53 protein-coding genes and 1 riboswitch (2 of these 54 only partly in view) are annotated in these 55,785 nt (G+C 72.5%); of the genes, 19 read left to right on the top strand and 34 right to left on the bottom strand.

Annotated features, from left to right (window positions below):
* From CP970_RS36985 to CP970_RS36970, 4 genes are all read right to left on the bottom strand, one after another.
* On the bottom strand, positions 1–1,976 hold the beginning of the coding sequence (locus tag CP970_RS36985; RefSeq protein ID WP_055553573.1) for a hypothetical protein. 2,641 nt of this gene lie to the left of the window's left edge; 1,976 of the gene's 4,617 nt are visible here — the first part of the coding sequence; it begins with the start codon at positions 1,974–1,976; its stop codon lies off the left edge, out of view.
* 82 nt (positions 1,977–2,058) lie between these two features.
* Positions 2,059–2,952, bottom strand: coding sequence for a hypothetical protein (locus CP970_RS36980; RefSeq protein ID WP_055553571.1), 894 nt, complete (start codon positions 2,950–2,952; stop codon positions 2,059–2,061).
* A gap of 46 nt (positions 2,953–2,998) precedes the next feature.
* The gene (locus CP970_RS36975; RefSeq protein ID WP_055553569.1) at positions 2,999–4,525 is read right to left on the bottom strand and encodes a hypothetical protein; all 1,527 of its coding nucleotides are present in this window, start codon (positions 4,523–4,525) and stop codon (positions 2,999–3,001) included.
* A gap of 58 nt (positions 4,526–4,583) precedes the next feature.
* Complete coding sequence (locus CP970_RS36970; protein ID WP_398656445.1) at positions 4,584–5,303, bottom strand: GntR family transcriptional regulator; 720 nt, start codon at positions 5,301–5,303, stop codon at positions 4,584–4,586.
* 160 nt (positions 5,304–5,463) lie between these two features.
* On the opposite strand from CP970_RS36970, the gene CP970_RS36965 reads away from it, so the two are divergent.
* The 5 genes from CP970_RS36965 to CP970_RS36945 are packed head-to-tail and all read left to right on the top strand — an operon-like array spanning position 5,464 to position 9,868.
* A complete protein-coding gene (locus tag CP970_RS36965; RefSeq protein ID WP_055553563.1) occupies positions 5,464–6,765 on the top strand; it encodes an MFS transporter in 1,302 nt (433 codons plus the stop codon).
* A complete protein-coding gene (locus tag CP970_RS36960) occupies positions 6,762–7,565 on the top strand; it encodes a putative hydro-lyase (protein ID WP_055553561.1) in 804 nt (267 codons plus the stop codon). Before CP970_RS36965 ends, CP970_RS36960 begins: the two co-directional genes overlap by 4 nt.
* A 43-nt stretch (positions 7,566–7,608) precedes the next feature.
* A complete protein-coding gene (locus CP970_RS36955; RefSeq protein WP_055553559.1) occupies positions 7,609–8,391 on the top strand; it encodes a LamB/YcsF family protein in 783 nt (260 codons plus the stop codon).
* Entirely contained in the window at positions 8,388–9,002 is a 615-nt protein-coding gene (locus CP970_RS36950; RefSeq protein ID WP_055553557.1) for a 5-oxoprolinase subunit B family protein, read from the top strand. The genes CP970_RS36955 and CP970_RS36950 overlap by 4 nt, the downstream gene beginning before the upstream one ends.
* Positions 8,999–9,868 (top strand): 5-oxoprolinase subunit C family protein, encoded by an 870-nt coding sequence (locus CP970_RS36945; protein ID WP_055553555.1) that lies wholly within the window; start codon positions 8,999–9,001, stop codon positions 9,866–9,868. Before CP970_RS36950 ends, CP970_RS36945 begins: the two co-directional genes overlap by 4 nt.
* A gap of 37 nt (positions 9,869–9,905) precedes the next feature.
* Here CP970_RS36945 and CP970_RS36940 read toward each other — a convergent pair whose 3' ends face one another.
* The 5 genes from CP970_RS36940 to CP970_RS36910 form a co-directional block, all read right to left on the bottom strand.
* On the bottom strand, positions 9,906–10,844 hold the full coding sequence (locus CP970_RS36940; protein ID WP_079043885.1) for an SGNH/GDSL hydrolase family protein: 939 nt from the start codon (positions 10,842–10,844) through the stop codon (positions 9,906–9,908).
* The gene (locus CP970_RS36935) at positions 10,831–12,024 is read right to left on the bottom strand and encodes a glycosyltransferase (RefSeq protein ID WP_107099073.1); all 1,194 of its coding nucleotides are present in this window, start codon (positions 12,022–12,024) and stop codon (positions 10,831–10,833) included. The genes CP970_RS36940 and CP970_RS36935 overlap by 14 nt, the downstream gene beginning before the upstream one ends.
* Positions 12,025–12,107: 83 nt before the next feature.
* Complete coding sequence (locus CP970_RS36925) at positions 12,108–13,232, bottom strand: glycosyltransferase family 4 protein (RefSeq protein ID WP_150494906.1); 1,125 nt, start codon at positions 13,230–13,232, stop codon at positions 12,108–12,110.
* A 189-nt stretch (positions 13,233–13,421) separates the two neighbouring features.
* A complete protein-coding gene (locus tag CP970_RS36920; protein ID WP_055547733.1) occupies positions 13,422–14,840 on the bottom strand; it encodes a HEAT repeat domain-containing protein in 1,419 nt (472 codons plus the stop codon).
* A 301-nt stretch (positions 14,841–15,141) separates the two neighbouring features.
* A complete protein-coding gene (locus CP970_RS36910; RefSeq protein ID WP_055547735.1) occupies positions 15,142–15,534 on the bottom strand; it encodes an ankyrin repeat domain-containing protein in 393 nt (130 codons plus the stop codon).
* Positions 15,535–15,825: 291 nt separating this feature from the next.
* On the opposite strand from CP970_RS36910, the gene CP970_RS36905 reads away from it, so the two are divergent.
* Both CP970_RS36905 and CP970_RS36900 read left to right on the top strand, forming a co-directional pair.
* Entirely contained in the window at positions 15,826–16,020 is a 195-nt protein-coding gene (locus CP970_RS36905) for a hypothetical protein (protein WP_018534760.1), read from the top strand.
* A gap of 37 nt (positions 16,021–16,057) precedes the next feature.
* Positions 16,058–17,641 (top strand): P-loop NTPase family protein, encoded by a 1,584-nt coding sequence (locus CP970_RS36900; RefSeq protein WP_150494466.1) that lies wholly within the window; start codon positions 16,058–16,060, stop codon positions 17,639–17,641.
* 130 nt (positions 17,642–17,771) lie between these two features.
* Here the strand turns inward: CP970_RS36900 and CP970_RS36895 are convergent, their stop codons facing one another.
* Positions 17,772–19,271 (bottom strand): SCO1417 family MocR-like transcription factor, encoded by a 1,500-nt coding sequence (locus CP970_RS36895; RefSeq protein ID WP_150494464.1) that lies wholly within the window; start codon positions 19,269–19,271, stop codon positions 17,772–17,774.
* A 64-nt stretch (positions 19,272–19,335) separates the two neighbouring features.
* On the opposite strand from CP970_RS36895, the gene yczE reads away from it, so the two are divergent.
* The 4 genes from yczE (at position 19,336) to CP970_RS36875 (ending at position 22,859) form a co-directional block, all read left to right on the top strand.
* Positions 19,336–20,064 carry a membrane protein YczE gene (gene yczE / locus CP970_RS36890; RefSeq protein ID WP_224058911.1) on the top strand — a complete coding sequence of 243 codons (729 nt, stop codon included), beginning with the start codon at positions 19,336–19,338 and terminating at the stop codon, positions 20,062–20,064.
* Complete coding sequence (locus CP970_RS36885; protein ID WP_150494462.1) at positions 20,061–20,828, top strand: glycerophosphodiester phosphodiesterase; 768 nt, start codon at positions 20,061–20,063, stop codon at positions 20,826–20,828. Before yczE ends, CP970_RS36885 begins: the two co-directional genes overlap by 4 nt.
* A gap of 46 nt (positions 20,829–20,874) precedes the next feature.
* Entirely contained in the window at positions 20,875–22,227 is a 1,353-nt protein-coding gene (locus CP970_RS36880) for an MFS transporter (protein ID WP_055552417.1), read from the top strand.
* A gap of 257 nt (positions 22,228–22,484) precedes the next feature.
* On the top strand, positions 22,485–22,859 hold the full coding sequence (locus CP970_RS36875; protein ID WP_030360404.1) for an RNA polymerase-binding protein RbpA: 375 nt from the start codon (positions 22,485–22,487) through the stop codon (positions 22,857–22,859).
* A gap of 165 nt (positions 22,860–23,024) precedes the next feature.
* On the opposite strand, the gene fxsA is transcribed toward CP970_RS36875, so the two are convergent.
* From fxsA to CP970_RS36855, 4 genes are all read right to left on the bottom strand, one after another.
* Positions 23,025–23,603 (bottom strand): FxsA family membrane protein, encoded by a 579-nt coding sequence (fxsA, locus tag CP970_RS36870; RefSeq protein ID WP_055552415.1) that lies wholly within the window; start codon positions 23,601–23,603, stop codon positions 23,025–23,027.
* 94 nt (positions 23,604–23,697) lie between these two features.
* Complete coding sequence (locus CP970_RS36865; protein WP_055552414.1) at positions 23,698–24,489, bottom strand: polyprenol monophosphomannose synthase; 792 nt, start codon at positions 24,487–24,489, stop codon at positions 23,698–23,700.
* A gap of 614 nt (positions 24,490–25,103) precedes the next feature.
* On the bottom strand, positions 25,104–26,774 hold the full coding sequence (locus CP970_RS36860) for an amidohydrolase (protein WP_079043814.1): 1,671 nt from the start codon (positions 26,772–26,774) through the stop codon (positions 25,104–25,106).
* Positions 26,775–26,821: 47 nt separating this feature from the next.
* The gene (locus CP970_RS36855) at positions 26,822–27,262 is read right to left on the bottom strand and encodes an Lrp/AsnC family transcriptional regulator (RefSeq protein ID WP_030789227.1); all 441 of its coding nucleotides are present in this window, start codon (positions 27,260–27,262) and stop codon (positions 26,822–26,824) included.
* A gap of 233 nt (positions 27,263–27,495) precedes the next feature.
* On the opposite strand from CP970_RS36855, the gene CP970_RS36850 reads away from it, so the two are divergent.
* Positions 27,496–27,927 (top strand): hypothetical protein, encoded by a 432-nt coding sequence (locus CP970_RS36850; protein WP_055552411.1) that lies wholly within the window; start codon positions 27,496–27,498, stop codon positions 27,925–27,927.
* Between the two features lies 1 nt (position 27,928).
* Here the strand turns inward: CP970_RS36850 and CP970_RS36845 are convergent, their stop codons facing one another.
* The 3 genes from CP970_RS36845 to CP970_RS36830 form a co-directional block, all read right to left on the bottom strand.
* Complete coding sequence (locus CP970_RS36845; protein ID WP_055552409.1) at positions 27,929–29,029, bottom strand: phosphotransferase family protein; 1,101 nt, start codon at positions 29,027–29,029, stop codon at positions 27,929–27,931.
* Between the two features lie 31 nt (positions 29,030–29,060).
* Positions 29,061–30,188: a hypothetical protein gene (locus tag CP970_RS36840; protein ID WP_055552407.1), complete on the bottom strand. Its 1,128-nt coding sequence runs from the start codon at positions 30,186–30,188 to the stop codon at positions 29,061–29,063.
* Positions 30,189–30,818: 630 nt separating this feature from the next.
* The gene (locus CP970_RS36830) at positions 30,819–31,991 is read right to left on the bottom strand and encodes an acyl-CoA dehydrogenase family protein (RefSeq protein WP_055552405.1); all 1,173 of its coding nucleotides are present in this window, start codon (positions 31,989–31,991) and stop codon (positions 30,819–30,821) included.
* 370 nt (positions 31,992–32,361) lie between these two features.
* Here CP970_RS36830 and CP970_RS36825 point away from each other — a divergent pair, with 370 nt between their 5' ends.
* The gene (locus CP970_RS36825; RefSeq protein WP_055552403.1) at positions 32,362–33,606 is read left to right on the top strand and encodes a glycoside hydrolase family 18 protein; all 1,245 of its coding nucleotides are present in this window, start codon (positions 32,362–32,364) and stop codon (positions 33,604–33,606) included.
* Between the two features lie 74 nt (positions 33,607–33,680).
* On the opposite strand, the gene CP970_RS36820 is transcribed toward CP970_RS36825, so the two are convergent.
* A complete protein-coding gene (locus CP970_RS36820; protein ID WP_055552401.1) occupies positions 33,681–34,304 on the bottom strand; it encodes a TetR/AcrR family transcriptional regulator in 624 nt (207 codons plus the stop codon).
* A gap of 141 nt (positions 34,305–34,445) precedes the next feature.
* Here CP970_RS36820 and CP970_RS36815 point away from each other — a divergent pair, with 141 nt between their 5' ends.
* The 3 genes from CP970_RS36815 to CP970_RS36805 are packed head-to-tail and all read left to right on the top strand — an operon-like array spanning position 34,446 to position 36,981.
* Complete coding sequence (locus CP970_RS36815) at positions 34,446–35,060, top strand: DUF6230 family protein (RefSeq protein ID WP_055552398.1); 615 nt, start codon at positions 34,446–34,448, stop codon at positions 35,058–35,060.
* Positions 35,051–36,034, top strand: a complete 984-nt coding sequence (locus CP970_RS36810) for a DUF6114 domain-containing protein (protein WP_398656433.1) — start codon at positions 35,051–35,053, stop codon at positions 36,032–36,034. Before CP970_RS36815 ends, CP970_RS36810 begins: the two co-directional genes overlap by 10 nt.
* A 38-nt stretch (positions 36,035–36,072) precedes the next feature.
* Positions 36,073–36,981, top strand: coding sequence for a hypothetical protein (locus tag CP970_RS36805; protein ID WP_055552395.1), 909 nt, complete (start codon positions 36,073–36,075; stop codon positions 36,979–36,981).
* On the opposite strand, the gene CP970_RS36800 is transcribed toward CP970_RS36805, so the two are convergent.
* Positions 36,959–37,105, bottom strand: a complete 147-nt coding sequence (locus CP970_RS36800) for an SCO1431 family membrane protein (protein WP_107099042.1) — start codon at positions 37,103–37,105, stop codon at positions 36,959–36,961. The genes CP970_RS36805 and CP970_RS36800 overlap by 23 nt on opposite strands.
* Before the next feature lie 199 nt (positions 37,106–37,304).
* Between CP970_RS36800 and CP970_RS36795 the strand changes: the two genes are divergently transcribed.
* On the top strand, positions 37,305–38,804 hold the full coding sequence (locus CP970_RS36795; protein WP_191094994.1) for a M1 family metallopeptidase: 1,500 nt from the start codon (positions 37,305–37,307) through the stop codon (positions 38,802–38,804).
* A 12-nt stretch (positions 38,805–38,816) separates the two neighbouring features.
* Here the strand turns inward: CP970_RS36795 and CP970_RS36790 are convergent, their stop codons facing one another.
* From CP970_RS36790 to CP970_RS36775, 4 genes are all read right to left on the bottom strand, one after another.
* Positions 38,817–39,464, bottom strand: coding sequence for a DUF6629 family protein (locus CP970_RS36790; protein ID WP_055552393.1), 648 nt, complete (start codon positions 39,462–39,464; stop codon positions 38,817–38,819).
* 708 nt (positions 39,465–40,172) lie between these two features.
* Positions 40,173–41,546, bottom strand: a complete 1,374-nt coding sequence (locus tag CP970_RS36785) for an outer membrane protein assembly factor BamB family protein (protein ID WP_055556134.1) — start codon at positions 41,544–41,546, stop codon at positions 40,173–40,175.
* Positions 41,543–42,094 carry a SigE family RNA polymerase sigma factor gene (locus CP970_RS36780; RefSeq protein ID WP_055556132.1) on the bottom strand — a complete coding sequence of 184 codons (552 nt, stop codon included), beginning with the start codon at positions 42,092–42,094 and terminating at the stop codon, positions 41,543–41,545. Before CP970_RS36780 ends, CP970_RS36785 begins: the two co-directional genes overlap by 4 nt.
* Positions 42,095–42,230: 136 nt before the next feature.
* Positions 42,231–43,580 carry a peptidase C39 family protein gene (locus tag CP970_RS36775; protein ID WP_224058909.1) on the bottom strand — a complete coding sequence of 450 codons (1,350 nt, stop codon included), beginning with the start codon at positions 43,578–43,580 and terminating at the stop codon, positions 42,231–42,233.
* Between the two features lie 232 nt (positions 43,581–43,812).
* Here CP970_RS36775 and CP970_RS36770 point away from each other — a divergent pair, with 232 nt between their 5' ends.
* Both CP970_RS36770 and CP970_RS36765 read left to right on the top strand, forming a co-directional pair.
* Positions 43,813–44,475 carry a uridine kinase family protein gene (locus CP970_RS36770; protein WP_055556128.1) on the top strand — a complete coding sequence of 221 codons (663 nt, stop codon included), beginning with the start codon at positions 43,813–43,815 and terminating at the stop codon, positions 44,473–44,475.
* A gap of 466 nt (positions 44,476–44,941) precedes the next feature.
* On the top strand, positions 44,942–46,825 hold the full coding sequence (locus CP970_RS36765) for an AAA family ATPase (protein ID WP_055556126.1): 1,884 nt from the start codon (positions 44,942–44,944) through the stop codon (positions 46,823–46,825).
* Positions 46,826–46,845: 20 nt separating this feature from the next.
* Here the strand turns inward: CP970_RS36765 and CP970_RS36760 are convergent, their stop codons facing one another.
* From CP970_RS36760 to CP970_RS36710, 11 genes are all read right to left on the bottom strand, one after another.
* Positions 46,846–47,919, bottom strand: a complete 1,074-nt coding sequence (locus CP970_RS36760) for a hemolysin family protein (RefSeq protein WP_055556124.1) — start codon at positions 47,917–47,919, stop codon at positions 46,846–46,848.
* Positions 47,916–49,259, bottom strand: a complete 1,344-nt coding sequence (locus CP970_RS36755; RefSeq protein WP_150494458.1) for a hemolysin family protein — start codon at positions 49,257–49,259, stop codon at positions 47,916–47,918. The genes CP970_RS36760 and CP970_RS36755 overlap by 4 nt, the downstream gene beginning before the upstream one ends.
* Before the next feature lie 198 nt (positions 49,260–49,457).
* Positions 49,458–49,907 carry a PH domain-containing protein gene (locus CP970_RS36750; protein ID WP_150494456.1) on the bottom strand — a complete coding sequence of 150 codons (450 nt, stop codon included), beginning with the start codon at positions 49,905–49,907 and terminating at the stop codon, positions 49,458–49,460.
* A 20-nt stretch (positions 49,908–49,927) separates the two neighbouring features.
* Positions 49,928–50,776, bottom strand: coding sequence for an ATP phosphoribosyltransferase (gene hisG, locus CP970_RS36745; protein ID WP_055547745.1), 849 nt, complete (start codon positions 50,774–50,776; stop codon positions 49,928–49,930).
* A 54-nt stretch (positions 50,777–50,830) separates the two neighbouring features.
* The gene (locus CP970_RS36740) at positions 50,831–51,103 is read right to left on the bottom strand and encodes a phosphoribosyl-ATP diphosphatase (protein WP_055547747.1); all 273 of its coding nucleotides are present in this window, start codon (positions 51,101–51,103) and stop codon (positions 50,831–50,833) included.
* A gap of 35 nt (positions 51,104–51,138) precedes the next feature.
* Positions 51,139–51,624: a 6,7-dimethyl-8-ribityllumazine synthase gene (ribH, locus tag CP970_RS36735; RefSeq protein WP_055547749.1), complete on the bottom strand. Its 486-nt coding sequence runs from the start codon at positions 51,622–51,624 to the stop codon at positions 51,139–51,141.
* Positions 51,625–51,655: 31 nt separating this feature from the next.
* Positions 51,656–52,945 carry a bifunctional 3,4-dihydroxy-2-butanone-4-phosphate synthase/GTP cyclohydrolase II gene (locus tag CP970_RS36730; protein WP_055547751.1) on the bottom strand — a complete coding sequence of 430 codons (1,290 nt, stop codon included), beginning with the start codon at positions 52,943–52,945 and terminating at the stop codon, positions 51,656–51,658.
* Positions 52,942–53,541, bottom strand: a complete 600-nt coding sequence (locus CP970_RS36725) for a nicotinamide mononucleotide transporter family protein (protein ID WP_055547771.1) — start codon at positions 53,539–53,541, stop codon at positions 52,942–52,944. The genes CP970_RS36730 and CP970_RS36725 overlap by 4 nt, the downstream gene beginning before the upstream one ends.
* Positions 53,542–53,585: 44 nt before the next feature.
* The gene (locus tag CP970_RS36720) at positions 53,586–54,206 is read right to left on the bottom strand and encodes a riboflavin synthase (protein ID WP_055547753.1); all 621 of its coding nucleotides are present in this window, start codon (positions 54,204–54,206) and stop codon (positions 53,586–53,588) included.
* Position 54,207: 1 nt separating this feature from the next.
* Positions 54,208–55,266, bottom strand: coding sequence for a bifunctional diaminohydroxyphosphoribosylaminopyrimidine deaminase/5-amino-6-(5-phosphoribosylamino)uracil reductase RibD (gene ribD, locus CP970_RS36715; protein ID WP_055547755.1), 1,059 nt, complete (start codon positions 55,264–55,266; stop codon positions 54,208–54,210).
* Positions 55,267–55,478: 212 nt separating this feature from the next.
* Positions 55,479–55,609, bottom strand: a riboswitch (FMN riboswitch).
* 168 nt (positions 55,610–55,777) lie between these two features.
* Positions 55,778–55,785: the 3' end of a VOC family protein gene (locus tag CP970_RS36710; RefSeq protein WP_055547757.1), read on the bottom strand. Its footprint extends 514 nt past the window's final position; only the last 8 of its 522 coding nucleotides appear in the window; its start codon lies off the right edge, out of view; its stop codon occupies positions 55,778–55,780.

Raw genomic sequence — 55,785 nt, 5'->3', positions numbered from 1 at the left:
GCCGCGACACCGTCGTCGAGCAGGGTGCGCAGCTCGTCGGCGGAGCGGTCGAGCTCCGCTACGGAGAAGGCACTCCGGCGCTCGTCGGGCGTTCCCTGTCGGGGTCCCGGCACCGCGCCTTCGGACTCGCCGCCCGGCAGCCCGAGCAGCTCGGCGATCCTTTCGTCGTCGGCGATGGACTCCGCGGCGCGGCGCTCCGCGTCGTGGGCGCCCTCCGCCGCGGTCGCGGCGTCCGACGCGCGGGCCGCGGTCAGCTCGGCGCGGGCCTCGGCGGCGGCCGCCTCCTTGGCCTGCTCGGTGGCGCGGCGGGCCGCCTCACGGGCGGTGTCCCACGCGGCGACCGTGGTCTTCTCCGCGTCGCTCGCGGCGAGCGCGGCACGGGCCGGGTCGGCGTCGGGCGCGGTGTCGTCGAGCCAGCCCGCGCGGACCGCCTCCGCGGTCTCCTGCTCGACCTCGGTCAGGCGCTGGCGCAGGTGGCCGACCTCGCTGCGGGCGCGCTGCGCCTCGGTGGCGGCCGCGGTGGCGTCGCGGTGTGCGGCCTCGCCGGTCTCCTGGAGGGCCGCGGAGCGCTCCTCCTCTTCGTTGGCGAGGTTCTCGGCGCCTTCGGCGGCCGTGTGCAGGACCCGGACCAGGTCGGACGCGGCCTTGGCGCGGGCGGCGAGCGCGGGAGCCGCGTCGCGCTCGGCCTCGCGGATGGCGACGGCCACGCGCGCGGAGCGGTCGGCGGCGGCGCGGTGCCGCAGGACGGCCTCCGCGGCCTGCCAGGCGGCGTGCAGGGTGCGCGCCTCGACGAGCTCGCGGCGCTGGGCGGCCGCGGCCTTCTCGGCGACGGTGAGTGCCAGGGAGGCGTGCCGGTAGGCCAGTTCGGCGGAGATCAGGGCGCTCTTGCCGCGCGCCTGCTCGGCGGCGGTGACGGTGTGCGCGGCGGCGGTGACCTGCTCGGCGAGCTCGGCGGCGCGGCCCCGCTCCTCGACGCCGCGGGCGGAGAGCCTGCGGGCCAGGGTGCGGGTGCGCCGTTCGGCGCCCGTGTGCACGTCACGCGCGCGTGCCCGGATCTCGGCGGAGTCCACGATGCGGCCCAGGAGATCGACGGAGCCCGCCGTGAAGTCCCGCTCGGCCATGAGCTCGGCACGTCGGCCCAGCTTGTTGCCGAAGCCGTGGACGAGGTCGGCGAGGCCGTCGGTGTCCCGGGTGTCCGTGACGGCGCGCAGCAGCAGGTCGGTGAAGTCGGAGTCCTTCTTGACCGCGAAGAGACCCGCGGCCTCGCCCTCGTCGGCGTTCATCTCCCGCTGGTAGCGGAAGAGTTCGGGGTCGAGACCCAGGTCGCCCAGGTGTTCGTTCCAGCGGTCGTGGATCTCTTCCCAGTGCATTTCGAGGTGGGGGTAGGCCTTGACCGCCTCGGTCAGGGCGTCCCGGAACCCCTTCATGGTGCGGCGCCGTCCCTGCGCGCCGGACGCGCCCTCCGCCGAAGGCCGTACGGCGGTGGACTCGGCGACCGGCAGCGAGTCCAGGCTCAGGCCGGGGCCAGGACGGAAGGAGTACCAGGCCTCGGCGAACTTCCGCGGGTCGTTGGAGACCTGGCGGCCGCGCCATTCGCTGACCTTGCCGACCACGACGCACTCGCCTGTGAGGGTGTGCTGCCACTCCAGGGCGACATGGCCGCAGTCGTCGGCGAGCAGGAACTTGCGCAGCACTCCGGAGCTGGCGCCGCCGAGGGTGTTGCGGTGGCCCGGCAGCATCACCGAGAAGATCAGCTTGAGCAGGACGGACTTGCCGCCGCCGTTCTCCAGGAAGAGCACGCCCGCGGGCGCGGGGCGGCGCGGCGGTCCTACCGGCTCGTCCTCGAAGAACTCCGCCTGGGTGGGCGCGGGGTCGGGCACCTCGGCGCCCACTCCGCGCAGGTCGAGCACGGTGTCGGCGTAGCGCGCACCGGCCGGACCGATGGAGTAGAGGCGGACCCGGGACAGCTCGTACATGGCGGCGGACTCTCGTCGTAAGTCGTGCGGGACGGCAGGAAGGTGGGGGCGGCGGTGACGTCGGGGGTGTGCGGCGGTGACGTCAGGAGTGGAAGGGCAGGCCCGCGTCGGCGGCCAGCTCCAGGTCGTCGGGGTCTTCGGGGGGCAGCAGGGTCGCCGAGCCGTCGGTGACCGGCACGACGCCCAGTTCGAGCAGTTCGGCCATGGCCGCGCCGCCCGCCATGTCGCGCACCTGGAGCTGATAGCGGGCCGTGGTGCGGTACGTCCCTCCGGAGTCGTCGCCCGTCCGCTGCAGGAACCCGGAGTCGGTGAGGAACGCGGCGGCCTTGCCGACGATGCCGGTGGTGGAGCCCGCGAGCCTGCGGGCGTCCTTGGTGGCGCCGGTGGAGCTGCGCCGAGCCCAGATCCGCCAGGCTGCTTCGAGGCCCGGCGCATCGGTGGCCGGGTCGGTGTTCTGGCCCTGCTCCTCGGCGCGCTCCTCCAGGCGGTGGCAGGCCTGGCGGACGAACGCGTCGACTCCGTTGACCGTGACGCGGCCGATGTACCCGTCGTCGGCGAGGTCCTCGGGGCGCGGGAAGGCCATCGCGGCGACGGCGAGGTGCGCGAGGCCGTGCAGGAAGCGGTCGGTGGAGTCGGCGGCGGTGCGGCGCGCGTAGTCGCCCATGCGGACGGCGAAGACGGAGTCCTCGGCGGCGGTCACGGCCATCCCCGCGCGCGGGGACACCTCCAGGACGACGAGCCCGAGCCCGGCGGCGACGGCGTCGGCGAGCCGCGCGAAGGGCGGGTCCTCGCGGTAGCGGCGGAGCAGTTCGCCGTACTCCTGGTCGCGGGCGGGCTGGAGCTTGGGCTGCAGTCCGAAGGCGACGAGCCGGGCCGCGTCGGCGGCGTCGGCCGGGGTGACGGGCGCGGTGGCGGCGGGTGCCGCCGTGGACTCCGGCTCGCCCCACGCGGCGTGCTCTGCGGGGTGGTCGGTCACGGCGTGTGCTCCTTGCTGGGGTGGTGCGTCGAGGGGTGGGACATGGTCACGCCGCCTCCGTCCGGTCGGCGGCCATGCCGACGGCGTCCAGGAGGGCCGTGCCGACGATGAGGTCGGCGCCGCCGAACTCCTGGTCGTCGAGCGGGGTGCCGTCGTCCACGGCGAAGAGCAGCTTCTCCTCGCCCTGGCGGTAGGCGGTGCCGACCGGCGGGCTGGCCGCGTGCACCGCAAGGAGGGCGACGAGATAGGGCAGTTCGCGGTCGCGGAGGCGGGCGTCCGCGAGGAGTCCGGAGAGGCGGCGCGGCGCGTCGGCGGGCAGGTCGAGCAGCTCCATGGCGCTCGCGAGCTGCTCCTCGCTGAAGCGGCTGTCGTCCGGAGTGGCGATCAGGTCGGGCTCGGGCATCTCGGCGCCGAGGTGCTCGCGCTCGACCGGCGGCGTGAGCAGTATGTCGACGAGGTCGCCGACGCGTACGGACACGGGGGTGCGCAGGCCGGTGCCGCGCGCGAAGAAGGCGTCCGTCACGCGGATCGCCTGTTCGGCGGGGAGCGGCAGGATCGGCGCGACGAGCTGGCCGTAGAGATCGAGGCCCGCGCGCGCGGTGGGCGTGGCGAACGCCTGCCGGTCCTGCTCGGCGCGGAACAGCGGGCCCGCTTCGAGGAGGCGGGACTGGAGCTGGGTGTGGCGGCGGATGCAGTCCTTGACGATGTCGACCAGCTCGGCGGCGCGCCGCTTCTGTTCGGGGTCCTCGGACTCGTCGCGGGCCTTGCGGATGTTGGTCAGGATCGCGTTCTCGTGGCGGTACCGGTCGGCCACGTGGTCCAGGGCCTCGGCGATCATGTCGGGGACGGCCTGGAGCCAGTCCACCGCGCGGACGTTGCGCCGGGTCGCGTCGAGGGCCTTGCGCAGCGTTTCCGAGTACTGCACGGTGCGGTAGCGGGCCTGCTCGGCGGCGAGCTGGGCGTCGGCCAGCCTGCCGCGGCGGATCAGCACCTCCAGCTTCACCTCGGCGGCGATCTGCGCGCTGGTGACGTCGGTGTCGAGGGCGCCCACCAGGACGTTGACCGCCTCGTCGGTCGTGCGCAGATAGACACCGCCGCCGTACCCCGCGACCTCTTCGAGGAGCTTGAAGTCGTAGTCCCTGCGGACATATGTCCCATCAGGGGCGAAGGTGCCGTACACCGCGCGGAAACCGCGGTCCACGGAGCCCACGTTGATCAGGTTCTCCAGGACCCAGCGGGCCACCCGCTCGTGCTCCGCGGCCGGGCGCCGGGGGGCCTGGGCGGCCACGCGCGGGAGCAGCCTGGCGACGATCTGCTCGTGGTCGGCGCCGGTGTCGAAGTCCATGTTGAGCGTGACGAGGTCGATGGCGGACAGCGCCACCTCCGCCATCGCGTACCCCGAGTACTCACCGGCGAGGTTGGCCTTGCGCACGTCGAGGTCGTGCAGCGGAGCCGTGCAGGCGAGGGCGCGCAGGCGGCGCGCCAGGCCCTCGTCGGCGGCCGGGCCCAGAGCGGGCCTCGGCCCCGCGCTGAGCTGGGGCGGAGCGGTGTCCGTAACGGCAGGCGAAGTCACGGTGCACAGACTAGGTCCTCGGTCTGACAACGGTCGAAACGGCGCAGAAGCGACTGGCTCAGCCGTCCGCGCCGACGCGCCGCCGGTACACCTCGAGCAGGCCCGCGAGGGAGTCCTGGAGATAGTCGGCGAGCAGCCGCTCGGCGTGTGCGGCGTCACCCTTGCGCAGGGTGTCCAGGATCCGCTGGTTGCGTTCGAGGTAGGGCTGGTGGAGACCGCGCGGGTCGTCCACCACGTGGAAGGCCAGGCGCAGTTCGGCGAACACGGTGCGCATCAGTTCGTCCATGCGGGCGCTTCCGGCGAGCGCCACGAGTTCACGGTGGAAGTGGATGTTGGCGGTGGAGACGCCCTTCCACTTCTTCTCGGCCGCGGCCCGCAGGCCGTCGGCGACGGCGCCCGCGATCCCGTCGAGGGCGAACGGAGGTGCGCCGAGACCGCGCACGACGGCGCACTCCACGAGGCGGCGGGCGCGGTAGATGTCCTCGACGTCCTCGACGGTGAGGACCCGCACGAAGACGCCGCGATTGAGCTGGTGCTCCAGGAGCCGCTCATGGGTGAGCAGCCGGAACGCCTCTCTCAGCGTGTTGCGCGAGACGCCGAGCGCCCCGCCGATGCTGTCCTCGGAGAGCCGGGTGCCCGGCGGGAAGAAACCCTCGGCGATGCGGGTCCTGAGGATGTCGGAGACCCGCTCGGCGGTACTGGTGCGCCCCAGGAGCGCACGGTCGTCGGCCAGTCCACCCACTGCGGCCATCCCCTCAGCCATGCCCGGATCAGCCATGCCCGGATTCAACCGCAGATGCGGGAACGAAACAACACGGGTATTGAAGGATCGTTCAACGATCCTCTACCTTGACGGGCACGGCGCCGCGGACCGCACTCTCCGCGACGCCCTCCCCGCACGCTCCAGCACCCTCCGTCCCCCTCCCAGTGAGGTGCCCATGAGCACGACCCCACCGCCCCAGGCCGCCCCGGCCGACGTACGCCACGACAAGGGCGAACTCCCCGACGACAGCGGGGCGTTCGGCTGGCTGCGCGCCCTCGGGCCGCGCGGCCGACGCGCCTTCGGAGGCGCCTTCGGGGGCTACGCCCTCGACTCGTACGACTACTTCACGCTGCCCCTGAGCATGGTCGCGCTCGCCGCGTACTTCGGCCTGGACAGCGGGCAGACCGGCCTGTTCACCACGGTCACCCTGGTCGTCTCGGCGATCGGCGGCGCCGCCGCGGGCGTCGTCGCCGACCGGATCGGCCGCGTCAAGGCGCTGATGATCACGGTCGTCACCTACGCGGTCTTCACCGTCGCCTGCGGCTTCGCGCCCAACTACGAGACGCTGCTGGTCTTCCGCGCCCTCCAGGGGCTCGGTTTCGGCGGCGAGTGGGCGGTCGGCGCGATCCTCGTCGCGGAGTACGCCACCGCAAAGAACCGAGGCCGTACGCTCGGCGCGATCCAGAGCGCCTGGGCCGTCGGCTGGGGGCTCGCGGTGGTCGTCTACACCCTGGTGTTCCAGTTCCTCGACGACGACATCGCCTGGCGCGTGATGTTCTGGACCGGCGCGCTGCCCGCCCTCCTCGTGATCTACGTACGCCGCCATGTGCACGACGCACCGGAGGCGGCGGCCGAGCGCCAGAAGAGCGCGGACAAGGGATCGTTCACGGCCATCTTCCGGCCCGGGCTGCTGCGCACCACGCTCTTCGCCGTGCTCCTGTCCACGGGCGTGCAGGGCGGCTATTACACGCTCGCCACCTGGGTGCCCACCTACCTGAAGTCGGATCGCGGCCTGACGGTCGTGGGCACGGGCGGCTATCTCGCCTTCCTGATCTCCGGTGCGTTCCTCGGCTATCTGACCGGCGGCTACCTCACCGACAAGCTCGGCCGCAAGCGCAACATCGCGCTCTTCGCGTTCCTCTCGGCCGCCTGCATCCTCGCGTACACGAACATCCCCGACGGCGCCAACGGCCTTCTCCTTGTGCTCGGTTTCCCGCTCGGCTTCTGCATGTCGGCGATCTTCAGCGGCTTCGGCTCCTTCCTGAGCGAGCTCTATCCGGCCGCGGTGCGCGGCACGGGACAGGGCTTCACGTACAACACGGGCCGCGCGGTCGGTGCCGTCTTCCCCACCATGGTGGGCTTCCTGGCCGACAGCTGGGGCGTGGGCGGCGCGCTGGTCTTCGGAGCCATCGGTTACGGCCTCGCCGTCATCGCCCTGTTCGGCCTGCCCGAGACGCGCGGGAGGGAGCTGCTGTGAGCCGGACCCTCCAGAGTCCCCCGGAGCCCGTCCAGGACCCCGAAGAAGCCCGTGCGGCGTTCCGTTCGGGCGGGACGAGCCCCACCGCGGGATGGGCCCCTGGTTACGCACAGGCCAATCTCATCGCCGTCCCCGCCGACTGGGCGTACGAGATGCTCCTGTTCTGTCAGCGCAATCCGAAGCCCTGTCCGGTGCTCGACGTCACGGACGCGGGCTCCTGGAGCACCCCGCTGGCGCCGGACGCCGACCTCCGTACGGATCTGCCGCGCTACCGCGTGTGGGAGCACGGCGAGCTGACCGCCGAGCCCACGGACGTCGTGGAGCACTGGCGCGGCGACCTGGTGTCGTTCCTGATCGGCTGCAGCTTCACCTTCGAGTCGGCGCTCGCCGACGCCGGGGTCCCGCTGCGCCACGTCGAGCAGGGCCGCAACGTCTCCATGTACGTGACCGCGCGCCCCTGCCGCCCTGCGGGGCGACTGCGCGGCCCCATGGTGGTGTCGATGCGCCCGGTCCCGCCCCGCCACCTCGCCGCCGCCATCAAGGAGAGCTCCCTGATGCCCGCGGTGCACGGCGGCCCGGTGCACTGCGGCGACCCGGCCGGGCTCGGCATCGAGGACCTGGGCCGCCCCGACTTCGGCGATCCCGTGACGGCGGAACCGGATGACATCCCGGTGTTCTGGGCGTGCGGAGTGACACCGCAGGCGGCGGTCATGGCCTCCCGCCCGCCCTTCGCCATCACGCACGCGCCGGGCCGGATGTTCCTCACCGACGCCCGCGACGAGCAGTACCGGGTGGCCTGACCACAGCGCGCCGAGCGACAAGAACCACGGGAGACGTACGTAGATGAGCACGGCCTCTGCTGACACCACGGCCTCGATCGACCTCAACGCCGATCTCGGCGAAGGCTTCGGACGCTGGCGCCTGACCGACGACGAGGAGCTGCTCTCCGTCGTCACCAGCGCCAACGTGGCCTGCGGATTCCACGCCGGGGACGCCGTCACCATGCGGCGGGTGTGCGACCGCGCCGCCGAGCGCGGCGTGCGGATCGGCGCACAGGTCTCCTACCGCGACCTGGCGGGTTTCGGGCGGCGCGCGATGGACGTGCCGCCCGACGAGCTGGCGGCCGAAGTGGCCTACCAGATCGGCGCCCTGGAGGTCTTCGCGCGCGCGGCGGGCACGCGCGTGTCGTACGTGAAGCCGCACGGCGCGCTCTACAACCGCGTCGTGGCCGACGAGGAGCAGGCCCGCGCGGTCGTCGACGGAGTGCTGCTCGCCGACGCCGCACTGCCGGTACTCGGGCTGCCCGGGTCGCGCCTCCTGGAGAGGGCGGAGAAGGCCGGACTCCCGGCCGTCACCGAGGCGTTCGCGGACCGCGCCTACACCGACGAGGGCACCTTGGTGCCGCGCGGCAGCGACGGTGCCGTGATCACCGAGGAGGACGCCGTCGCCGAACGGTCCGTCGGCATGGCCACGTCCGGCGTCGTCACCTCGCACGGCGGGCGCCGGATCGCGGTCGGCGCGCGGTCGCTGTGCCTGCACGGCGACACCCCGGGCGCGGTGGGTCTGGCCCGCCGGGTCCGGGCCCGCCTGGAAGCGGCGGGCGTACGCGTGGCGGCCTTCGCATGAGGGCCCTGCCGGTCGGCGACCGGGCCCTGCTCGTCGAACTGGCCGACGGCGCCGAGGCCCAGGCACTCCACGCCGAGCTGCTGCGCCGCCGTGCCACGGGCGAGCTACGCGTACGGGAGATCGTCCCCGCCGCCCGCACGGTGCTCCTCGACGGCCTCGACGACCCCGGCCGCGTACGGGCGCAGCTGCCCGGCTGGGAGATTCCGCCGCTGCCCGCACACGCGGGGGCCGCGCTGGAGATACCCGTGCGCTACGAAGGACCCGATCTCGCCGAGGTGGCGGCGCACTGGGGCGTGGCCGAGAGCGAGGTCGCCCGGATCCACTCGGCGGCCGAATACCGCGTCGCCTTCTGCGGGTTCGCCCCCGGCTTCGGCTATCTCACCGGACTCCCGGAGGGCCGCGCGGTGCCGCGCAGGACCACGCCCCGTACGTCCGTACCGGCGGGCAGCGTCGCCCTGGCGGGGCCGTACACGGGCGTCTACCCGCGCGCGTCGCCCGGCGGCTGGCAGCTGATCGGCTCGACGGACGCCGTCCTGTGGGACCACGCGCGCGTGCCCGCCGCGCTCCTCGCGCCCGGTGTGCGCGTCCGGTTCGTGGCGGAGGAGCGATGAGCGACCGTGCCTTCGCCGTCGTACGGGCCGGGGCGCTGACCACCGTGCAGGACCGCGGGCGCCCCGGGCACGCCCATCTCGGGGTGCCCCGCTCCGGGGCCCTCGACCAGCCCGCGGCGCGCCTGGTCAACCGTCTGGTGGGCAACCCGCCCGATGCCGCGGTCCTGGAGACCACCCTCGACGGCTGCGCCCTGCGCCCGCGCCGACCGGTCACCGTGGCGGTCGGCGGCGCGCCCTGCCCGGTGACCGTGGACGGCCGCCCCGCGCCCTGGGGCGCGGCGATACGGGTCCCCGCAGGAGCGCTCCTCGACGTGGGAGCCGCACGCTCCGGAGTACGTTGCTACCTCGCGTTCGACGGCGGCGTACAGGTCGACCCGGTGCTCGGCAGCCGCTCCACGGACCTCCTCTCCGGCCTGGGTCCGCCGCCGCTCACGACCGGCGCCGTACTGCCCCTGGGAAGCCCTAGCGGCACCCACGCGCGCGTGGACACCGTGCCGCAGCCCGCGCCGCCCCGGGAGCTGGTACTGCGCGTGGCCCGTGGGCCGCGCGCCGACTGGTTCACGCCCGCGGCACTGCACACGCTCGCCACGCGCGCGTACCGGGTGTCGTCGGCGAGCAACCGCATCGGCCTGCGCACCGAAGGTCCCGCTCTGGAACGCGCGGTCCACGGCGAACTGCCCAGCGAGGGCATGGTGCTCGGCGCCGTCCAGGTGCCGCCGGACGGCAGACCGGTGGTCTTCCTCGCCGACCACCCGACCACCGGGGGCTACCCGGTGGTCGCTGTCGTCCGCGAACCGGACCTCGCCGCGGCGGCCCAGGCGGTGCCGGGAACGCCGGTGCGCTTCGTCCCGACCGGGTGGCGCTGAGCCCCGCCAGGCCCGGGGCCCGGAGCCTTCGGGCCCCTCAAAGAGCGGCCAGGGCCGCGGCCACCGCGTGCGAAGCGCTCACATCGAGGCGGCCGCTGGTGCCCCGCGCCTGATGCCGCACCTCGTCGGCCGCGAGGGCGAGGAGTTGGGGCAGCAGGTCGGTGCACCGGCGCGCCACCCACCCCGTGCCCGCGGTGGCCAACCACCACAAGCTCGCGGAACGCGTGGGCGGGGGCAGTTCGGGCTCGCGCGCGGGCGGCGTGCCCGCCGCGAGCCCCCGGTCGACGAGGAGGGCGTGGAAACCGGCGGCGAAGACCCGGTGACCGCGCTCGCCGGGGTGCAGCCGGTCCGCACTCCACAGGGTCCGGTCGGCGGCCAGGTCGCCCTCGGCGGCGTGCAGATGAACGGCGCCGTGGCGCCGGGAGAGCGCGTGCACGACGGCGTTGACCGCGCCCTGTCGGCGGGCCAGCGGTCTGGCCAGGACGCCGGGCAGACCGAGCATCGTGCCCGGGTCGGGCAGGCACGCGGTGAGCAGCACGGCTCCCCGGGCGGTGAGGGCCCCGTAGACCTCGTCTAGGCGGGCGGCCACGGCGTGGATGTCGAAGGTCTGCCGCAGGGTGTCGTTGACGCCCACGACGACGGAGACGATGTCGGGGCGCAGAGCGAGTGCCGCGGGGGTCTGGCGCAGCAGCACGTCCGAGGTCTGGGCGCCGCTGACGGCGAGGTTGTGCAGCTCCACCTCGCGCCCGGGCGACGCGATCCCCTCGGCGAGCAGCGCCGCCCAGCCGCGCCAGGCGCCGTCCACGGGGTCGCCCACGCCTTCGGTGAGCGAATCACCCAGCGCGGCGAACCGCAGGGGGCCATCGGGCACGGGCCACTGGCCCGGCTCCGGCTCCGGCTCCGGCTCCCACGCTGGTCCCGGCTCCCACTCCGCTTCCGGCTCCGGTGACTGCGGCGGCTGGTCAACTCCCGACATGTGAACCCCTCCTGGACGCCCGTTCCCATGCGGATCCCGGCGCCGCCTCATGCGCCGCGAGGAACGCCGCGACCGCCGCGTCCCACCCGAAGCACTCCGCACGCGCGCGTGCCGCCGCGCGCCGCGACCGCTCCGTACGTGCGAGGACCGCGCGGACCGCGAGCGCGAAGCCCTCCCCCGAGTCGCGCGCGACGGCCCCCGCGGCACCGACGACCTCCGGCAGCGCCGACGAGGCGCTGGCCACCACGGGCGTGCCGCACGCCAGGGCCTCCAGGGCGGCGAGCCCGAACGTCTCGCACGGCCCTGGTGCCAGACAGACGTCGGCCGCGGCCTGCAAGGCGCCGAGTTCCGCGCGGTCGGCGACGTGGCCGAGGAAGGTCACCGGCAACCGCCGCTCCCGTGCCCGCCGTTCGAGCCGCCCGCGCAGCGGTCCCTCACCCGCGACGACGAGTACCGCCCGCAGCCCGCTCGCCCGCAGCTCCGCCAGCGCGTCGAGGGCCGTCCCCGGCCGCTTCTCCACGGAGAGCCGGGAGCAGAGCACCAGCAGCACCTCGTCCACGCGCGCGTGCCGTGCCCGTACCTCTCGGTCGTGGAGTCCGGGGTGATGGTCCACGAGGTCGACGCCGAGCGGGGCATGGACGACGTTGCGTGCCCCGACGCGGCGGAATTCACGCTCGGCCCAGCGCGTGGTGCACACCACGCGCGTGTACGCGTGCGCCGTACGGGTGTTGAGCGCGTCGGCGGCGCGCCGGGCCGCGGCGGGCGGCAGGCCCCACGTGCCGAGGACGCCGTCCGCCGTCTCGTGGGAGACCATCACGGCCGGGATCCTGGCCCGCCTGGCCCACGCCCCGGTCCAGCGCAGCGTGGTGCGGTCCGAGACCTCCAGCCGGTCGGGGGCGAGCCGCTCCAGGAGCCTGGCCACCCTGCGCCGGTCGGCGAGGACCCGATAGCCACCGGTGCCGGGCAGTACCGGACCCGGCACGGTCAGGACGCGCCCCTGCTCGGTGTCGCGGACCGACGCGCGCTCCCCGGGTACGACGAGCACGGGCTCGTGTCCCGCCGCGAGATAGCCCCGCCCCAACTCCCCGAGTGCGGTGCGCAGTCCGCCGGACGACGGCGTGACGAAGTTGGCGACCCGCACGATCCGCAGCGCCGCGCCGGACTTACCCGGCGCGCCCACCACACTCGATGCACCCGACGCACCCAGCCCCCCACCACCGAACCGCCCGACATCCCCGCCCCACTCGACTCCTCCGCCCCCGCTCACGCCGCCACCACCGTCCGCGCCGCGAGCACCTCTTCGTAGTGGCCGACGAGTTGCTCGCCCACCGCTTCCCAGGTGCGCCCCGCGACGGCCGCGCGCCCCGCCGCCCCGTACGCGGCCCGTAGCCCTGGGTCGGCGGCCAGGGCCCAGACGGCGTCGCGCACCGCGGCCGCGTCGTCCGGCGGCACCAGGACACCGGTCCTGCCCGGCACGACGAGGTCGAGTGGTCCGCCCGCCGCGGGCGCGATCACCGGCACACCGCTGGCCATGGCCTCCTGCACGGTCTGGCAGAACGTCTCAAGGGGACCGGTGTGGACGAACAGGTCCAAGGAGGCGAAGATCCGGGCGAGTTCGGGTCCTGTGCGCCGCCCGAGGACGGCGGCTCCGGGCAGCGCGGCCCGCACCGCGCCCTGGCTCGGCCCGTCGCCCACCACGACCACGCGCACGCCCTCCAGAGCGCACACCCCGGCCAGGAGTTCGACCCGCTTCTCCGGAGCGAGGCGTCCCACGTAGCCGACGATCAGTTCGCCGTCCGGGGCGAGTGCGCGCCGCAGCGCCGCGTCGCGCAGGGCGGGCCGGAAGCGGACCGTGTCGACGCCACGCGGCCACAGCCGCACCCGTGGCACTCCGTGCGCCTCCAGGTCGCGCAGCGCGGCGCTCGACGGGGCGAGGGTGCGGTCGGCGGCCGTGTGGACAGCGCGGATGCGCCGCCAGGCGGTGGACTCCCCCATGCCCACGTACGTCCGCGCGTAGCCGCCCAGGTCCGTCTGGTAGACGGCGACGGCGGGGATGCCGAGCCGTCCCGCGGCCGCCATGCCGCGGGCGCCGAGCACGAACGGGCTGGCCAGATGGACCACTTGGGCCCGGTGCCCGGCCAGCGCGGCGGCCACCCTGCGGCTCGGCAGCGCCACCCTGACCTGCGGATAGCCGGGCAGTGGGAGGGAGGGGACGCGGACGACGGGACACGGTGCCCCGGCGTCGGCCCGGGCCCCGGCCTCGGTGGCCGGGGCGACGACGAGCGGTTGGTGACCGCGGCCGGCGAGCTGCCGTGCGGTCTGCAGGGCGCAGTGCGCCACGCCGTTGACGTCGGGAGGGAAGGATTCGGTGACGATGACGACACGCATACCGGTGTTGACTCGCATACCGGTGTTGTCGTCGTGCGGGACGTGGCCGCGTCAACGTGGATCTTTCCTGGCGGGGAACGTCCCATGAGCGTTCCCCTCCGCGCCCGTCCTGGGGCGGGCGCGGCACAAGGGGCGATGTCCCGAAGCCGGGGCGCGGCGGCTGAGCGCGGCGCCGGGGGCCGGGGCGGGTTACACCGCGGGCGCGTCGGGCCCGATCCTGCTGCGTACCGCCGTCTGTACCTCGTCCTCTTCGGCGGGGTCGGCGGCGAGCCTTCTGAGCTGGGTGACGACGCGGGCGTCACCGGTCTCCGCGTGCCGTGCGGCGACTTCGCGGGTGGTCTCCTCGCAGTCCCAGAGGCACTCGACGGCGAATCCGGCGGCGAAGGAGGGGTCGGTCGCGGCGAGCGCGCGGGCGGCGCGGCCGCGGAGGTGGGAGGAGGCGGTCTCGCGGTAGACGTGGCGCAGCACGGGCGCCGCGCAGGCGATGCCGAGGCGTCCCGCGCCGTCGACGAGGCTCCACAGCGTCGGTGCGTCGGGGCCTTCGCCGCGGACGGCTTCCCGCAGCGCGGCAAGGACCAGCTTGTCGTCCTTGGCCTCGCCCCGGCAGGCGAGCAGGCGTCCCGCGGCGGCGCCGAGGGCGTCGGGCCGGTAGGCCCAGCGGCGCGCGCGTTCGACGGCGGCGACATCGCGCATGCGTTCGAAGGAGGCGGTCGCGGCATCCACCACGACCGGTGACGTGCTCTCCGCGGCGTACTCGATGAGGTCGAGCGCCTCGGGGTCGCGGGCGTCGGCCAGGTAGCGAAGGGCCGTGCCGCGCGCTCCGTCGGAGCCGCTGCGGGCGGCCTCGACGATCTCCGCGCGGTCGTCGGGTCCCGCGACGGCGGTCAGGCAGCGGGCGGCGGGCACGTACAGCACGGCGCCGCGCTCAAGACCTTCCTGTGCCCAGTCGAAGACGGCCTGGACGCTCCATCCGGGGCGCGGCCCCGACGGTCGCAGCTGGCGCTGCCAGCGGTCGAAGGAGCCCTGTTCCCGCGCGGCACGCACGCGTGCGCCGACCTCGGCCCTCGGGTCCTCCTCCCAGAGCCGCCAGGGCCTCGGTTCGTAGGCGTCGCGCACGACGGCGGCCAGCTCGGCCTCACCCTCCGCGTCGGCGGGGAACCTGGCGAGCACGGGGGCCGCGAGGGCGCGCAGCCCCGCGTCGTCGTCGCGCAGCGCCAGCTCGTCGAGGGCCCAGGCCCAGTTGGTGCCGTACGTCGCGTAGCGGCGCAGCAGTTCGAGGGCGTCATGCCTGCCGTAGGAGGCGAGGTGCCCGAGGACGGCGAGGGCGAGCCCGGTGCGGGAGTCGTCCGTGTCCAGGACGTCCTCGGCATCGAACAGGTGCCGCTCGATCTCCCCGAGCCCGCCGTGCAGGTCGAGGTAGAGCCTGGCGTAGTACAGGGAGCGGTTCTCCACCTGCCAGTCGTGGCGGGGGTCGCTCAGTACGCAGTGGTCGATGGCGGCGAGCGCCTCGGACCGTGGTGCGGTGAGTGCGTGCAGCGTGCCGTCGCCGCGGCCCCGCTGCAGCAGGCCGAGCAGCGTACCGCTGGGCGCTATGACCGGATCGAACATGGGAAACAGCCTCACATCAAGCGTCGACGCAACCGGGAATCACGCATTACCTGGCCGTGCGCCAACACGTCGGGCCGCCCGCCGTCTCTTGCTTGTCGAAGACCATCTTCCTCTGCCTCTCGTCGGTGGCCCTGGGGATCCCGGACGGGAGGTCCGGGGGCGGGCCGCTCACGGCCCGCGCGGTGCGGCAACACCTGCCCCACCGTCGCGTCCGTGAATCACGTCGTCATGATGACCCGGCGGTCGTGCCCGCCGCGACCACATTTCCAGCGCCCCCGTCTTCGCTGGTCAGGTACCCCGCTCAGGCGGCCCCGAACAGCTTCAGCAGCTCCGCCTTTCCGAACATCCGGGCGGTGTCCACCGCCGACGGCATCCCCGCGGCCGGATCGGCGCCGCCGTCGAGCAGGACCCGGATCACCGCTTCCTCGCCCTTGAAGACCGCACCGGCGAGCGGGGTCTGGCCCCGGTCGTTGGCCTGGTTGGCGTCGCCGCCGCGTGCCAGGAGGTCCCGGACCGCGTCGGCGTGCCCGTGGTAGGCCGCGAGCATCACCAGGGAGTCGCCGCTGTCGTTGGTGAGGTTCGCGGGGACTCCCGCGTCGACGTAGGCCGCGAGCGCCGCCGCGTCGCCCTGGCGCGCCAGATCGAAGATCTTGGTCGCCAGCTCCACGACCTCGGGGTCGGGGGCTTCGCTCATGTGGGCGTCCGCCTTTCTGGAATGCGCTGCTCCGGGATGCGCCGCCGGTGCAGCCGTACGAGTGAATCGACAGGGTACTGCCCTCGCGGGCACATGACCCGACCCTCCCGAGGCAAAGATCACGCAGGGTGCGGGAGACCGCCAGGACCCGCGCCCGGGCGGCCCAGTAGAGCTCTGCCATTCGAGCTAAATTCCGGAAAAGTCACCCATTTGCACCTTTTATCGTATGGATACATGCTGTGAGCCTGGAAGAACTCATGGTGACTGTCCCCATCAACCAGGAGAATCCTCATGATCCTGTCCATCTCAGGCGTCGTGCTGCTCGGAATCATCGTCTTCCTGTTCTTCCGAAAAGACGGACTCAAGGCCTCCCACGCCCTGGTCTGCGCGCTCTTCGGCTTCTACCTCGCGGGCACCGCCATCGCCCCGAGCATCAAGGCCGGCGGAGCGAGCCTGGCGAGCCTCCTCGGCGGGATCAAGTTCTGACGTCCCTGCCTTTCGTACGCACCTTCAGGAGACAGACGTGGCCAGGCGCCCACTCCCCCGCATTCTGAGCAACGGCACCGCATCCATCGCCCGGAGCCGGGAGCTGGCACGGTCGGCGGCAGACAGCGCCACCGATGTTCTCCACCCGCTGATCACGATCACTCGTGGACTGCGCCGGCTGGCAGCCGCCGGGCGGCGCAAGTGGGCCGACACCCCCAAGGACCGGCGCGGACCGCTCCTCTTCCTGGTGGCCTCCGTGGTCCTGGTCGTGGCGCTCGTCCCCTACGGGCCGCTGCTCGCCGTCATCGCCCTGATGGCGGCCGCCGCGTGGACGGGCCGCGAGCGCACCGCGCCCGCGCCGACCGGCCCCGACGAGGCGCAGGTCCAGCGGCTGCAGTCCCTCTACGAAGCGCTCGTCCCGTACTTCTCGGTCCCCGAGGACCCCGCCCCGCTCTTCGCGCACGGCGGCGACTGGGACAAGGCCTTCCCCTCGTACGACTTCGACGGCACGGGGCGCGTCTCACGTCTCGTGGTGAACTACCCGGCGTACTTCACCGACGGCGAGGCCGAATCGCGCGCGCGGATCGAGCAGCTGCTGCACGCCAAGGCGGGCCGCGGCAGGGAGTACCACTTCGCGTGGGACGAGGAGGGCAACCAGCTCACCGTCACCGTGCTCGCCCCGCTGCCCACGGACATCGCCGCCCAGCGTTTCGTCACCGCCCCCGGCGAGACCGTCCTCGGCTTCACCGACGAGACCGCAGTCCAGCGCACCCTGCCGCTGGCGGACGGCGAGGAGCAGCGCGACGTGCCCCCCGTCGTGTGGCGCACGGGCATCCGCTCCACCGAGCCCCACCTGTTGATCGTGGGCCAGCCCGGCAGCGGTACGACGTCGCTGCTGCGCTCCGTCGCCCTCCAAGCCCTTCAGTACGGTGACGTCCTCATCATCGAGGGCAGCGGCACCGGCGACTACGCGTGCCTGACGGGCCGCGACGGCGTGCTGGCCATCGAGTGCGGGCTCGCCGGAGCGCTCGCGAGCCTCGAATGGGCGGCGCACGAGATCGAGCGCAGGCTGATCTCCGCCAACCGCGCCCGGCAGGCGGGCCATCCGCCGCCGGAGGACACCAAGCGACCCCTGTGGATCCTCCTCGACCGCCCGAGCGCCCTGGGTCATCTGGCCGCGGCGGACGGCCGCAAGGATCCCCAGTCGCTGCTGCAGGTCCCGCTGCGGCACGGCAGGGCGGCCAATGTGACGGTGGTCGTGGCCGACCAGTTCGACAGCCTGGAGGCACTGAGCGACCCGGTACGCCAGCACACGCGCGCGCGTGTGGTGCTCGGGCCCGCCACGCCCGACCAGCTCGACGAGGTCCTCGGCATGCCGCCGCACACGACACCCACCGCGGACGTCCCGCCCGGCCGCGGCTACGCCCGGCTCGGTACGGGTCCCGTGCACCGGCTCCAGGTGCCCGCGACGCCCGACCCGTATGACGACGCGACCAGCGAGGCGCACCGTCAGGCGGTCATGGACCTGCTGCCGGAGCGGAGCACTCCGGCCGACCAGGCGCAGCCCATGGAGCAGGAGCGGGACCAGGACCAGGCGGAGCCGGTGCCCGCGGAGAGCTGACCGGGAGCCTCCGGGGAGCCGGACCGGGTCCGTCCGGGACGAGCGGGACCAGGACCAGGCGGAGCCGGTGCCCGCGGAGAGCTGACCGGGAGCCTCCGGGGAGCCGGACCGGGTCCGTACGGAACGGGCGTCAGGCGACGAAGGGGTGCGCGACCTCCGCACCCGTGCCCGCGCCCGTCTCCACGAGACGGGCCGCCGCGGCAAGGCGCACCGCCGCCTCGTCGGCGACCGCGCCGCCCACGGTGAACGGCAGCCGCACGTATCCCTCGAAGGCCCCGTCCACACCGAAGCGCGGCCCCGAGGGGACCCGCACCCCCACGCGCTCCCCCACCTCGGCGAGGCGCGACCCCGAGAGCCCCCCGGTGCGCACCCACAGCGTCAGACCGCCGCGCGGCACCTCGAACTCCCAGTCGGGCAGCTCGCGGCGCACGGCGGTGACCAGCGCGTCGCGGTTCGCCCTCGCCTGTTCCCTGCGCACGTCCACGGCCGCCTGCCAACCCCCGGTGTTCAGGAGCCAGTTCACGGCGAGCTGCTCCAGGACGGGAGTGCCCAGGTCGGCGTAGGCGCGGGCGGCGACGAGGCTGCGGATCACATCGGGCGCGGCCCGCACCCAGCCGATGCGCATGCCCGCCCAGAAGGCCTTGCTCGCCGAGCCGACGGTGATGACGGTGGAGCCCGCGGGATCGAACCCGCAGACGGGGCGCGGCATGTCGAGGTCCGGGTCGAGCCCCAGTTCGCTCATCGTCTCGTCGACGACGATGACGGTGCCCGCCGAGCGGGCCGCCTCGACCAGCTGCCTGCGCTGGTCCTCGCCCGCGAGCGCGCCCGTCGGGTTGTGGAAGTCGGCGACGACGTACGCGAGTCGGGGCGCCGCGTCGCGAAGCACCTGCCGCCAGCGGTCCAGGTCCCAGCCCGCCAGGCCGTCGGCCATGGCGACGGGGACGAGGCGGGCACCGGCCTCGCGCATCAGCTGCAGGATGTTGGCGTACGAGGGCGACTCGACGGCGATGCGTTCGCCGCGGCCCGCGAAGAGGTGGCAGATCGCGTCGATGGCGCCCATCGCGCCGGTGGTGACCATGATCTGCTCGGGCATCGTCGGGATGCCGCGCGCGGTGTAGCGCTCGGCGAGCATCTCTCGCAGGGCGGGCAGTCCGGCGGGGTAGTCGCCGTGCGTGTGGGCGTACGGCGGGAGCGCTTCGAGGGCGCCCTGCACGGCGCGGGTGAGCCAGGGCTCGGGCGCGGGCAGCGCGGCGCAGCCCAGATCGATCATGGAGCCGAGCGCCTCGGGCGGCAGCGGTTCGAGCCCGCGCGCGGGGAGGGGGTTTCCGGCCGGTACCGCGGTCCAGCTGCCCGCTCCCCTGCGGGATTCCAGGAACCCCTCGGTGCGCAGCGCCTCGTAGGCGGCGGCCACAGTGGTCCTGCTGACGGCGAGCGCCACCGCGAGCTCGCGCTCGGCGGGCAGCCGGGCGGCGACGGGGACCCGCCCTTCGAGCACGAGCAGCCGGATGCCGTCGGCGAGTGCGCGGTAGGCGGGCGGGCGGCGGGTGCCCGCGCCGCCGGGGCGTGCTTGCTGGGACGCGAGCAGCCGGGCAAGCTGAGTCGAACCCATTGCCGAAGTCCACTGAGCCATGATCCCCAGTCCACCTTCCCCGAATTGGCCATGGTTATGGCCTGCTTCCAAGCCACAGGGTGTCATGTGTCGGGCCACCAGTACTACGGGGGAGCGTTCCTTGTCCGCCACGAAGCCACCTCTCAGATCTCGCCTGAGGCCACAGCTCACGCCGCGTCTCGCACGACGGCTGCTCCAGCTGTACGTCGGGCTCACCCTGTACGGCGCGAGTTCGGCGCTGATGGTCGCGGCCGGTCTGGGGCCCGAGCCGTGGAACGTCCTCAACCAGGGCCTCGCCGAGCTGACAGGGCTGTCCATCGGCGTCGTCTCGATCATCGTGGGCGCCGCGGTGCTCCTGCTCTGGATCCCGCTCCGGCAGCGCCCCGGCCTCGGCACGATCTCGAACGTCTTCGTCTGCGGCCTGGCGATGGACGCCACCCTGGCGCTCCTGCCGGACGCGCACTCCCTCGCCGTACGCATCCCGCTGCTCGTGGCGGGCATCCTCCTCAACGGAGTGGCGACCGGCCTCTACATCACGGCCGCCTTCGGCCCAGGGCCCCGCGACGGACTGATGACGGGGCTGCACCGGCGCACCGGCCGCTCCATCCGTCTCATCCGCACCTCGATCGAGGTGGCGGTCGTGGTGACGGGCTTCGTGCTCGGCGGCACGGTCGGCGTGGGCACGGTCCTGTACGCGGTGTCCATCGGCCCGCTCGCCCAGTTCTTCCTGCGCCGGTTCGCCATCCCCGCGCCCACCGCACCCGGCGTCGTGGCCTCCGGCGGTCCATCGGAGCAGGCGATACTGCAGCGGTGACCTCGCGCGTACGCCACCCCTACCTCGATCACCCGGGCCCGCTCGCCCTCGCCCACCGCGGCGGCGCGGCGGGCGGCCTGGAGAACACCGCGGCGGCCTTCCGGCGGGCCGTCGGCCTCGGCTACCGCTACATCGAGACCGATGTGCACGCCACGGCCGACGGCAGGCTCGTCGCCTTCCACGACGCGACGCTCGACCGCGTCACGGACGCGGCGGGCCGCATCATCGACCTGCCCTGGAGCGAGGTTCGCCACGCGCGCGTGGCGGGCACCGAGCCGGTGCCCCTCTTCGAAGAGCTCCTGGAGACGTTCCCCGACGTGCGCTGGAACGTCGACGTGAAGGCCGAGCCCGCGCTCCTGCCGCTGCTCGACCTGATCCGCCGCACCGGCGCCTGGGACCGGATCTGCGTCGGCTCGTTCTCCGAGGCGCGGGTGGCCAGGGCCCAGCGCGTCGCGGGCCCCCGGCTCGCCACGTCCCTGGGCACGCGGGGCGTGGCGGCACTGCGCCTGCGTTCGTACGGCGTGCCCGTGGCCCCGCGCCGCTCCGCGGTCTGCGCCCAGGTGCCCGAGACGCACGGCGGGATCCGGGTCGTCGACCGCCGTTTCGTCCGCGCGGCCCACGCGCGCGGGCTGCAGGTGCACGTCTGGACCGTGAACGACGCGGAGCGGATGGCCGCCCTCCTCGACCTCGGTGTGGATGGCATAGTTTCCGATCACATCGAGACGCTGCGCGAGGTGCTCAAGGACCGGGGGACCTGGGTCTGAGCCGCCCGAGGGCGGCATCGCACCACGGGGAACAGCGAGGTCACGGGTGGGCACCGACACCGTGCAGGCAGCGGCGGCCGACGACGAGGCGGCCGCACGACGGCACGAGCAACGGGGCTGGTACGTCTACGACTGGGCGTGCTCGGTCTATTCGACGAGTGTCCTGACCGTCTTCCTGGGGCCCTACCTCACGGAGATCGCCAAGGCGGCCGCCGACCCCGACGGGTACGTGCATCCGCTGGGCATTCCGGTCCGCGCGGGATCCTTCTTCGCGTACACGGTGTCCGCGTCCGTCCTCCTGTCGGTCTTCGTGATGCCGGTGGCCGCCGCGGCCGCCGACCGCACGGGCCGCAAGAAGCCGCTGCTCGCCGTATCCGCCTATCTCGGCGCGGCGGCAACGGCGGGCATGTTCTTCCTGGACGGCGACCGCTATCTCCTCGGCGGCTTCCTGCTGATCGTCGCCAATTCCTCGCTCGCCGTCTCGATGGTGCTCTACAACTCCTTCCTGCCGCAGATCGCCCCTCCGGAGGAGCGCGACACGGTCTCCTCGTGCGGCTGGGCCTTCGGCTACGCGTCGGGCGCCCTGGTCCTGGTGGCGAACCTGGTGCTCTTCCTCGCCCACGACAGCTTCGGCGTCTCGGAGGCGACCGCCGTCCGCATCTGTCTGGCCTCGGCGGGCATCTGGTGGGGCGCGTTCACCCTCGTCCCCCTCAAGCGGCTGCGCGACCGCCGCGCCGCGCCCTCCGAGACCCCGGCCACGGGCGGCTGGCAGCAGCTGAGGTCCACGGTGCGCGACATGCGCCGCCATCCCCATACGCTCGCGTTCCTGCTGGCGTACCTCGTCTACAACGACGGCGTGCAGACGGTGATCTCCCAGGCGTCCGTCTACGGCTCCGAAGAGCTCGGGCTCGGCCAGTCCACGCTGATCGTCGCGGTCCTGCTCGTGCAGCTGCTCGCGGTGGCCGGAGCGCTCACCATGGGCAGGCTGGCCAGGACGTACGGCGCCAAGCGCACCATCCTCGGCTCACTGGTGGCCTGGACGGTGACGATCGGCGCCGGGTACTTCCTGCCCGCGGGGGCGCCCGCGTGGTTCTTCGTGCTCGCCGCGGGGATCGGCCTGGTCCTCGGCGGCACCCAGGCCCTGTCCCGTTCGCTCTTCTCGCACCTGGTGCCGCGCGGCAAGGAGGCCGAGTACTTCTCCGCGTACGAGATCAGTGATCGCGGGATGGCCTGGCTCGGACCGTTGATCTTCGGCCTCACGTATCAGCTCACCGGAAGCTACCGGGACGCGATCATCTCGCTCGTGGCGTTCTTTTTGATCGGATTCGCCCTGCTCTTGAGGGTGCCGGTGGCCCGCGCGGTGCGCGACGCGGGAAATCCCGTACCCGACCGGATTTAGCAACTGAAGGCAAAGGCCGGTAGTGTACGCGTTTGGCCTACCAGGCGGACCGTTACTGCGAGCTGAAGATTCAGAAACGCTGGGTGACATCTGCTGTCCAGATGTGACAAACCGGGCACTGGTGGGTACAACAAGGGGCGGCATACGACGGCGACGCATGACCCAGAACGGGAATCTTTACCGCCGACCGGACGTTGACCGGATGACGACGACAGCGACACCTGTCCTGTGGGCGACAAGCCCGGGAGGCACGATTCATGAGTGAGCGAGCTCTTCGCGGTACGCGACTCGTGGTGACAAGCTACGAGACCGACCGCGGCATCGACTTGGCTCCGCGCCAGGCCGTGGAGTACGCATGCCAGAACGGACATCGTTTCGAGATGCCGTTCTCGGTCGAGGCGGAGATCCCGCCGGAGTGGGAGTGCAAGGTCTGCGGGGCCCAGGCACTCCTGGTAGACGGCGACGGACCTGAGGAGAAGAAGGGCAAGCCGGCGCGTACGCACTGGGACATGCTCATGGAGCGCCGTACTCGAGAAGAACTCGAGGAGGTCCTGGAGGAGCGCCTCGCGGTTCTCCGGTCCGGTGCCATGAACATCGCGGTGCATCCGCGGGACAGCCGCAAGTCCGCCTGAGGGCGGACCCGGCGCACCACCGCACCAAGCAATACGAAGTACGAGGGCCGGGGCCACTGCTGAGCAGTGGCCCCGGCCCTCGTTCGTGTCTCCGTACCCTGCGGGCGGGGGATGCCCGCCCGCAGGAAGACCCACGGGAAGCCCGCAGCGCCCGCAGGAAGTGGGTCAGCGCGGCAGCTGCGGGTCGTCCGGGCGCGGGGCGCGTGCGCCCGGCTCGTCGTCCCTGATGACCTCGCCCTGGACCACCTTGCCGTCCGGGCGGTGCATGCGGGCCTGCTGGAAGGCGTCCCCGAGGCCGCCGGGGGTGGCCTCGCGCACCTTGCGCTCGAAGGTCCGCTCCGCATAGCGCCCGAGTGCCTTCTGGACCGGCGGGATCAGCAGGACCAGGCCGATGGCGTCCGAGATCAGCCCCGGCAGGATGATCAGGAGGCCGCCCAGCATCGTCAGGGCGCCGCCGCCGCTGCCGGACTCGGCGGTGGGCGTCACGCCGCTCTGCTGCTGTTGCACGGCCTCGCTGAGCTTGCGGAAGGCCCTGCGGCCCGCACGCTTGATCACCGCGGAGCCGAGCACCAGACCGGCCACCAGGAGCAGGAAGACCACGAGGCCGCTCGTGGCCCCCGCCACGACCGTGAGCAGCCAGATCTCGAGGACCAGCCACGCGGCGATGCCGAGCGGCAGGAACCTCAGGGGCCCGGTTCTGCGGGGCCGGGCGGTTCGGTTGGGAGGCGGTGTGCCAGTCGTCATGCTCCCAGTGTGCCTGGGCCCGCCTCAGTCCGGGATAAGGGGATGATCAAGAGGCGCCGGGCCCGCCCGCGAGGGCAGGTCCGGCGAGCCGCCCTCAGGGCTGCTTGCGGCCGATGACCCGGCCGACCCGCTCCCCCACGCCCCAGGCGGTGACCCGCCACAGCGCCTCGACCACGATGTTCTGGCTCATCTTGCTGTCGCCGAGCTCCCGCTCGACGAAGGTGATGGGCACCTCGACGACGTGGTACCCGGCCTTGACCGCACGCCGGGCGAGGTCGACCTGGAAGCAGTACCCCTGCGACTCGACCTCGGCCAGGCCGAGGCCCTCCAGGGTCTCGCGGCGGAACGCCCGGTAGCCGCCCGTCATGTCACGGATCGGCACGTCGAGCAGGAGCCGCGAGTAGGTGCTGCCGCCGCGGGAGATGAACTCCCGGTGCTTGGGCCAGTTCACGACCCGTCCGCCCGGCACCCAGCGCGAGCCGAGCACGAGGTCGGCGCCCTTCAGCGCGGTGAGCAGCCGGGGCAGCTCCTCCGGCTGGTGCGAGCCGTCGGCGTCCATCTCGACCACTACGCCGTAGTCGTTGTCGAGGCCCCAGCGGAACCCCGCCAGATAGGCGGCGCCGAGGCCCTCCTTGCCCTTGCGGTGCAGCACATGGACGCTGTCGTCCTCGGCCGCCAGCTCATCGGCGATCTTGCCGGTGCCGTCGGGGCTGTTGTCGTCGGCCACCAGGACGTGCGCATCCGGCACGGACGCCCGCACCCGGCCGACGATGGACTGGATGTTCTCCGCCTCGTTGTAGGTCGGAATGATCACCAAGGCCGTGCCGAGCGGGCCGAACTGTCTCCCCTGGTCCCCCGCTTCGGAGACCCGACCGCCGTCGTTCACTACTGCCCCTTCGTTCGTACGCAGAGGACCACCATAGTGGCCGCCGCCTGCGCCGCAGCGGCGGCACGGAGGTCAGGGCGGAAGTACCCGAGATGTACCCGTGATGTACCCCGGGCGCACCGGGGTCGAGGCCGGGGCGTACCGGGGTCGAGGCCGGGGCGTACCGGGGTCGAGGCCGGGGCGTACCCGGCGGCCACGGGGGGGGACGTACTGCGGATCGGGGCCCGGCACCCTTCGGGCCGACCTGGGACCCGCTGGCTGCGGATCGACCGAAAGCCGTTGTCTACTGAGCGTCCGGGCCCCACCCGGGTCACACCTGCCGACCGGCTGATACGTTCCCTCGCCTCCGCGTCGCGGGCGCTGGACCTGGCTCCCAGTGGTGGTGCGCCGGTGCGGCACACCATCCATGACCCAGCGGCGTTCGACGACCACGTGAAGGTTCGCCGGTCGGACGTCCTGTGGTGGACCCGGCCGAACCTACCCGCCGACGACGGCTCTCTGTCAATAGCCATGTGACCTGGGAGTATTGCGCGGACTGCCAGGTCAGTGCCGAGGATTCCCAGGTCGTACGACGGGCGGACGGGCCGCGATCGGCGCCGCGCACCGCCGGGACATCACTCGTCCGGCCCCACGAAGACGGGCCGTCCGCCCACCACGGTGCGCAGGCAGGCGGGGAGTTCGGCGCCCGGGGACAGGTCGGGCAGACCCGGCGTACCGGAGCGCGGGTCGGTCGACCAGCGGGCCACCCGGTCGTCCGGGGCCTGCACCACCAGATCGGCGGTGCGCCACACGGCGTAGTCCGCGGGCGCGCCCGGCACCAGGACGCCCGCGTCGTCGCGGCCGACGGCCCGCCAGCCGCCGCGCGTGTGGGCGGTGAACGCGGCGCGCACCGAGACGCGGTGCTCGGGCGTGTGGTGGAAGGCGGCGGCGCGCAGGGTGCCCCAGGGGTCGAGCGGGGTGACCGGGCTGTCCGAGCCGAACGCCAGCGGGACGCCGGCGCGCAGGAGCGCGGCGAAGGGGTTGAGGGTGCGGGCCCGTTCGGCGCCCAGGCGCTGGACGTACATGCCGTCGTCGCCGCCCCACAGCGCGTCGAAGGCGGGCTGCACGGAAGCGGTGAGGCCGAACTCGGCGAAGGCGGCGATCGTGTCGGGGGTGAGCATCTCGGCGTGCTCCACGCGGTGCCTGGCGGCGCGGACGCGGGCCAGGCCGACCCTCTCGGCGGCCGCGCGCATCCCGTCGGCCACGGCGGCCACCGCGGCGTCCCCGATGGCGTGGAAGCCCGCCTGGAGGCCCGCCTCGGCGCAGGCCACGACGTGGGCGGCTACGTCGGTGGCGTCGAGGTGGGCGGTGCCGGTGTGCGCGGCGTCGGCGTACGGCTCGTGCAGGCAGGCCGTGTGCGAGCCGAGGGCGCCGTCCACGAAGAGGTCGCCCGCGGCGCCGAGGGCGCCCAACTCACGGGCGCGCGCGACGCCTTCCGCGCCGTGCTCGGCCCAGTAGCCGACCACGCGGGGACCCGGCTCCTCGGCGGCGAGCCGCAGCAGGCCGGTGAAGTCGTCCTCGTCGGAGATCTCCGGGCCCGCGCACTCGTGCACCGAGCCGATGCCGAGGGACGCGGCGTGCCGCAGGGCGGCGCGCTGGGCCTCCGTGCGCTGCCGGGGCGTGATCGCGCCGAGCGCGGCGGCGCGCACGCCGTGGTGCGCGTCGCCGGTCAGCGGGGCGTCGGGGTGGAATCCGGTGCGTCCGGTGACGCCCGGCACCAGGTCGAGCAGGGCCGTGGTGGCGACCGCCGAGTGGACGTCGATGCGGGACAGGTAGAGCGGTCGGCCGCCGACCGCCTCGTCGAGCTCCGCGCGCGTGGGCGGGCGCCCGCCGGGCCAGCGGGCCGCGTCCCAGCCGTGCCCGAGCAGCACGGTGTCGTCCGGCCGCGCGGCGGCGTGTTCGCGTACGAGAACGAGTGCCTCGGCGAGCGAACGGGCCCCTGTCAGATCGAGTCCCGTCAGCGCGAGGCCGGTGGCCGTGGTGTGCACATGGGCGTCCGTGAACGCCGGGGTGACCAGGCATCCTTCGAGGTCGACCACTTCGTCGACGCCGTCGGTGAAGGCGTCGGCGGCCCCCTCGGAGCCGACCCAGGCGACGTGTCCGCGTTCCACGACCATCGCGGTCGCGAACGGGTCGGCGGGGCTGTGGACCTCTCCGCCGCGCAGCAGCACGGTGCGGTGGTCCTGGGTTGCCTGGGGGTCCTTGGAGTCCTGGGAGCCAGTCCCGGGGGCGGTGCTCTCGCTCATGGGACCAGTCTCGCCCCTCGGCGCCACCGGCCCGCGCGGGGGTCGCGTCAGACCTGCGGGGGCCGCGCCTCGTACGGGGTGGAGAGGACCACCGTCGTCCGCGTGGAGACGCCCGCCAGGGCGCGCAGCCTGCTCAGCAGGTGCTCCAGCTCCAGCGGGGTGGCGACGCGCACCTTGAGGATGTAGTTCTCGTCGCCCGCGACGCTGTGGCACGCCTCGATCTCCGGGACGCCCGCGAGGCGTTCGGCGATGTCGTCGGGGGCGCTGGGGTCGAACGGCTTCACCGAGATGAACGCCGTGAGCGGCAGCCCGACGGCCTCGGGGTCGACGACCGCCGCATAGCCGCGGATGACGCCGCGCTGCTCGAGACGGCGCACCCGCTGGTGCACTGCCGATGTGGACAGGCCCGTGGCCTTGCCCAGGTCGGTGTAGCTCATCCGCCCGTCCTTGACGAGCAGCTGCACGATCTGTCGGTCCAGCTCCTCCATGCGCCGAACCTACAGGGCTCTTGATCCCTCCGGATACCTGAGTGACCGAAGGGCCTGTTTGGGCGAGAGATCCGCGGGCAGGCGACCGGCAAGCTCTCACGGCATGTGACGAACGACACATGGCTGTGACCGTGTCCTTCGGGATGCCACGATTACCCCCACGACGGGACGGGAAGTGCTTGCTGTGGTCGAGGCCGCAGCGCCTTGTCGGCCCACCCAAGGGGGAGAGTCCCATGCAGAATCTGAAGCGCCCCGGTCGGTCTGCCCGCGGTAAGCAGCAGCCGGTCGCCGAACCCGCGCCGGAGGGTGTCGAACCGGCTGACGACGGGCTCGACGCGTACGACACCTTCGAGATGTACCGCGTCAACTGCCCCGACTGCGGGCAGCCGATCGCGCTCCTCGCCGACGAGGACGTCCTGCCCGAGCACGCCCTGTGCCCCACTCCGTGGAACCCGTTCGGGCTCACGGTCTGTGCCGGTACGGGGCGTCAGGCCGCCGACGCCGCGCCCGCCGACGAGTCGATGGAGGTTCAGGAGCAGGACACCGCCCTGCTGCTGACGCTCCCTCAGGGACTCGACTGGCGGACGCAGCCCTTCTCGCACGTGGGCGGTCCGGGCTCGCGCCCCGTGGTCCGCGTGCCGCAACAGCACCGGCCCGCCGCCTGAGTCACCAGTAGCTGCCCTGCACCATGGCCGCGAGGCTGGCGTGGTGCAGGATCAGCATGTCCGCCTCCTCGGCGGTCCCCGGCACCGCGGCCTCGCCGAAGTGCACTTGGCGGTAGGCGACGCGCAGCATCACGACGGCGTGCCGCAGCGCCGCGTACAGCGTGTAGAAGTCCATGGCGCGGGGCGTGTGCCCGGTCTGTCGCGCGTAGGCCTCCTCGACGCGGTCGCGGCGCAGGAAGTCCGGCAGGCCCGGCTGGCCGAAACTCACCGTCAAGTCCTGGAAGAAACGGTGCAGATAGACGGTCCAGCCGATGTCGACCTCGCGCGGGGCGAGCGCCGCCATCTCCCAGTCGAGGACGGCCGCGGGGTCGAAGCCCGCGTAGATGATGTTCCCGATGCGCGCGTCGCCCCAGTTGAGCACGGGGTCACCCTCGTCGTCCGGCCACATCTCCTCGATGCGGTCGAAGGCGCTCTCGATGAGCGGTGAGCGGGGCAGTCCGCTCACCACCCATTCGTAGTAGGCGCGTTGGGACTCGACGTGGCGGCGCAGCGGGCTGCCCTCACCGGGGGTGGCGAGGAACTGCGCCTCGGAGAGCGGGACTTGGTCGTGGAGGTGCGCGATGACGCGGACCGACTCCTCCTCCAGGTGGGCACGCTCGGCGTCGGTCGCGGAGTGCAGCCAACTCCCCTCGTACGTATAGGGCATGACGTCCGGCGGGACGCGGCCCTCGACGCGCTCCATGACGAAGAACGGCGCGCCGAGCGGCCCCGGGTCTTCTTCGAGCCAGAGCACGCGCGGCACCGGCAGGTCGGTGTGCTCGGCGATGAGTCGCATCGTGCGGTACTGGCGCGGCATGTCGTAGACGGGGAAGATCGTGTACGCCGCCGGGTCGGCCGCCACGCGCAACGCGCAGGAGGCGAAGGGCGGTTCGGGGTGCTCGACGGAGAAGAGCAGGGTCTCGCTGGACATGCCGTTGGACTCGGGGACGGTGACGTCGACCGCCTTCGCGCCGGGCAGGCGGTGGCCGAGCCAGGCGGTCAGTCGGCGGGCGAGTTCTTCCGGTTCGCGCGTGGTGGTGCGGGGGCGGGGTGCCGTGGCCATGCCCGTGCTCCTCTCTCGGTCCCTCGGCCCCTCAGGGCGCGACCGAGTCGAATCCGGTGAATCCGCTGGGGTCGTGGCGGCCGAAGCTGCCGTGCTCGAAGATCCCGTAGCCCGTCTGCCCGTTGAGGGTGAAGCGGGCCGCGTGGTCGATGACGCCGTACGCGGCGAGCGGGTGGGCCGAGGGGTCCGACAGGTCGTAGCTGCGGCGGTCGGTCCAGTCGCGGCCGCGCCAGGTGCCGTGCTGCCAGTCGTCGGCCGGGGGATATCCGGCGCCGACGGCCAGCGGCAGCGAGGTGAGGACCCGCACGCCGAGCTCGACGGGCTTGCGGTCGACGGGGTCGGTGAGGTGGACGACGGCGCTCTGCGGGTGGCGACTGCCCGAGCGGTAGGTGATGTCGGCCTGTGGCCAGCCCAGTTGGCGGTCGGGGTGGCCGGGGCGGACCAGCGTGGCGTCGTTCAGGGTGCGGTAGCCGTCCGCGTCCTCCTGGGCGATGACCATCAGGAAACGGTCGTCGAAGCGCACCGGGCTCCAGATCCAGTGGAAGCCCTCGGTGGCGAACTCCTCCTCCAAGCGCCCGCGTTCCTCGCCGGGGATGGGCCGCACGCCCCAGCTGCGGTCGCGCGTGGCGGTCCACTCCCCCGCGCTCACCCGGATCTCCTGTGAGCCCGCGCGGATCACCCCTTCGGGGCGGCCCGCCTGGACGAAACGGCGCCCTTCGAGGCTCAGCCGGTCGCCGCGCCGCTGGATGTGGTGCGGCTCCCACAGGGCGGGGAAGTCGGCGTTCCACGTGATGTCGTACGTGAGGGAGTCGGGGTCGTCGGGATCGGCGGCGCACCGCAGGCGCAGGCGGCGCAGCGGCTCCTCGACGGTGATGCGCAGGGGGCCGACGGAGAGGTCCATCCGGTCCTCGCCCAGGGCGTCACTGGCGCGTACGGCGTGCAGCGTATCGCCGATGCGCAAGGTGGCGTACGCGTCGATCACACCGGTGTTCGGGTAGACGCCGAGCCCGAGGATGAGCAGGGCGCGGCCCTCGTGGTCGAAGAGGTGGAAGATGCACCGGTCGTACGCGTTGCGGTCGCCCGTCGCGACGTGCTTCATGGAGAGCGGGACCTGGTGCACGGGGTACTCGTCGAGCGGGACCGGACGGTCGTCTGCCACGGCAAACCTCCCTGGAAGCACGGCAGTTCAGGGTGGCGGGAGGCGGTGGGGCCCTCCGGCGCGGAGATGACGGTACGTCAGATTTGGGGACGGAGCCATACAGCGGAGCCCTGCGCATGCCGGATCGCACGAGCGGGCCGCCTCCGGTGTGCGCGGTGTCGTACGGCCGTCCACGCGCACATCCGCGCGCCCGCGCAGGCCCCCCGTGAACTGACGGTCGAATCCACGGGGCGGTGACCTCGATGGGGTGACAGGCGTTGGCCTTGCATGACCCCACGGACATGGGCCCGGCGCATCTCCCCACCGGCCGCCGACGGCGCGCCCTGGTGATGGTGCCCGCCTCCGCAGAATCGGTTCCTCAGCGACCCCAGCAGCCACCGCCTCACCAGGCACCGCCCCATCCAGCACAGCCCCACCAGCAGCCGCGACAGCAGCCGCACCCGCAGGCACAGCACCACCAGCAGCCCCACCCGCAGCCCCACCCGCAGCCACAGGCACAGCCGCACCTCGCGGACCCGCCGATCTACCGCGCGCTGATCCGCCACTGGTCCGACCGCGGCCGGACCCTGCCGGGGCGTCCGGATCCGGAGTGGGTCAGGCTCGCGGCGCCGCCGGTGCGGCACGGCCAGTTCAGCGCGAGTCGGGACCCGCGAGGTGACGGGCGATGACCATGCGCTGGATCTGATTGGTGCCCTCGACGATCTGCAGCACCTTGGCCTCGCGCATGAAGCGCTCCACGGGGAAGTCCGCGGTGTAGCCGTAGCCCCCGAGCACCTGTACGGCGTCGGTGGTCACCTTCATCGCGGCGTCCGTGCACAGGAGCTTCGCCATGGCCGCCTGCTTGGAGAACGGCCTGCCCGCGTCGCGCAGCCTGGCCGCGGCCAGGTACAGCGCCCGGCCCGCCTCGATCTGCGTCGCCATGTCCGCGAGCATGAACCGAAGGCCCTGGAAGTCCGCGATCGGCCGCCCGAACTGCCGCCGCTCCGTGGCGTACGACACCGCCTCGTCGAGCGCCGCCTGGGCCACCCCGATCGCGCAGGCCGCGATGCCGAGCCGCCCCGAGTCGAGCGCGGAGAGCGCGATGGCGAAGCCCTGCCCCTCGTCGCCGATGCGGCGGGAGCCGGAGACGCGCACGCCGTCGAAGTTGATCTGCGCGGTGGGCGAGCCCTTCATGCCCATCTTCTTCTCGGGCACCGCCGCGTTCAGGCCATCGGCGTCACCCGGCACCAGGAAGGCCGTGACGCCCCTGGCGCCCTCGCCGCCGGTGCGGGCCAGGACGGTGTAGAAGTCGGCGACGCCGCCGTGCGTGATCCAGGCCTTGGTGCCGGTGATGACCCAGTCGTCGCCCTCGCGGACGGCCTTGGTGCGCAGGGACGCGGCGTCGGATCCCGACGCGGGCTCGGAGAGGCAGTACGCGCCGAGGAGGCCGCCGCCGAGCATGTCGGGCAGGTGCTCGGCCCGCTGTTCCTTGGTGCCGTACCCGGCGAGCGCGTGGCAGGACAGGGAGTGCACGCTGACGCCGAGGCCGACGGTCAGGCGGGCGGCCGCGAGCTCTTCGAGGACCTGGAGGTAGACCTCGTAGGGCTGGTCACCCCCGCCGAATTCGGCGGCGTACGGCAGTCCGAGCAGGCCCGATTCGGACAGCAGGGTGAAGACCTCGCGCGGGAAGCGTCCGGCCTCCTCTTCCTCGGCGGCCCGCGGCGCGATCTCGCGCTGGACGATGTCCCGGACGAGCGAGAGCAGATCCCTGGCCTCATCCGTGGGCAGCTGACGATCCACCGGCTGCGGGGCGTGGTCGGGCATGACGCTCTCCTCCCTGTCGGGCTACGGCGGGCTCCGCTGTGGGTGAGGCGGCGCCACCGGGAAACGATGCAGGGCCCGGGCCGCCTTCCGGGTCACGGAAGCGGCTGACCAGCGGCTCTGGCGCGTTGAGTATGCCCGATCGACGGCACCCCGTCACTAGTTAACGACCGCTTACTCGAAAGATAGCCGAAGATCGACGATGACCGCGGGATTGGTACGAACCATTGACGCACTGGTCTAGTCCTCCTACTGTTCCCCCGAACGTCTTAACGCGTTCATGCCAAGACGCGGCATGGATGCGACACAGCCGCGACACGCAGGTCCACAGCACCACTTCCCCCCTCCCTGTTTCCCCCCACAAGGAGACACGATGCTCAGACCGCACACCCCCCGCGCCTCCTTCCGGGCGCTCATCGCCACCGCCTGTTGCGCCGTACTCGGCGCGGGCCTGCTGGCCGGCGCGGGCAGCGCCGCCGCCGAGCAGGACAAGGGCACCCCCACGAAGGCGGCCGCCGGTTCCAAGGTCGTCGGCTACTTCACCGAATGGGGCGTCTACGACCGGAACTACCACGTCAAGAACGTCGACACCTCCGGCTCCGCCGACAAGCTCACGCACATCAACTACGCCTTCGGCAACGTCCAGGGCGGCAAGTGCACGATGGGCGACGCCTACGCGGCCACCGACAAGGCGTACACCGCGGACCAGTCCGTGGACGGCGTCGCCGACACCTGGGACCAGGACCTGCGCGGCAACTTCAACCAGCTGCGCAAGCTGAAGAAGAAGCACCCCGACCTCAAGGTCCTCTGGTCCTTCGGCGGTTGGACCTGGTCGGGCGGCTTCACCGAGGCCGCCAAGAACCCGGCGGCGTTCGCCCAGTCCTGCTACGACCTGGTCGAGAACTCCAAGTGGGCCGATGTCTTCGACGGCATCGACATCGACTGGGAGTACCCGAACGCCTGTGGTCTGACCTGTGACACCAGCGGGCGCGAGGCGTACAAGAGCCTGATGTCCGCCGTGCGTTCGAAGTTCGGCGCGAACAACCTGGTGACCGCGGCGATCCCGGCGGACGCCGAGACCGGCGGCAAGATCGACGCCGCCGACTACGCGGGCGCCGCGCAGTACGTCGACTGGTACAACCCCATGACGTACGACTACTTCGGCGCCTGGGACGCGAAGGGTCCGACCGCCCCGCACTCGCCGCTCACCTCCTACAGCGGCATCCCCAAGGAGTCCTGGAACTCCGAGGGCACCATAAAGAAGCTGAAGGGCCTCGGCGTTCCCGCCGAGAAGCTGCTGCTCGGCATCGGCTTCTACGGCCGCGGCTGGACGGGCGTCACGCAGAAGGAGCCCGGCGGCACCGCGACGGGCCCGGCGGCGGGCAAGTACGAGCAGGGCATCGACGACTACAAGGAACTCAAGACCAAGTGCCCGGCCAACGGCACGGTCGGCGGGACCGCGTACGCGCACTGCGGGAACAACTGGTGGAGCTACGACACCCCGGCGACCATCGCGGGGAAGATGGACTACAAGAACCAGCAGGGACTCGGCGGCACGTTCTTCTGGGAGCTCAGCGGCGACACGTCCAACGGTGAGCTGATCAAGGCCATCAACTGACGTATCGCGCAGGGACGTTGGGGCGGGAGCCGGTCGGCGGCTCCCGCCCCTTCGTCATGGGCCCTGGTGAGCCCTCACGGGCGGGCGGGTGCGGGGTACGACGGCTCGAAGTCCTCGATCACGCGCAGCGTGTCGCCGAGGGTCCGCACGAGGAGGTCGCAGACCGTCTCGCGCGCCAGGCCCTGGTGGCCGATCCAGTCGAGCGTGATGCCCTCGACGCTGCACAGCCAACCGAGCAGCGCGGTGCGCGCGAGGCGCGGTATGTCCGTGCGGCCGTACGCCCCTTCGGCGATCGCGCCGATCATCGCCTCGCGCACCCCGTCCCGTATGGCGTGCACCTCCGCGTCGAAGCCGACGCCGCCGCTGATGATCGTGCGGTACGCGGCCTGGTGGTGCTCGGCGTAGCGCAGGTAGCCGTCGATGGTGCGGTGCACGCGGTCCACGGGCGGCAGGTCGTCATGGCGTCCGGCGCGCGCGACGAGATCGGCGACGGAGTCCTCGATGATCGCGAGGTAATAGCCGCGCTTGGACTTGAAGTAGTAGTAGATCAGCCCTTTGGCGACGCCCGCCTGCTTCGCGATGTCGTCCATCGACAGGGCGTCGTAGGACGTGTCGGCGAACAACTTCCGGCCGATGGCGATGAGTTCGGCGCGGCGTGCCGCGGAGCGGTCGGTGCCGCGCTGTTGACTATTATTCAATTTCGGCCCTAGTCTCCAACTGCCTCGGGATGTCCGCAGTATGGCAGAACCGTGCCACCTGCCGGTTCGGCTCCCGACGGCGCTTCACGCACTCCCCTTACGCACGCTTACGCACCCAGCACGACGTACGGGAGGAAGACAGTGAGCGCAGCACGCAACGCGTTACGCGAGGGCAGAACCAACTGGAAGAAGACGGCCGTGGTGGCGCTGCCCGCCGTGCTGGCCGTCGGGGTCATGGCCAATGTGATGGCCGAGGGCGCGCTCGCCGCGTCCTTCGCCGTCTCCGGGACGAGTTTCCAGGTGTCGTCGGGCAAGCTGACCAGCCAGGGCCTGTCCTCGTACGTACAGACCGACCGGGACGTCGACGGCAAGGGGCACCCGGTGGCGCTCCTCGGGATCGGCGACGCCACGCTCTCCGACATCTGCCAGGCGGCCGAGGTCAAGACGCCCGTCGGCACCGTGGTGTTCAAGCTGACCGCGGGCGGCGACGCGGGAAAGGTCACCGCGAGCAACCTCGTCATCGACGGGGAGGACCTGGTGGGCGACGCCCGCTTCGGCACCGCGGAGATCGGCAGGGACGCCTCCACCCTCGACGAGGTGCCCGGAATCAAGGGCGAGCGCGGCAAGTTCGGGCTGCAGGCCGGGGACATCGAGGTCGCCGGGGTGAAGTCACACGCCTGGTCGGCGACCGGCGGGAACTTCCGGCTCAAGGGCATGAGGGTCGATGTCAGCATCGGCGGCAAGAAGTGCTTCTGACCGGTGGCGGCAGAGCCGGTGTCAGGCCGTTCCGGCGGGACGGCGGCGGCTGGCTCGACCGGCGCCTGCCGTGGCCCGAGCAACGCCGGGTGCTGCGCGGATGGCGGCGCACCCGGCCGTTCTGGGGCGGCCTGCTGCTGATCCTGGGCGGCGCCGAACTCCTGCTCGTACCGCTGTCGCCGCTGACCGTCCTGGTCAGCCTGGGGCTCGGCGGGATCGCGGCGCTCGGCATCGGCATCGCCCTTGTCGTGGCCGGGCTCTTCCTGTGGCTGCTGCCGCACACCCATCACTACGTGAGCGTCAACGCCCTGATCCTGTCGGTGCTTTCCTTCGCGGCCACCAATCTCGGCGGCTTCCTGGTCGGCATGCTCCTCGGCATCGCGGGCAGCGCCATGGCGTTCGGCTGGAGTCCCGTGCCCGAGGGCACGGAGGAGGATCCGGACCGGCCCAAGGTGCGGGACGGGCAGGGCACGCGGACCCTGGCCGTACTCCTTCCCGTACTGATCGTCGCCGGGATCATGAACGGGAACCCGGCGAAGGCCGCGCCGCCCTCGGGCGCGGAGGTCGTGGCGCCGCGGGTGCCGCCGACCGTGACCACGACGCTCTTCGCGCCACAGGGCTTCCTGCTTGCGGGCGTGCGCGAGATCCCCACCGCGGACGGGCCGTTGAAGGTCATGGTGCTGCGGATGAAGGCCGCCTCACTCACGGACTACAAGCTGACGACGCGCGACGGCAAGGAGGAACTCGCCCTGGGCGCCGACACCTTGGAGCTGAGCGGCGACGTCACGCTGTACCTCACCAAGTTCAAGGGGTGCCTCGAAGGCATCCTCTGTCTGACCTTCACGCCCGACAAGCTGCCGGTGCCGCCCGTCGTGCCGCCGTTCGTCTTCATGACGGACGTCAGCGCCGAACAGGCTCTGGTCACATCGGACTTGATCGTGGCGGGTGGTCTGACTCTGAAGGCTTCGGCATGAGGGGCTCGGTATGAGGGACTCGACATGAGGGGCTCGGCGTGATCCAGATTCAGGCCGAGCTCTTCTGGGCGTACGCGATCGGCGCGACGTTCGCGCTCTCCGCGGGGCGTCAGCTGCAGGTGTGGGAGCGGATCAACGCGGGCGAGGGGCCGCGCACGCGCAGCCGGGCCGCCAACCCGTACCTCGCGCTCACCGCGCTCTTCGCCGCCGTCCTGATGGTCCCGACGGGCCTCTTCCTGCTGTGGCAGAACCCCGCATGGGCGACCATGCACGTCGCGTCGGGGCACGAGGGCGTGTGGGCGGGGTTCGTGCTGTTCTACGCGGGCGGGATCCCCGTCGCCGCGATCATCGGGTTCCTGGTGGCGCAGGCCCTGGTGCTCGTGGGGGCGGGGTACTGGGCGTACCTGCAGTGCGTGGGCGGATACTTCCTGCTCTTCGGCACGCTGGTGCACGGCTGGGACGGCAGCGGCTACGAGCGCTTCCTCTCCCCCGGCGCGAAGGACTTCGCCGAGTGGCCGAAGGACAGCGTCGTCAATCACGTGCTGGGCTTCTTGACGTCCGGCACGTTCCTCGCGCTGCTGCTCTTCGGCGCCGCCGTCATCGGCACCATGCTGATGACCGAGATCGGCTGGCTGATGGAGGGCTGGTCACTGCCCGGCGCCGACGAGGACCGCAAGGTGCCGAGGATCCTCGGCATCGCCATCGCGGGGGCAGGGGTCTACGGACTGCCGTTCGTCGGCGCGCTCCTGGCCAGCGGTCTCGTCCGCCTGCTCGGCGGCTGGCTCGGCCTGCCGCTGTTCGCGGTGCTCGCGGGGGTGACGCTGCTGCACGGGCGCTCGCCGGTGCGCTGGCTGTACGGCCTGGTGGGCGTGCCGGGGCGGCACTGGCGGGCGGGCCTCGACGACAGCGGCTACGAGGACGGGCTCACAGCAGACCGGCCTGCGTGACGAGCATCGCGAGGACGACGACGAGGGTCCAGCCCGCGAGGTGCTCCAGGACGTTCGGTCCGTCTTCCTTGGGGCCGCCGGTGCGGGCCTTGGCGTGGACGGCGGTGGCAGAGGTCGCGGTCATGTCTTCTCGCTGACGTTCGGCTGGCAGTGCGTCTGACAGTGGCTTCCCCCCACTGGGACCCCTCCACCTTGCCAGCAGGACACCCGATCGAGGGAGAGACCTTGGTCACCCACAACCCGGCCGGAGTGCCGTGCGTCTAAGTCGTGACACGAGCAGGGCTCGTCGCACGTCCGCGCAGCATCCGACCGAGAGGTTCCCGATGAGCACGTACCGGACACCACGCCGCAGAGCACGGCTCGCCCTCGCGGCCGCGATCACCGCGGCGGCCGCCCTCACCGCACCGGTCTCGCAGGCCGCGTCCGCACCCTCACCCGCACCCTCATCACCCGTTCAGAAGCCCTCGCCCGGGGCGCCCGGCCTCGGCGACCCGATGTTTCCGCTCGACGGGAACGGCGGGTACCGGATCGACCGCTACTACCTGGACTTCGACTGGCAGGCGCCGAAGACCCCGTTCGGGGCGACGACGACGATCAAGGCGCACGCCACCCAGGCACTCTCCCGCTTCAACCTCGACTTCGGCGGCAACACCCTGCGCTCCGTGACGGTGAACGGCGCGCCCGCCGACACGTCGCGCTCCGGCGACGAACTGACCGTCACCCCCAAGTCCCCGCTGGCCAAGGGCAGTTCCTTCACCGTCAAGGTCGTGTACACCGCCGACCCGACGCAGACCAGGCACCGCGACGACGCGATCGAGGACTACGGCTGGATCCCCACGCCCGACGGCACCGTGGTCTATCCGCAGCCCAACGGCGCCCGGCTGATCTTCCCCGGGAGCGACCACCCGAGCCAGCGCGCGCCGATCACCTTCCGGATCACCACCCCGGGCGACCGCACGGCCGTCGCCAACGGCAGGCTCGTCTCGCGCGCCGAGCGCCCCGACGGCCGCGTCCGCTGGACGTACGACTCCGAGCAGCCGCTCTCGACCCAGCTGGTGCAGCTCGCCGTCGGCAAGTTCAAGGTGGTCGAGAGCCAGGGGCCCGGCGGTCTGCCGCTGCGCGACGTCGTCCCCGACGCGCTGGTCGAGCTGACGGCCGCGTACCGAGGGCTCACCCCCGACCATCTGAAGTGGCTCCAGGAGCGGCTCGGCCCCTACCCCTTCAATCGCTACGGCATCCTCGTCGGCGACACCGACCTCGGTGTCGCCCTGGAGACGCAGACGCTGTCCCTCGTCCCGAAGGCCGATCTCCTCGGCACGAAGGTCGACGCCGAGCGGAACATGGTGCACGAGCTGACCCACCAGTGGTTCGGCGACAGCGTGGCGCTCAAGAGCTGGTCCGACCTGTGGGTGAGCGAGGGGCACGCCCGCTTCTACGACCGGCTGTACTCCGAGGAGCACGGCGGCGAGAACTTCGAGGCCCTCATGAAGGCCGCCTACAAGGCGCACGACCAGTGGCGCCGCGACTACGGCGCCCCCGCGGAGCCGACCGAGCCGAACCTCTTCAAGCGCATGCGGTACGACGGTTCCGCGCTGGTCCTCTACGCCCTGCGCGAGCAGGTCGGCGACGCCACGTTCCAGAAGATCGAACGCGCGTGGGTCAGCGGCTTCAAGGGCCGCACGGCGGGCACCCAGGACTTCATCGACCTGGCGTCGAAGGTCGCGGGCCAGGACCTCGATGGGTTCCTGCGGCCGTGGCTGTACGGCCCGAAGACGCCGCCGATGCCGGGGCATCCGGACTGGGTGGTGGACCCTGCCACGTGACGCGGGGCGTCCTCACGATGTACGTGGGCCCGGCCGCCGGGGAGCGGCCGGGCGCCGCCGCTTGACCCACAGCAGCAGGACCACGGAGCACACCGCGGCGGACGCGCACCACGTCGAGATGTACTCCTGGCGCCACAGCACGAAGGTCACCGCGGCCCCGACGGCGACCAGGACGCCGAACAGGACGAGGCCGCGGTCGTCGGAGAGGAGGAGGGAGCCGATGGTGGCGAAGAGGTAGCCCGCGACGACCAGCTCCGCCCGCGGCAGCCCCAGGGAGTACCCGACCGTGTGCCCGCGGATCTCGGCGGTCACGGTGCGGGTCACCAGCGCGTGCGCGAGCGCGGCCGCCGTCGCGCAGCCCACCACGAGAGGCACGAGCAGACGGCGGCGGGCCCCCGGCGGCGCGGCGCACAGCACGGCCGCCGGTACCCACAGCGCCAGGAGCGGCAGCGCGATGACGGCCCAGGCGACCGTGGCGGGCCCGGTGCCGCCGTCGTGGTGCCAGACCGCGGCCTCGATGATCTGGTGGACCCCCAGAAGAACGGGCAGCGCGGCCAGCGGCAGGTCACGGGGGCGTCGGGCCGCCAGGGCCACCGAGGCGACCCCCACCGCCGTGATGCCCGCGCCCGCGACGAGGTCGGCGGTAGCGCTCCAGCACATGGCGGCAACGCTACGGGCGAGGCAGCGCGGGAGCCCGCCGGATGCGCCTTTGGACTAGGCCGGACGCGCGGGACCATGCGACCGCCCCGACGCAGCCCCGCCACACGGCCCGCGCGGGCTCCGGGAACCCCCGGCCGGAGCCCGCGCGGACCGGTCGTCCCCCGTGGCACAGCCGGGGCCCGCCCCCGCAGAAGCCTGCCGCCGGTGTACCTCCCGGGCCGCGCCGGACACCCGAGGGCCGTACCGACGCCCCGGCGCAGACCCACCACACGGCCCGCGCGGGCTCCGCGATCCCCCACCGGAGCCCACACGAACCAGTCATCCCCCCGTGGGACAACCGGGGCCCGCCCCCAGAGGCTCGCCGCCGGAGTGTCTCCCGGGCTGCGCCGGACACCCGAGGGCCGTACCGACGCCCCGACGCAGACCCACCACACGGCCCGCGCGGGCTCCGCGATCCCCCACCGGAGCCCACACGAACCAGTCATCCCCCCCGTGGGACAACCGGGGCCCGCCCCCGCAGAGGCTCGCCGCCGGTATGCCTTCGGGCTGCGCCGGACATCCGGGGGCGCCATGCCGACACCCCGACGCAGACCCACCACACGATCCGCGCGGGCTCCGCGATCCCCCACCGGAGCCCACACGAACCAGTCATCCCCCCGTGGGACAACCGGGGCTCACCACCGCCATGCCTCCAGGGCGGCCCGGCCGTCAGCCCCCGTCGGACAGCCGCGGCTCGATCCTGAAGAGTTCGCCGCCGGCCTGGCCGACGAGGCTCCGGCCCTCGCTCATGAGTTCGGGTGCGATCCCGGCCCGCATCGGGCTCTTCGGCAACGAGACCTTGCCGCGCCAGCGCACGTCGCCGCTGTCCAGGTCGAGGCCCACCAGGTGGCCCGACGGGTCGAGGAAGTACGCCACCCGGCTCGTGAGGTCCACCGCGGCCGCGGAGGGCAGTTCCCGCATCGTGGAGTCGCGCGGGTCCTCGCGGAGCGTGAGACCCGCGGCCGTCGACCACAGCCGCTTGCCGTTGTCGGCGGAGTACGCGACGGCGTTGCCGTCCCTGCCGACGCCCAGGATGCGGCCGTCCGCGACCGTGCCCATGGCCAGCCGGTCCATCCGGTGGCGCGTCACCTTGCCGGATCCGGTGTCGACGCGGATCAGGGTGGCGGGGCCCGGCTCGCCGGTGGGCGCCTTCCCGTCGGCCGGACCCGCCAGCAGCACGGCGTCCCCGTCCGTACCGATCTTCATGGTGGGCCCCTTGACGGAGGCCACCTGCTCCGGCCTGCCCGTCTTCGGGTCGAGGCGGACGACGGCGCTCCGCTGCGGTGCCTTCTCGCTGTCCGGGGAGCACGTCAGATACGGGACGCCGCCGATCACGGCCCGGTCGCAATCGGCCTGCGTCCACTTGTACGTCCACAGCGTCCGGCCCGTCCTGCCGTCCAGCGCGGCCACGCGCTTGAAGGAGGGTGTGTTGGCGAGGACACCGCCGTCGAACAGGACGGCGGAGGTGCCGCCCCGGCTGTCGTCGGCCAGTTCGTGCTTCCACAGCACCCGCCGCGTACCGGCGTCGAGGGCGACGAGGTCGGTGCCCGCCGTGGATGCCCCCGGATCGTGATCGGCGTAGGTGTACACCACCCCGTCCCTGGCACCGGGGAACGTTCCCGCCGGGGTGCTGCCGCTGTGGCCGCCCTTGGCCTTCCGCCGCCAGTCGACCTTTCCGGTGCGGCCGTCCACGCCGATGGCGTCGTACTTCTCGCCCCGGCAGTACACGTCACCGTCCTCGGTACCGATGGCACAGGCGTCCCAGGACTCGGCGGGCAGCTGGGTCTGCCAGAGCAGCTTGCTCTCCTTGCTCACCTGTGCGGCCGGGCGCGAGGCCCCGTCGTCGCCGAGCGCACCGGTGGTGAGGGCGGCGCCCAGGGTGACGCCCGCGAGGCCGAGCACGGTGCCCGTCGCGCGGACGACGTTGCGCCGTCGGCGGCGGCGTACGACGCGCTCGGCGATGCCCGCGGGAGCGGCGGGGTTCTCGGGGGTCCAGGCGTTCAGGACGTCCCTGATGGTGTCGTCCAGCTGGTCGGGGTTCATGTGCGGGCTCCCTTCAGGGACATGGCGTGCGGGGCGGTGGCGGCGGTCGGTCCGGGGAGACCCAGCTCTGGCGCGAGGATACGCAGCCGGGCCAGGGACCGGTGGGTGGTGCTGCGTACGGTGCCCACCGAGCAGCCGAGCGCGGCGGCGACCTCCGTCTCGGACAGGTCCTCGAAGTAGCGCAGCACCAGTACGGTGCGCTGCCGCGGCGTCAGCCGGGCAAGCGCCTGGCTCACGGTGATCCGCAGATCGGCGGCGGACGTGCCGTCGGCGACGCCGTGGCCCTCGGGCGGCGCGGCGAACGTGGGCTCGCGGTGCGGCCTGCGCAGCCGCCAGCGGCTGATCTGGTGCCGGTACATCACCTTGCGCACGTAGCCTTCCGGATCCTCGACGTGCCGCCAGCGGCCCAGCGCTTTCAGCAGTGCGATCTGCACAAGGTCCTCGGCTTCGTGGCGATCGCCGCCCGTGAGCAGGTTCGCAAGGCGGAGCAGGGCGCTCCACCGGGCGTCGACGAAGTCCCGGAATCTCTCGTGGTCCTGCGGGTTCATGTGACCCTCCCGTTTCCTGACGACCACAAGGACGCGTGGACCACGGGCAATCTATGTCTGCCTTCGCGGATTTCTTCGGCGGACAGAGAGGAAGCCCTCTCCCCGCGAGGGCAGAGGGCTTCGCTCCGTCGCTCCGTCAGCGGATCCCGACCGCCGCCAGTGCCTTGCGCTGGGCCGCGGAAAGCGTCGTCGGGAAGTACAGGTAACAGACCCCGCCCGTGCCCGAGACCACCTTCCCCGAGGCGTTGTAGCGCTTGGTGCGCAGCCAGATGTTCTCCCACTCACGCCTCTTGTAGACGCGGCGCACCGCCGGGTTCGACGGTGAGGCGGGGTCGTTGGCGATCACGTCGCCGGTCGCGGTGAAGCCGATGACCGTCATCAGGTGGCCCGCCGTGCCGTAGCCCGCGCCGGTCAGTTCCTCCTTGAGGAAGGACTGGGACGTGATGGCCGGGATGCCCGTGGCGATCAGCGACTCCAGCTCCGTGAGGGACGCCAGGCGGGTCACGACGCCCTGGAGGTTCTTGTACGTCGCGGCGTACGCGGCGTTGAACGGCCAGTTGCCGCAGCCTTCGTACTGGTAGTCGAAGGTGAAGCGGGCGGCGTGGCACACCTGCGGGTCGGCGTAGGTCGGGTCGACCCAGGCGAGGTCCTCCGGGGTGGGTTTGCGGCCCCAGTACTCGATGATCATCTGCGAGGAGGTGGGGCTGCACCAGGCCTCGCCCCCGTTGTCGTACTCCGGGTACTGCCCGGCGTGGATCTCCTGCGAGTAGCGCGGAACCTTCAGTTCCTTGGTCAGGCCCGGCTTGGAGGCGGGAACCGTGAAGCGGTCGGGGACCGCGGAGGCCATGGCGCCGAGCCGCCAGACCGTGGGGGTCCCGGTGGCGCCCGGCTTGCGGTAGAGCGTCAGGCGCAGCTGGTAGGAGACGATCCGCAGGGCCGCCGTCGTGTCGTTCAGGGAGAGCGTGTCCGTCCAGACGGTGGACTTTCCGTCGGTCTGGTCGTCGACCGAGGTCCGCCGGATGTCGGTCGCGATGTCGTCGCCCGAGGTCCAGCGCCCCATCACGTACCAAGGCGTCTTCGTCTTGTCGGAGTAGGTGCCGCGCAGCTCCACCTGGAGCCAGGTGCCCGCCGGGGTGCGCGCGTTCCAGGAGGCGATGGCCTCCGTCGCGGGCACGGTGGAGCGGTGGGTCGGCGAGGTCCACCTGGCGTACTCCCAGGTGGCGGTCGTGCCGGTGTGCGGATCGGTGTAGTCGGTGCGGCCGGCGGCGGTGGCGATGCGCAGGCCGGGACGGCTCCCGGCGACCACGGCGGTGCCCTCGGCGGTGCCGGTGCGCCAGTCCTCGTACGAGGTCCAGAAGTGGTTGTCCACCGGGCGGGCCGCGCGCGGCGGGCGGGCGGCGGACCCCGTGGCGGCCAGGGCGGGGCCCGCGGTGGCCGCGAGGGCGGCTACCGCGGCGGCCGTGGCCAGCACGGATCTGCGGGACATGTCATCTGCTCGGTCTGCTCGGTCCATGGAGGGACCCCCAGTCGACGTGGTCTCCGGCGGGACGCCGGAAGGTCGGGTCAGGTGCACGGAAGTGGGCCAACTATGGCCGGTCCCCGCCGACTTCTGCCAGCGCTTCGGGCACTGCCGCGCGCATCATTATTGGCCTTTACCAATGGCATGACCTGCGGCGGCGCGCGGAACACATCCTTCCGCGGTCGTACGCTTGCCGGTGATGACCAGGCACCCGAACTCGCGTCCGCATCCGGACCCGCGCACCGCGCTCCCCCGCCTCGCCGAAGCCCTGCGAGGGCTGCCGCCCTCCTGCGGGCCCGTCCGGCTCGTCGCCATCGACGGGCACGCGGGCTCGGGGAAGTCGACGTTCGCGCGCCGACTCGCCGACGCGTTCGACGGGGTGTTCGCAGGAGTACCCGTGCTGCGGCTCGACGACATCGCGAGCCACGACGCCCTGTTCGCCTGGACGGAGCGGCTGCACCGTGCCGTCCTCGGGCCGCTGTCGCGCGGGGAGGCGGCGCACTACGCGGTCTACGACTGGACCGAACGCCGTTTCGGACCCGCCGACCGGGTGCTGCCGCCCGCGCCCGTGGTGATCGTCGAGGGGGTCGGCGCGGGCCGCGCCGCGCTGCGTCCCTTCCTCGCCCAGCTGTTGTGGATGGACGTGCCGCAGGAGGAGGCATGGGCGCGGGGACGCCAGCGGGACGGACAGGTCCAGAGTGACTTCTGGGACGGATGGGAGCCCGCGGAACGCCGGCACTTCGCCGAGGACCCTTCACGGCCGTTCGCGCACTTTTTGGTACGACAGAGTCCGGAGGGATACGAGTTGCTCCAGGGCCCCAGTGAGACGCCAGTCGGGACCCAAGTCGTCACACAGAGTTAAGAACGATCGGCGGTCCGCTGAACCTCCGGAAAAGCGCTTCCACTTGCCCAGATCAGTTTCAGCGAGTGCCCCAACTCTGCTTGACCCAGGGGCCTTACAGGACTTACGTTCTGAATGTGCGGTCCTACGGGGTCGCCCGCAGACGCGAAGCCCCCGGTTGTTCCCCCGTGATCGGGGGCTTCGTTCTGCCTTTCGGGCCCGATTTCCGGCTGCCCCGAGCGGCCGTTCGCTCACGCTGGGTCACCATCGGACCCGCCCCCCGGCGGCCCCGCGCGCCCGATCTCGCGGTGCGGCACCCTACGGCCGACCGCTCCCCCGCAGGTACGATGCATCTCGGTGCGCCTTTCGGACGGCTGATGCTCTGCGCACCGAGTCAACTCCCGTCCGCAGCACGGCGGTTCAGCGAAGTGGCCGACGGGCACCGCCCGGCGGTACGCAAACGGGGGCACGGTTTGTGGGGGACGTGATGGACTTCGACGCGGTGGGCTCACCCGCCCCGGCCGACCTCGCCTGGCTGAGGGGCGTCGACGCCTACACGATGGGCGCCTATCCGCAGGCGGAGGAGGAATTCCGCACGGCGGTGCGGATGGATCCGGGGATGGCCGACGGCTGGCTGGGGCTGCACGCGCTGCGCATCGACACGACGACGGCGCTGCTGCGGATGTTCCAGCACAGGGACCGGTTCGGGGAGCAGCGCGCCCGGCACGCGCGGACCCTCAACTCCTGGTACTGGCTGGGCTGGTGGGTCCAGCCCGTCCTGGAGAGCACCCGCGACCTGCTGCTCGCGCACGCCTCGCACTGGCTGGACGGGCGCCACGTGCCCGAGCTCGACCGGGCGCTCGCCGGACTGCCGCCGGTCGACGCGGATCCACAGGTGCGCTTCCTGCACGCCTGCCGGTCCTATCTGGTCAAGGACTGGGACCAGTTGGTGCGCCACACCGACTCGCTGATCGACGATCCGATGCTGGGCATCGAGGCCGGTCTCTTCGGCGGCATGGCCCGGGTGCGCCTGGAGATGTACGGCCAGGCGGATCCGCTCCTGTCCGCCGCCCTGATGCGCTGCCGCAGCGAGCAGCCGCAGCGCAAGGAGCTGCGCTACTGGCTGGCCCGCGCGCACGAGGGCACCGGACGCTCGGCGGCGGCCCTGCCGCTGTACCGCGCGGTGCACCGCGTCGACCCCGCCTTCATGGACACCTCCGCGCGGCTCGCGGCGATCGCCGAGGGCGACGGGTACGACGAGGCGGCCGATCTGGCCGCCGCGATCAGCCTGGCGGGGGCGGGCCCCGACCTGCTCGAAGGCCCCGAGGGCATCGAGCCGCTGTTCGGCACCGAGGGCCGGGACCTGAAGGTCACCGACCCCGAGCCGCCGCCGGGCGGCGGGCCTCCCGGGCCCTCTGGGACCGACGCGGTCCGCGAGAAGGCGGTCATCCCGATCAAGCCGGGCCCCCCGCAACTGCCACCGGGGCCCACCGACCCCGCCCTCCTGGAGGCCGCGCTCGCCGAGCTGGAGCGCATGGTCGGCCTCGAACCGGTCAAGCGCCAGGTCAAGGCGCTCTCCGCGCAGTTGAACATGGCGCGCCTGCGGGCCGCGCAGGGGCTGCCCGTGCAGCCGCCGAAACGACACTTCGTCTTCTCCGGCCCCTCGGGCACCGGCAAGACCACGGTGGCCCGCATCCTCGGCCGGGTCTTCTACGCGCTCGGACTGCTCGGCGGCGACCACCTGGTCGAGGCGCAGCGCGCCGATCTGGTCGGCGAGTACCTGGGCCAGACCGCGGTCAAGGCCAACGACCTGATCGACTCGGCGATCGGCGGCGTCCTCTTCGTCGACGAGGCGTACTCCCTGTCCAACTCGGGCTACGGCAAGGGGGACGCGTACGGCGACGAGGCCCTCCAGGTCCTCCTCAAGCGCGCCGAGGACAACCGCGACCACCTCGTGGTGATCCTGGCCGGATACCCCGAGGGCATGGACCGGCTGCTCGCCGCCAACCCCGGACTCTCCTCGCGCTTCACGACCCGCGTGGACTTCCCCTCGTACCGCCCCTTGGAACTCACCTCCATCGGCGAGGTCCTTGCCGCCGACAACGGCGACGTGTGGGACGAGGAGGCCCTCGAAGAGCTGCGGTCCATCAGCGGGCACGTCGTCGACCAGGCGTGGATCGACGAGCTCGGCAACGGCCGCTTCCTGCGCACGCTGTACGAGAAGAGCTGCGCCTACCGCGACCTGCGCCTGTCCGGCTATCCGGGCGCCCCCGACCGCGACGACCTGTCGACGCTGCGCCTGCCCGATCTGATGCAGGCGTACGGGGAGGTGCTCTCGGGGCGGGGGCCGCAGAATCCACTGAGCGGCTGAGCCCGCCCCGGACGAGCCGGTCAGCTGACGAGTGCGGTGTCCCTGACCTCCTGCGACGGCGTCCGCGGCAGCGCCACCCGGTGCGCGGGGTCGCGGACCTCACCGACCAGGAGTTCCAGGACGTCCTCCAGGGCGACCAGGCCGAGCACCTTGCCCGACCCGTCGGCGACCTGCGCCAGATGCGTCGCGGCGCGGCGCATCACGGTCAGGGCGTCGTCCAGCGGGAGTTCGGCCCGCAGGGTCGTCATCGGGCGCCACACCTGCTGCGGAACGGCGCGGTCCGTCTCCTCCAGGTCCAGTACGTCCTTCACGTGGAGGTAGCCCATGAAGGCGCCGTTCTCCGCGCGGACCGGGAAGCGCGAGTAGCCGGTGCGCCCGGTGAGTTCGACGACCTGGCCCGGGGTGACCGAGGGGCCCACGGTGACCAGCGAAGCGCCGTCGAGCAGGACGTCCGTCACCGGGCGCGAGCCCAGTTCGAGGGCGTCCTCCAGGCGCTCCTGCTCCTCGGGGCCGAGCAGCCCCGCCTGGCCCGAGTCCTCGACCAGGCGGTTCAGCTGCTCGCTGGTGAAGACCGCCTCGACCTCGTCCTTGGGCTCCACCCCGAAGACCTTGAGAACGACCTTGGCGCAGGCGCCGAGCGCCGCCGTCACCGGGCGACACAGGCGCGCGAAGGCGACCAGGCCCGGGCTGAACCAGAGCGCGGTCTTCTCCGGCGCCGCCATCGCGAGGTTCTTCGGGACCATCTCGCCGATGACGAGGTGGAGGAAGACGACGACGGCGAGCGCGATCACGTAGCCGAGCGGGTGGATCATGCCCTCGGGCAGGTGGGCCGCTTCGAAGAGCGGCTCCAGGAGATGCGCGACGGTCGGCTCGGCGACCGCGCCGAGCGTCAACGAGCAGACGGTGATGCCGAACTGGGCCGCAGCCATCATCTGTGGCAGGTGTTCGAGGCCGTACAGGACCTGGCGGGCCCGCTTGGAATCCAACGGCTCGATCTGGCTGCGGCGTACGGAGACGAGCGCGAACTCGGCGCCCACGAAGAAGCCGTTGGTCAGCACGAGCAGCACGGCGAACAGGAGTTGCAGCAGGCTCATCGGACCGCCTCCGCGACGGACGTGCGGGCCTGGGCGTTCGAGGTGGTGACGATCCTGACGCGCTCGGCGCGGTAGTGCCCCACCTGGCGCACCGCGAGCCGCAGGCCCGGGAGTTCGGCGCGGTCACCGGGGGCGGGAATGCGGCCGAGCAGGTCGGCGACGAGTCCGGCCACCGTCTCGTAGGGCCCTTCGGGCACGTCGAGGCCGACGCGCCGCAGGGTGTCGACGCGGCAGCTGCCGTCGGCGTCCCAGGCGGGGCCGCCGTCCTCGGGCGGCGCCGGACTGAGTTCGGGCACGTCGTGCAGATCGTGCTCGTCGCGGACCTCGCCGACGAGTTCCTCGACGATGTCCTCCAGGGTGACGACGCCCGCCGTGCCGCCGTACTCGTCGACGACGACCGCGATGGGCTGTTCGTTGCGCAGCCGCCCCAGGAGGGGCTGCACGGGCAGCGTCTGGGGGACGAGCAGCGGAGACTGCGCGATGCGGCTCACGGGCGTGCGAAGGCGCTCGTGGGCGGCCACCGCGAGGGCGTCCTTGAGGTGCACCATGCCGACGATCTCGTCGATCCGCTCGCGGTAGACGGGGAAGCGGGACAGGCCGGTGGCCCTGGTCAGGTTCACCACGTCCTCCGCGGTCGCCGACGACTGCAGGGCGCTGACCTTCACGCGCGGCGTCATGACGTGCTGCGCGGTCAGCTCGGCGAGCGAGAGGGTGCGCACGAACAGGTCGGCGGTGTCCTGCTCCAGGGCACCGGCCTGCGCCGAGTGCCGGGCCAGGGAGACCAGTTCACCGGGGGTACGGGCGGACGCCAGCTCCTCGGCGGGCTCCACGCCGAGGGCGCGTACGAGACGGTTGGCCACCGCGTTGAGCAGGGCGATCACCGGCCGGAAGAGCCGCGAGAAGGCGTGCTGCGGGCCCGCGACGAACCGCGCGACCTGCAGCGGCCTCGACACCGCCCAGTTCTTGGGCACCAGTTCGCCGATCACCATCTGCACGGCGGACGCGAGGAGCATGCCGACCACCACGGCAACGCCGCCGACCGCGCCGCGCGGGACGCCGAGCGCCGTGACCGGGCCCGCGAGCAGATGCGCGAGGGCCGGTTCGGCGAGCATGCCGACGACGAGCGAGGTGATGGTGATGCCGAGTTGGGTGCCGGAGAGCTGGAAGGACAGCTCCTTGAGGGCACCGACGACCGTACGGGCCCGACGGTCACCGTCGGCCGCGGCCTTCTCCGCGTCGGGGCGTTCCACGGTGACGAGGCCGAACTCGGCCGCCACGAAGAAGCCGTTGGCGAGGATCAACAGGAATGCCGCCCCGAGAAGCAGCAAGGGGACTGTCATGCCGCCGCCTCCCCGGTCGTGCCGGTCCCGGTATGTCGGGAGGGGGCGGCGCAGGTACTACAGGACGATCCGTCCATCGCCGGAGGGAGTCACTCCTCGGGTAGCAGGAGCCCCTGGGGTCCTGGCGGGCCCGGCAGGGGCGGGGCGGCACACCATGCGTGCCCCGCCACCAGATTAATCAAGACCGGGTGCGCGGCGTCAGTCCCCGCGAGCCGTACGGGCGTCGACGAGGGCGCGCAGGGCGCGGGCGTCGCCGATCGCCTGCTGCCTGGCGATGCCCGGCTGGATGCCGAGGGCGGGCAGGCTGGTGCCGTCGCTCAGGTTCAGGAACACCCAGGGGTCGCCGGGGCGGAGGTTGACCTGCACGATCTCGGCCCAGGCAAGGCGCCGCCTGGTGGCGATGTTGACGACGGTGACGCCGGATTCGTCGGCGACCACCTTGGGCCTGCTGAGCAGCACGAGCACGCCGAAGAGCAGCGCGCCGGTGAAGACGAAGCTGGTCCGCTCCCCCGGGCTGAGCGTGGGCAGCAGGAAGGCGACGGCCGTGATGACCACGAACATCGCGGCGCCCGCGGTGAGCAGGACGGCCCGGGTACGCGTCGGCCGGAAGGTGACGGGCAGGGCGGGCGGGGCGGGAGCGTCGGTCATGGCGGGGGTCTCCTGCCGGGTCAGAGGCGGCAGGCGTGGATGGCGGTGGTCAGGATGGCCCGCGCGCCGATGGCGTACAGGTCGTCCATGATCCGCTGGGCTTCCTTGGCGGGGACCATGGAGCGGACGGCCACCCAGCCCTCGTTGTGCAGCGGGGAGATGGTCGGCGACTCCAGGCCCGGGGTGAGGGCGACGGCCTGCTCCAGGTGCTCGGCGCGGCAGTCGTAGTCCATCATCACGTACGACCTGGCGACCAGGACGCCCTGGAGGCGGCGCAGGAACTGCTGCACCTTGGGGTCGTCCGCGTCGGCGCCGGAGCGCCGGATGACGACCGCCTCGGACTTCATGATCGGCTCGCCGAAGACCTCGAGGCCCGCGTTCCGGAGCGAGGTGCCGGTCTCCACGACGTCCGCGATGACCTGGGCGACGCCCAGCTCGATGGCGGTCTCGACGGCGCCGTCCAGGTGGACGACGGACGCGTCGACTCCGCTGTTCGCGAGGTGCTTGGCGACGATTCCCTCGTACGAGGTGGCGACGGTCTTGCCCGCCAGGTCCTCGATGCCGTTCGCGGTGCCGGGCTTGGCGGCGAAGCGGAAGGTGGAGCGGGCGAAGCCGAGCGGCAGGATCACCTCGGCCTCGGCGCCGGAGTCGATCAGGAGGTCCTGTCCGGTGATGCCGATGTCGAGCTTGCCCGCCGAGACGTAGATCGCGATGTCCTTGGGGCGCAGGTAGAAGAACTCGACCTCGTTGTCCGGGTCGACCAGGACGAGTTCCTTGGACTCCTTGCGCTGCTGGTATCCGGCCTCATGGAGCATCGCCGACGCAGGTCCGGACAGTGAACCCTTGTTGGGGACGGCGATGCGCAGCATGAGGTCGGATTCCTTTGCGTGATGGGTGAGTCGGGCGAGCCGGTGGTGCGGGGCTCAGAGGTGGGCGTACACGTCGTCGAGGGAGATGCCGCGGGCGATCATCATCACCTGGACGTGGTAGAGGAGCTGCGAGATCTCCTCGGCGGCGGCTTCCTTGCCCTCGTGCTCGGCGGCCATCCACACTTCGGCGGCCTCCTCGACGACCTTCTTGCCGATGGCATGGACGCCCTTGTCGACCAGCTCGGCGGTGCGGGAGGTCGCGGGGTCGCCGTTGACGGCCTTGTGCTGGAGCTCGGCGAAGAGCTCCTCGAAAGTCTTCTTGGACATGATGCCGTTCACTCTACGCGGCCGTGCGGGGCCGCTCAGCGCCAGGGCTCGGAGACGGTGCGCAGCGTGGTGGCGGTCGCCACGGCCGCGGTGACCGCTTCGTGCCCCTTGTCCTCGCGGGATCCCTCGATGCCCGCGCGGTCCAGGGCCTGCTCCTCGGTGTCGCAGGTCAGCACGCCGAAGCCGATCGGGACCCCGGTGTCGACGGAGACCTGGGTGAGGCCCTGGGTGACGCCCTGGCACACGTACTCGAAGTGCGGTGTGCCGCCGCGGATGACGACGCCGAGCGCGACGATCGCGTCGTAGCCGCGTCCGGCGAGGACCTTCGCGACGACCGGCAGCTCGAAGCTGCCCGGCACGCGAAGGACCGTCGGCTCGCTGATGCCGAGCTCGTGCAGGGCGCGCAGGGCGCCGTCCACCAGGCCGTCCATGACCTTCTCGTGCCACTGCGCGGCGATCACCGCGACCCGCAGGTCGCCGCAGTTCTTCACGCTCAGTTCGGGTGCACCCTTGCCGCTCACGCGCTTCTCCTGGTCGCTCTCGTGGTGAGTGTTACTGGTTTCCGCAGGCCGAGACACCGGGGGTGTCCAGCCACGGCAGGTCGTGGCCCATGCGGTCCCGCTTGGTGCGCAGGTAGCGCAGGTTGTGCTCGCCGGCCTTGACGGGCATGGGCTCGCGCCCGGTGACCTTCAGGCCGTGCCGCAGGACCGCGGCGGTCTTGTCGGGGTTGTTGGTCATCAGCCGGACGCTGCGTACGCCGAGGTCGTCGAGGATCCGGGCGCCCGCGCCGTAGTCCCGGGAGTCGGCGGGCAGGCCGAGCTCCAGGTTGGCGTCCAGGGTGTCGCTGCCGCGCTCCTGCAGCTCGTAGGCGCGCAGCTTGGAGAGCAGGCCGATGCCGCGCCCCTCGTGGCCGCGCAGATAGACGATGACGCCGCGGCCCTCCTCGGTGACGCGCCGCATGGACGCCTCCAGCTGCGGGCCGCAGTCGCAGCGCAGCGAGTGGAAGATGTCGCCGGTGAGGCACTCGGAGTGCAGCCGGGCCAGGACGTCGTCGCCCTCGCCGATGTCTCCGTGCACCAGGGCGACGTGCTCGACGCCGTCGACGGTGGAGCGGTAGCCGTACGCCGTGAAGTCGCCGAAGGCGGTCGGGAGACGGACCTCGGCCTCGCGGCGGACGGTCGGCTCCGAGGAGCGGCGGTAGGCGATCAGGTCCTCGATGGAGATGATCGTCAGGCCGTGCTTGCGCGCGAAGGGGACCAGCTCGGGCAGGCGGAGCATCTTCCCGTCCTCGCCCGCGATCTCCACGATGGCCCCGGCGGGGCGAAGGCCCGCGAGCCTGGCGAGGTCGACGGCGGCCTCGGTGTGGCCGTTGCGCACGAGCACGCCGCCGGGCCTGGCGCGCAGCGGGAAGACGTGCCCCGGGCGCACGAAGTCGTCCGCCGTGGCCTCGCCGCCCGCCAGAAGGCGGAGCGTGGTGGCGCGGTCGGCGGCGGAGATGCCGGTGCTGACGCCGTGCGCCGCCGAGGCGTCGACGGAGACGGTGAAGGCCGTGCTCATCGACTCGGTGTTGTGCTCGACCATCTGCGGCAGGCGGAGCCGGTCGAGCTCGTCGGTCTCCATGGGCGCGCAGATCAGGCCGCGGCACTCGCTCATCATGAAGGCGATGATCTCGGGGGTCGCCTTCTCGGCGGCGAGGACGAGGTCGCCCTCGTTCTCGCGGTCCTCGTCGTCGACGACCACGACGGGGCGGCCCGCCGCGATGTCGCGGATGGCCTGCTCGACGGGGTCGAGGGAGAGGTCTTCGGCGTTGTCGGTGCTGTACCAGACCGGTGCCACGGTCATGCCGGGGCTCCTTCCATGACGGGCTGCGAGGCCGCCGCGCGGGAGCGCAGCCACCAGTCGCGCATGCCCCAGAGGACGAGGGCGAGGTAGACGACGTAGACCAGGCCGGAGAAGGCCAGGCCGCTGCTGAAGGCGAGCGGCACGCCGACCACGTCGACGAGCAGCCAGGCGAACCAGAACTCGACGAGCCCGCGGGCCTGGGCGACCATCGCGGCGAGCGTGCCGACGAAGATGTAGGCGTCCGGCCAGGGGTTCCAGGACAGGTCGGGGACGGCGCTGAACAGGGCGCCGACGGCGAGCGTGCCGACCGCGGTGCCCGCGAGCAGGACGCCCCGCTCCTTCCAGGTGGCGAAGCGGATGGCGATGGAGCCGTCCTGCGCCTGCTGCCTGCCGCGCGTCCACTGCCGCCAGCCCCACAGCGCGACGCCGATGACGAGGAGCTGCTTGCCGACGCCGCCGGACAGCTGCGCGGAGGCGTACGCGGCGACGAGGATGACGCCGGAGAGGAACTGGGCGGGCCAGGTCCAGATCGAGCGCCGCCAGCCGAGCGCGAGGGCGATCAGGCCGACGGTGTTGCCGATCATGTCGGACCACATGATGTGCTGGTCGAAGGCCGTGAAGGCTTCGGAGTTGAGCCAGTTCACTGGGTGGCCTCCCGATCCGGGACCTGCGCGCGGTCGCCGAGGAGGCGCTCCACGTACTTGGCGATGATGTCGACCTCGAGGTTGACCGGGTCGCCGGGCTGCTTGATGCCGAGCGTGGTCAGCGCGAGGGTCGTGGGGATGAGACTGATGGTGAAGTGGTCGGGGCCCGCGTCGACGACGGTGAGGCTGACGCCGTCGACCGTGATGGAGCCCTTCTCGACGACGTAGCGCGAGAGGTCGGCGGGCAGGGAGACCTTGACGATCTCCCAGTTCTCGGACGGCTTGCGCTCGACGATCTCGCCGGTGCCGTCGACGTGGCCCTGCACGATGTGGCCGCCCAGGCGCGCGCCGACCGAGGTGGGGCGCTCCAGGTTGACGCGGGAGCCGACGGCGAGCGCGCCGAGGCTGGAGCGGTTGAGGGTCTCGGCCATCACGTCGGCGGTGAACTCGTCGCCCTCGTGCTCCACGACGGTCAGACAGACGCCGTTGACGGCGATGGAGTCACCGTGTTTCGCGCCCTCGGTCACCACGGGTCCTCGCAGGCGGAAGCGGGAGGCGTCGGGGAGGTTCTCGACGGCGGTGATCTCGCCCAGCTCTTCGACGATTCCGGTGAACACGTCAGTGCTCCTTCGCTACGAGGGTCGCGGTGATGCGCAGGTCGGGGCCGATGCGCACGGTCTCGCTCATGTCGAGCCGCAACGCTTCGGTGATGGTGGTGATTCCGCCGCCGGTCAGGACGGCGGTGCCCGCGCCGAGCAGGACGGGGGCGAGATAGCCGACGACGCGGTCGACGGCGCCCGCGGCGACGAACGCCCCGGCGAGCGTCGGGCCTCCTTCGAGCAGGACGGACCGCACCCCGCGCGCGTGGAGCACGTCCAGGAGGGCGGGGATGTCCAACCCGCCCTCCGTGCGCGGGAGTCGGACCGTCTCCACGGCTTCGTACGCGGGGGTGGCGTCCTCGGCGACGGCGATCAGCGTCGGCGCCGCGCCGTCCAGGACGCGGGCGCCGGGCGTGACGGCCGTGCCGTTCGTGTCGAGGACGACGCGCAGCGGCTGGACCGCGCCCTCGATGCCGCGCACGGCGAGGTGCGGGTCGTCGGCGCGCTGGGTGCCGGAGCCCACGACGACCGCGTCGCACTCGGCGCGCAGCCGGTGGACGTCGGCGCGGGACTCGGCGGAGGTGATCCAGCGGCTCGTGCCGTCGGCCGCGGCGCTGCGGCCGTCGAGCGTGGCGGCGTACTTCCAGGTGACGTACGGGCGGCCGAGCCGCACGGCGGTCAGCCAGGCGGCGTTCCCCGCGGCGGCCTCGGCCTCCAGGAGGCCCTGCGCCACGTCGATTCCCGCCGCGCGCAGGGTGTGCGCGCCGCCGGTCGCGGTGGGGTTGGGGTCGCCGACCGCGAACACCACGCGGGCGATCCCCGCGTCGATGAGGGCCTGCGCGCAGGGCCCTGTGCGGCCGGTGTGGTTGCAGGGTTCGAGGGTGACGAGGGCGGTGCCGCCGCGGGCCCGCTCACCGGCCGCGCGCAGGGCGTGCACCTCGGCGTGCGGGCCGCCCGCGCGCCGGTGCCAGCCCTCGCCGACGGTCTCGCCCGCGGCGTCGAGGATGACGCAGCCGACGACCGGATTGGGGCTCGTGGCTCCGAGACCGAGCGCTGCGAGCGCGACTGCGCGACGCATGGCTGCTGCTTCGGTTACGGCGGTGGCCACCGGGTCCTCCTGCCTCTTCGGGCACGGACTCCGGGGCCTGTCGATGACGACAGAACGTACGGACGAGCACACCGGGAGCGACGCCTGCGCCGGAATGACACCTGTGCCCGGGAAATCCCGAGAACCGTCCCTGGAAGATCCAGGAACAAGCCACTACGGCGGCGTGCAAGGATGCCCGCCCGCCGCGCACTGCCTCCCATCCGGACTTTCACCGTCGGTCCAGGAATTTCACCTGGTCAACCGGTCGCTGGAGGCGACCGGGTCGCGGACTATAACCGCCGGTTCGGAATTACACCGACCCCGGAGTGCGCTGCTTCTGGTACGAGGCCAGTGTGCCACGCCTGATCGTCGGCCATGTGAGTGAGCGACTGTGGCCTGGCTCACAGGGGTGCGGGGGCCGGTGCACCCGCCTCCCACACGTCTCCGCGGCCACCTCCTGGCCCGGCCACCGCCACCCCGCCGACCACTCAGCCGACCCCGTTCAGGAGT

The sequence above is a fragment of the Streptomyces kanamyceticus genome, assembly GCF_008704495.1.
In the GTDB taxonomy this organism is placed as follows: domain Bacteria; phylum Actinomycetota; class Actinomycetes; order Streptomycetales; family Streptomycetaceae; genus Streptomyces; species Streptomyces kanamyceticus.
The sequence above is the reverse complement of the archived record's forward strand: the minus strand, read 5'-3'. Positions and strand labels throughout refer to the sequence as shown.

Excerpts from the sequence above, each read along its gene's own strand:
- CP970_RS36970 (WP_398656445.1), bottom strand. The coding sequence starts at position 5,303 with ATGGCTGATCCGGGCATGGCTGAGGGGATGGCCGCAGTGGGTGGACTG.
- CP970_RS36965 (WP_055553563.1), top strand. The coding sequence starts at position 5,464 with ATGAGCACGACCCCACCGCCCCAGGCCGCCCCGGCCGACGTACGCCAC.
- CP970_RS36955 (WP_055553559.1), top strand. The coding sequence starts at position 7,609 with ATGAGCACGGCCTCTGCTGACACCACGGCCTCGATCGACCTCAACGCC.
- CP970_RS36950 (WP_055553557.1), top strand. The coding sequence starts at position 8,388 with ATGAGGGCCCTGCCGGTCGGCGACCGGGCCCTGCTCGTCGAACTGGCC.
- CP970_RS36945 (WP_055553555.1), top strand. The coding sequence starts at position 8,999 with ATGAGCGACCGTGCCTTCGCCGTCGTACGGGCCGGGGCGCTGACCACC.
- CP970_RS36940 (WP_079043885.1), bottom strand. The coding sequence starts at position 10,844 with ATGTCGGGAGTTGACCAGCCGCCGCAGTCACCGGAGCCGGAAGCGGAG.
- CP970_RS36925 (WP_150494906.1), bottom strand. The coding sequence starts at position 13,232 with ATGCGTGTCGTCATCGTCACCGAATCCTTCCCTCCCGACGTCAACGGC.
- CP970_RS36920 (WP_055547733.1), bottom strand. The coding sequence starts at position 14,840 with ATGTTCGATCCGGTCATAGCGCCCAGCGGTACGCTGCTCGGCCTGCTG.
- CP970_RS36910 (WP_055547735.1), bottom strand. The coding sequence starts at position 15,534 with ATGAGCGAAGCCCCCGACCCCGAGGTCGTGGAGCTGGCGACCAAGATC.
- CP970_RS36905 (WP_018534760.1), top strand. The coding sequence starts at position 15,826 with ATGATCCTGTCCATCTCAGGCGTCGTGCTGCTCGGAATCATCGTCTTC.
- CP970_RS36895 (WP_150494464.1), bottom strand. The coding sequence starts at position 19,271 with ATGGCTCAGTGGACTTCGGCAATGGGTTCGACTCAGCTTGCCCGGCTG.
- yczE (WP_224058911.1), top strand. The coding sequence starts at position 19,336 with ATGTGTCGGGCCACCAGTACTACGGGGGAGCGTTCCTTGTCCGCCACG.
- CP970_RS36875 (WP_030360404.1), top strand. The coding sequence starts at position 22,485 with ATGAGTGAGCGAGCTCTTCGCGGTACGCGACTCGTGGTGACAAGCTAC.
- fxsA (WP_055552415.1), bottom strand. The coding sequence starts at position 23,603 with ATGACGACTGGCACACCGCCTCCCAACCGAACCGCCCGGCCCCGCAGA.
- CP970_RS36860 (WP_079043814.1), bottom strand. The coding sequence starts at position 26,774 with ATGAGCGAGAGCACCGCCCCCGGGACTGGCTCCCAGGACTCCAAGGAC.
- CP970_RS36855 (WP_030789227.1), bottom strand. The coding sequence starts at position 27,262 with ATGGAGGAGCTGGACCGACAGATCGTGCAGCTGCTCGTCAAGGACGGG.
- CP970_RS36850 (WP_055552411.1), top strand. The coding sequence starts at position 27,496 with ATGCAGAATCTGAAGCGCCCCGGTCGGTCTGCCCGCGGTAAGCAGCAG.
- CP970_RS36845 (WP_055552409.1), bottom strand. The coding sequence starts at position 29,029 with ATGGCCACGGCACCCCGCCCCCGCACCACCACGCGCGAACCGGAAGAA.
- CP970_RS36830 (WP_055552405.1), bottom strand. The coding sequence starts at position 31,991 with ATGCCCGACCACGCCCCGCAGCCGGTGGATCGTCAGCTGCCCACGGAT.
- CP970_RS36825 (WP_055552403.1), top strand. The coding sequence starts at position 32,362 with ATGCTCAGACCGCACACCCCCCGCGCCTCCTTCCGGGCGCTCATCGCC.
- CP970_RS36800 (WP_107099042.1), bottom strand. The coding sequence starts at position 37,105 with ATGACCGCGACCTCTGCCACCGCCGTCCACGCCAAGGCCCGCACCGGC.
- CP970_RS36795 (WP_191094994.1), top strand. The coding sequence starts at position 37,305 with ATGAGCACGTACCGGACACCACGCCGCAGAGCACGGCTCGCCCTCGCG.
- CP970_RS36790 (WP_055552393.1), bottom strand. The coding sequence starts at position 39,464 with ATGTGCTGGAGCGCTACCGCCGACCTCGTCGCGGGCGCGGGCATCACG.
- CP970_RS36785 (WP_055556134.1), bottom strand. The coding sequence starts at position 41,546 with ATGAACCCCGACCAGCTGGACGACACCATCAGGGACGTCCTGAACGCC.
- CP970_RS36780 (WP_055556132.1), bottom strand. The coding sequence starts at position 42,094 with ATGAACCCGCAGGACCACGAGAGATTCCGGGACTTCGTCGACGCCCGG.
- CP970_RS36775 (WP_224058909.1), bottom strand. The coding sequence starts at position 43,580 with ATGTCCCGCAGATCCGTGCTGGCCACGGCCGCCGCGGTAGCCGCCCTC.
- CP970_RS36770 (WP_055556128.1), top strand. The coding sequence starts at position 43,813 with ATGACCAGGCACCCGAACTCGCGTCCGCATCCGGACCCGCGCACCGCG.
- CP970_RS36765 (WP_055556126.1), top strand. The coding sequence starts at position 44,942 with ATGGACTTCGACGCGGTGGGCTCACCCGCCCCGGCCGACCTCGCCTGG.
- CP970_RS36760 (WP_055556124.1), bottom strand. The coding sequence starts at position 47,919 with ATGAGCCTGCTGCAACTCCTGTTCGCCGTGCTGCTCGTGCTGACCAAC.
- CP970_RS36755 (WP_150494458.1), bottom strand. The coding sequence starts at position 49,259 with ATGACAGTCCCCTTGCTGCTTCTCGGGGCGGCATTCCTGTTGATCCTC.
- CP970_RS36750 (WP_150494456.1), bottom strand. The coding sequence starts at position 49,907 with ATGACCGACGCTCCCGCCCCGCCCGCCCTGCCCGTCACCTTCCGGCCG.
- hisG (WP_055547745.1), bottom strand. The coding sequence starts at position 50,776 with ATGCTGCGCATCGCCGTCCCCAACAAGGGTTCACTGTCCGGACCTGCG.
- CP970_RS36740 (WP_055547747.1), bottom strand. The coding sequence starts at position 51,103 with ATGTCCAAGAAGACTTTCGAGGAGCTCTTCGCCGAGCTCCAGCACAAG.
- CP970_RS36730 (WP_055547751.1), bottom strand. The coding sequence starts at position 52,945 with ATGACCGTGGCACCGGTCTGGTACAGCACCGACAACGCCGAAGACCTC.
- CP970_RS36725 (WP_055547771.1), bottom strand. The coding sequence starts at position 53,541 with ATGTGGTCCGACATGATCGGCAACACCGTCGGCCTGATCGCCCTCGCG.
- ribD (WP_055547755.1), bottom strand. The coding sequence starts at position 55,266 with ATGCGTCGCGCAGTCGCGCTCGCAGCGCTCGGTCTCGGAGCCACGAGC.